Genomic DNA, 57,671 nt, shown 5'->3' with positions numbered 1-57,671 from the left:
TCAAACGGTAGATTATTAACATCATTTTGATTAACATCAACTTTTTCTAAAGAGACATGTTTCATGTCCAATAACTTTTTAGCATACCCACTGTTATGATAATTTCTTAAATACTTGATTTTAATGATCCCGGCCTGAAGTAACATCTTTGTACACTGCAAACAAGGTACATCAGTGACGTATAACTCAGCATTATCAGTTGACTCACCAAACTTAGCACATTGTAGAATGGCATTCATCTCGGCGTGGATTGTTCTTTGACAATGACCATCTACTAAATAACACCCTTCGTCAATACAATGGACATCTCCTGATACTGAACCGTTATATCCACAAGCAATTACTCGCTTATTTCGCACCAATACCGCACCGACAGATCGTCGATTGCATGTACTTCTGGACGCAATTAACATCGCTTGCAACATGAAATATTGGTCCCACGGAATCCTTTTCTTTTTCATAACTGTCATCACCTTCACTAGAATAGTTAAATCTAGTATACCAATATTTATCTATCACAGTTGCTTCAAACAGTAATCGAACTTTTCAAATTTGCAACGGTCTTATCACCAAATCCAGGAACGTTTTTCAAGTCCTCAGGCTTTTTAAATGGGCCACTTTGTTTCCGATAAGCAATTATTTTATCAGCCTTCTTATCACCAATCCCATTTAGCTGTTGAAGTTTAGCTTTATCTGCTTCATTAATATTAACCTTTCCGCTATCAGAACCCTTATCACTTCCAGCCGAATTGCCTGATGAATCACTAGCAACTTGATTGGTCTTTGGTAATCCATTAATTTCTCCACGAATTGGGACATAAACAACCTGTTGATCAGACAATTTTTGCGCCAAATTAATGTGTTTAGCATCCGCTGAACGATTAAAACCACCTGCTAATTCAACTGCATCAGAAACACGCATGTTTTTACCAACCTGATAAACTCCTGGTTTATTAACTGCTCCCTTTACATCAACATACACTTGTTGGTGATCATCATTCCCATTGCCTGCCGAATTCTCTGCGGTTGATTTAGTAACGTTTTTTCTGCGATTTGCTTTGGCTGTTGTTTGCAAATTAGTACGTGGTGCTTGCCCGCTACTATTTTGAGATGCAAAAACACAATATCCCAGCAGTCCTACCACAATAATTATCAATCCTCCAATAATTCTGTACTTGTATTCCTCAATAAATTCATATAACTTATCCATCTTTCTCTCCTTTCACATTTAAATACGAAAAAAACACAGCTTTTAGCTGTGTTTTTGATTTAAATAATTCAAAGCGTCATCAAAAGATGTGACCGGAACAATTTTCATTTTAGGGGCATACCTTTTGGCAGTTGCTTTAGCCACTTGGTAATTAGTCTTATGACCTTGCTCCATTCTCAAAATTGGCTCAGTCGGTTTAACGTATGGACAAAAGAAAACCTGTGCGCCACTCTTATTAGCAGCAATTATTTTCTTATCCACTCCACCAATTTCGCCCACTTGACCATTGGCGGCAATCGTCCCAGTTCCTGCAATTCGTTTGTAATCGTAATTCGTATGTTTTAATTCACTATATACTTGCAGGGCAAACATCAGACCACCAGAGGGTCCACCAATTTTTCCTGGGTTAATATTGGCCTTAGGATCAGTTTTAACACTCATATCATCAATCATTCCGATTCCAATCCCATAAAACCCCTTGACTAGTTGTTTCTTTGTGCCGATCGCCTGTTTATCTTTTCCATTCCGTTTAAAAGTAATTTTAAGTTGCGCATGCTTGGGTAAACTTTGAATGTACTTTACATATTCGGGACCCTTATATAATTTTTTTCCATTTATTGATTCAACCAAATCACCAGGCTTCAATTTATTGGCGAAATCGGATTGCGGATAAACGTTTAATACATACACACCATGATAACTTTGCTTAATTTTACCATGAGCTTTGTGGTAGCCAACATAAATTGCATTATTGATAGCCGTCTTCATATAAATATCTTGTACGTTATCATACTCTTGATTACTTTGATTTCCCATCACATCTGACGTTTTCTCAATTGAAACATGGGGATTCACTTTTGAATACAAGTAAGTGATTGGTCTAGCCTGCGACATTGAAACTGCAGTGATCATAAACTTATTCTTCTTATTTGGTTTAATTCCTTGAATTTTAACCATTGGTTGAATGTTAACGGCTTCACCAGGCGCTTCAATCAAAGCATTAAGCGGCCAAAAAAGGAACCACAATATAAAAATAATGATCCCTAGGAAAATCAAAAAATATCGGTTATGTTTAATCCATTTCCAGATTGTCTTCACTGATTTCTCTTCTCCTTTAATGCCTCACACACAACGTTAGGAACAAATTTTGATACATCTCCACCAAAATGATTAATCTCTTTAACCATTGAAGACGAAATCAATTCATAATCATGGTTGGCAAACAACAACACGGTCTCAATTTGCGAATCCAACATTTGGTTTAAACTAGCAATTTCCTGTTCGTTTTCAAAGTCTTTAGTATCCCGAATCCCTCGGATCAGGATATTGGCATGTTCTGCTTTTAAGAAATCAACCGTTAAATTAGAATAGACCTTAACAGTAACGTTTGAATAGCCAGCCACACACGTTTCAACCATTTCTTTCCGTTCTTTAGGGGTAAACAACCCCACTTTACTCGAATTGTCGCCAATGGCAACGACAACTTCGTCAAATAGTTGCGTTGCTCGCTTAATAATATTCAAATGTCCATTGGTAATGGGGTCAAAGCTACCCGGATAAATGGCTTTTTTCATAATTTTTCCCTTTATATTAAAATTTGATAAATTGATATTACCGTTAAACCATAATCTTTTTGTTTAATGAGGCGATAGTTTTTAACATCATCAGACATATCAGTTTGATTGTCAGTCTCACAGATTACCATCCCATTATGACTTAACAAACCACTATTGCTAATTTCTTCTAGTTGTTTAACCATCTGTTGCTTTTTATATGGGGGATCCAAGAAAATATAGTCAAAGAAATGACCTTCTTCTTTCAATTTAACCAGTGCTGATTCGGCATTCATCTTCCACACAGAAAAATCAGCAGCATTCGGATCAATCGCAACGTTCTGTTTAATAGTTTTATACGCAGCATACTGTTTATCAACTAAAACGGCATGATCCATTCCCCTAGAAATGGCCTCAAGGGAGACGGCTCCTGATCCGGCATATAAATCCAGAAAACTACCGCCATCAAAGTATGGTCCGATCATGTTAAATAACGCTTCTCGCACTTTGTCGGTTGTTGGGCGCGTCCGATTCCCAGGGACTGGTTTAATTTTACGTCCTCCAAATTTTCCTGAAATTATTCTCATTTTTGTTTCCTACTCTTCAACGTTATTTTCAGCATTAATCTCACCAAAAGTAAGTGCCAAGTCAACGGTTTTAGAGACACCAACCTTTTTAACAAACCTAAGTTTACTAATTTCTTGGATAGTCGTATCTAAATCAGAACTATCAACAAAAATAATAACATAATGCATCTTTTTCGATACAAATCGAATATCACCAAATCTCTTTAGGTTTTTAATTTGACGAATCGAGTATGTTGAAACAATCAATTCCGTTCGGTCAGTTAATTTGGCCATGATTTCACCTTACTTCACTTTTTTATTACTACGTTCTCTTTTTTCTACTCTACTAATATAAAGGACTAGTCCAAGACAAATGGAAAGTGCCGTTATACTTGAACCCCCGTAACTGATAAATGGAAGTGCAACTCCAGTTAAAGGAATCATACCAACCGCACCACCAGCATTGAATAGAGTCTGAATAAAAATGTAGGCAGCAGTTCCATAACAAATCGTACTATAAAAAGTATCGTTAGTTCGACTGCCAACTGCGATAATTCTTAAAACGAGATACAACAAGAGTCCCAAAACGACTAAAATACCAACGATCCCAAGTTCTTCGCCAATAACTGCAATTATAAAATCAGTATTTGGCTCTGACAAGTAACCCATCTTTTGAATACCGTTACCAATCCCGACACCAAACCAACCACCGTTACTAATTGCATAATAAGAATTCACCAATTGATGTCCGGTAGTCTGAATGTACTTAAAGGGGTCGGAAAAACTAATTAATCGTTGAAACTGGTAACTATGAAGATGATCTAAAATTCCATCAAAGGGTTTAATCCAAATCCTAAAACCTAAAATAAAGATGCCAATTACAACAATCCAAATTCTTGAAGCCTTAAAGTTACTTCCGGCTGCCAGAATCATCATTAAAATAATGAATAAGTTAATTGCAAAACCACCGGTATCAGGTTGGAAGAAAATTAAAACGAGCATGATAATTGGAAGTAGGCTTGGCTTAGCAACAGTTCTAAACTCTTTAAATAACCCAACGTTCTTAAAGAATGGTCTTTCGTGTGCTAAAACATTTGCGTAATACAAGATGAATAACGGCTTACAAAATTCAGCCGGTTGAATACTAACTGGTCCAATTCTGATCCATCCGGCTGCCCCATTCGTACTAGTACCAAAAAACTTCAAAAACACTAAAACAACGGCCATAAAAACCATTGCTAACACATAGAACTTTAAGTTACCCTCAAGCAATTTACTTCTTAGCCTTGAAAAAAACAACAGAACAATAAAACCAACAAACACAAATATCGATTGCAGAATCAGATAACGAAACGCCATATTAGTATGAGCGCTTAGCCCTTCACTAGATGAAAAGACCATGACAATGCCAATCAAACTCAGTAATAGGTACGGTACCATAATGTACCAGTCTAGCTGTTTTAAGTATTTAATCATATTAATCTCCAACTGAATATGTAAAATCCATGAATTAATACCTCTCATTATACTAGTATCACCAAATAAAAAAAGACTATTTAGCAATGGTTAAATAGTCTTAATTATTTTAATTAATTGTGACGACGCTTCTTAGCTGCCTTTTCACGTTCATTAGTATTTAAAATTCTCTTTCTCAATCTGATATGATCCGGAGTAACCTCACAAAGTTCATCCTCATTTAAGAATTCAAGTGATTCTTCAAGGGTCATATGAACTGGTTCCTTAACCTTCGCAATATCTTCGGATCCAGCCGCACGAACGTTGGTCTGATTACGGCCACGGGTAATATTAACCGAAATGTCATTATCTCGTGCGTTTTCACCAACAATCATACCTTCATAAACATCGGTACCAGGATCAGTGAAAATCTTACCACGGTCTTGGACAGCCATGATGGCATAAGTAGTCACTTTACCGGAATTAATTGAAACCAAGGTCCCATTACGACGACCAGGATTCCAATTTTTGATAGCTGGAAGGTATTGACTGAATGAATGGTTCATAATTCCGTATCCACGAGTCAATGACAAGAATTGGGTGCTGTATCCAATTAACCCACGTGATGGAACTAAGAAAGTCATTCGAACCTGACCATTTCCAACGTTTTCCATGTTTTTCATCTCACCCTTACGTTGTGACAAGGTATCAATGATTGAACCAGAATATTCTTCTGGGGTATCAATTTGAACGGATTCAAATGGCTCACACTTAACTCCGTCAACATCCTTATAAATAACTTCAGGACGAGAAACTTGAAGTTCATAACCCTCACGACGCAAGGTTTCAATCAAGATTGAAAGATGAAGTTCCCCACGTCCAGAAACAACCCAAGCACCTGGATCATCAGTGTCTTCAACTCGAAGAGAAACATCCGTATGAAGTTCCTTCTTCAGACGATCGCCAAGTTGACGAGCAGTCAGATACTTCCCGTCTTGACCTACAAATGGTGAAGTATTGGTTCCAAAAGTCATCCGAAGGGTTGGTTCGTCAATTCTCAAAACAGGAAGTGGTTCCTGCTTATCAGGGCTAACAACGGTTTCACCAACGTTAATGTCTTCCATTCCAGAGACAGCAATTAAATCTCCGGCCTTAGCCTCATTGATTTCAACTTTTTGAAGACCAATGAATCCCATCAATTTAGTAACACGGAACTTCTGAGTGCTCCCATCAAGTTTCATGAGAACAACATTATCCCCAACCTTGATCTTACCTCTGAAGACACGGCCAATCCCAATTCGACCAACGAAATCGTTATAATCAAGCATTGCAACTTGGAATTGTAATGGATCGTCTGAATTATCGATTGGTGAAGGGATGTTTTTGATAATGGTATCAAAAACCGGCTTCATAGTGTGTTCCTGCTTTGAAACGTCAGGATCATAACTTGAAGTTCCGTTCATAGCAGAGGCATAAACAACTGGGAATTCCAGTTGTTCTTCATCAGCACCTAATTCAATGAATAAATCAAGAACTTCATCAACAACTGCTTCAGGTCTTGCACCAGGCTTATCAACTTTGTTGATTACAACGATTGGAGTCAAATGTTGTTCCAAAGCCTTCTTTAAAACAAAACGGGTCTGTGGCATTGTTCCTTCGGCTGCATCAACAACCAAAAGGACACCATCAACCATTCGCATGATACGCTCAACTTCTCCACCAAAGTCGGCATGTCCTGGAGTATCCAAAATGTTAATTTGTTTGTCGCCATATTTAACGGCAGTATTTTTTGACAGAATGGTAATTCCACGCTCACGTTCAATCGCGTTAGAATCTAACGCACGATCTTGAATCTCAGTGTGATCATTCAATGTGTCAGATTGCTTTAATAATTCATTAACCAAGGTCGTCTTACCATGATCGACATGGGCAATGATGGCAATGTTTCTAATATCGTCTCTTGTTTTCAAAAATGTTTCCTCCTCAAAAAAGCAATTCAAAAATTTGCAATTTGATAAGTTAATAACCCAACTTCGATAAAAAAGCTGTGAGTCCATCACAGCTTTTGATTAACGCTTCGTCGAAATTTTCAGAATATCTTTTTGCGCCTTTTTTGTCGCTAACAAAACTGTGTTTGATGATAGCATATTTATGGGCTTGCCGTCAATAGTAGAAACGGTCATCCCAAGCGTTTCAGCAAGAACACGACCAGCAGCAATATCCCAAGGCCTTAAATGCGAAATATAACCGATTGTCTCCCCGCAAAGAGCAGCAACGATTTCGATCCCAGCACTACCATAAATTCGATAACCAGAACTAGCCTCTGCAATTTCTTGCATATGATAAACATCCCTAATAACAAGCGGACCACTCATTCCAATCAACCCATCTTCAAGAGAACCGTTAACTGGAGGATTCATTGTCTCAGAATTAACATAGATACCAATATCAGGGCCACCATGATACAACTTGTTATTTATAACATCATAAATGAACCCGAGCGTTGGTACGCCATCGATATAATAGGCAATCATCATTGCGAAGTGATTACGTTGCTTTACAAAATTCATCGTTCCATCAATTGGATCTACAATCCAAACCCGTCCGTTTAAATTGTCAATTTTGTCACCTAAGCCCTCTTCACCAAGAACTTTACTGTCAGGTTTAAGTGCTTTTAGCTGTTTTACAAAAAATTTTTCGTTGTCTTTATCAATGTTTGTAACTAAATCTTTCCTTCCAGTTTTTTCATCTACGTCTAAATGACCATTTAATCTTTCCATGACAAACGCACGTGCGGTTTTTAAGATTTGGCAAACATCTTGATCAATTTTATTTAAATCATCTACTGTTGTGATGGAAATCATTCCTTTCGCTTAATGGTCTTTAAATCCGAGTTTTCTTTTGCTAATTTAACAACATGATACACATCTAAACCAGACTGCTTTTCAAAATCTCTTTGTAAATTATTTTGTTCGACTCTTGCCGGATTAATCTCACAGAAGCGTCGATAACTATCCATTAGTTTCTTTCGATTAACTCCCTTATTATTATAAGCCATTTCAATATTTTCAAAGAAATGACAAACATCAATTAATTCTTTTCGACTCCAATCATCAACAATGGGATAAGAATAACTATCATTAGTTTTTCGAGGCATTTTTTCCTCCATTAATCACGGCTGCAATAATATTATTGGCCCATTCAACGTCTGAGTTTAACTTTTTTTGTTCGTCCTCTGAAAGCTGAAGTCGAATCGATTGAGCTGCTCCATTTCGATTAATTAGTTTGGGGCTAACATCCAGCCTTAGCTCATCTTTTTCTTTATCAACATTTACAACTGAACAAATTAACGATTGACCCTCATACATCGAAAAAAGTAGTCGGACAATAGCTTTACTTTGAATCATTTCATTAATAACAACCCCCTGATCATCAATCACTTCTTGAACTTGAGTAATGATGTCACTACTATAGTTGTTACTATCATCAGCCAGGTATGAAAGCAAGGTTGCAGGACCAATGTAAACCCTACTCCACGCGACTAAATTATTAGTATTTAATCCTAAGACATTGACATTAATATCATCAGCACTAACGTCAAAATTCCTCTGGAGCTCATTCTTCAGTAGCATTTCTTGGGGAAGAGTTCCAACGCCAATGATATTTTGATTATCAAGTCCAGAAAAACTTGCTGCAAAATACGTAAAAACTTCATCATGTGGGGCATCAATCACTATTTTACCGCGAAATCCATTTGAGACACAGTCATTGATTAAATTCCTTAGTTTATCAATTTCCGGTCTCAAGTCTTCTGCAATTTGAGTAGCATCCGTCAACTTGGGATTATAGAAATCAATGTTTGGCAAATACAATAATGCATCGAAATTATTTAATTCTGGCTTACTTGCAATCTGGATTGACAAGTTATGACACATCTTACTAGAAAAGACGGTTGATCGAACTTGTTCACTGTCGTCTACTTGGATAGTAACGGGAAAGTCTAAAACAATTAAAGCGTTCAAAAGTGATAAGATCCTGGTTATGCTTCCTTTAATTAATATTTTTGGTTGCATTCCAATTCCTCCATTCTTTGTTTTTAAAGAATTTATTAATTTTTTGCTTGTTAATAAAATACCATTTCAAATTTCTTTTTGCACATAAGAGTAAATTAAAATACTGAAATACCATGAAATTAACTGGTTTTGCGATTTATGATAAAATAACTGGTAGAAGTTGACATGAATTAGGAGGTAAAACGTTATGTACTTAATGAAAGACATAACTCGAGAGGGAAATCCTGTGTTACGGGAACAAAGTCAACCCGTTAAATTTCCACTTAGCGATGAAGATCGTAAATTAGGCGAAAAAATGATGAATTACTTGGAAGTTAGTCAGGATCCTGAACAATGTAAAAAGTACCATTTGCGAGCAGGAGTTGGTTTGGCAGCTCCACAAGTTGGACAATCCAAATCGATGGCTGCTGTTTTAACCCCACCAGAAGGCGAAGACCAAAAATCGCCCTTCAAGGCAATTATGATAAATCCAGTTATTATCTCAAACTCCGTTCAACGTGGTGCATTAACTGAAGGTGAAGGATGTTTATCGGTCGATCGTGATGTCCCTGGTTTTGTTCCGAGGGCAGACCGTGTTACGATTAAATATCAAGATTTGAGCGGTAAAGTTCATCAAGTCAGGTTAAAACACTACCCAGCCATCATTGCTCAACATGAAATTGATCATCTTCACGGAACTCTGTTTTACGATCATATCGACAAAGATGATCCATTTTCCAAAACCGAAGATGAAGTATTTTTTGATTAATATTGTTTTTTTGTGGGAGACGTTACTACGTCTCCCTTTCTTTTTCATTTAACTTATCCAAATCACTTAAATATTCATGAGTTGCAGGATTAATAACATTGGCTACATCAAAAACCATTACGCTTTTGTTCAACCAACAGTCAGTCACAATCAACGTTTTTTTATGATTGGAATCAATAAAACCATCTGAAATGGCATATTCAGATAGTTTTTGATTAAAAAGGTCCCGTAAGAGATCCGCATCATCATAGCCCTCTTTTACAACGCAACGATATTCAAAAACCATCACTCCCCTACCCCAGAAATCAGACAGTACTTGTGACCCAACGTAACTTTGCACAATTTCACGTTTGTCTTCAACCTCAAAGTATTTGACCACTTTATAGATTTCGCCATCAACGCTATGCTTCATTTTTAACTGATACCTTTTGGTCGGTAAAGTGACAAAAAAATAGTGCAAACAGTTATAAATTAAAAAAGCAACAACAATTGCAACGACCAATTCTAAAAATATTTTCACTGTTCTTCTCCCATTATTGATTATTAGGTAAATTTATAGATCAATTCTAACATGAAACATGTTTGTCGATTCACATGATTCTATACTTATTTACCATAATATGCTAAAATATGATTAATTGTTGCGTTCCTGCAACCTAATGTACGAAAAATAACATTAAATCAACAAAAAAGGAGTAATTATATTGATTTACAAGGTTTTATATCAAGATGAAAATAATTCTAACCCTAAACGTGAAGCAACTAAAACGATTTACTTAGAAGCTAAAACCGTTGCTGACGTTAGAACTAAACTTGAACAACACACAAAGTACAACATTGAATTCATTGAACCGCTCGAAGGGAAGCACCTTGAATTTGAAAAAAATGATCCCGGTTTTAAAATTACGGAGTTTAACTAGTTATGAAGAAATTAAACATCAAAAATAACGAAACTGCTATTTATGGTGTTGGTGGACTCGGAGAAATTGGTAAGAATACTTATGGTGTACAATTCCAGGATGAAATCATCTTAATTGATGCTGGAATCAAGTTCCCAGAAGATGATCAATTGGGAATTGACTATGTCATCCCAGATTATCAGTACTTAATTGATAATAAGGACAAAATTAAGGCACTTGTAATCACCCATGGTCATGAAGATCATATCGGTGGTGTGCCCTTTCTTTTAAAGGTTCTCAACGTTCCAATTTACGCTGGCCCGCTAGCATTAGCATTAATCAAAAACAAATTGGAAGAGCACGGCTTGTTAAAACAGGCTGAACTTCACGAGATTAATGATAAGTCAGTTTTGAAATTTAAAAAGACGAGTGTTTCTTTTTTTAGAACCACTCATTCGATACCAGATACAATGGGAGTCGCTGTTCATACGCCTGACGGTGTCATTGTGGAAACGGGAGATTATAAGTTCGATCTCACGCCTGTCACTAATCAGCCGCCTGATTTACAAGCCATGGCCAAACTGGGTGAGGAAGGTGTACTCTGTTTGATGGCTGACAGTACCAATGCCGAAAAGCCGGTTTGGACTAAGTCAGAAAAATGGGTTGGAAAATCCGTTCGTCATATTTTTGACGAAGTCAAGGGCCGTATTATTTTTGCTACCTTTGCTTCCAACCTCTCAAGAATTAAAACGGCTATTGATACGGCACTAGCTCATGATCGTAAAATTGCTGTATTTGGTAGAAGTATGGAAGCAGCCATTGTCAATGGTAGAAAGCTTGGTTATCTAGACGTTCCTGACAGTGCCTTCGTCGATGCTCAAGAGTTAAAGCACTTACCGGCAGATAAGGTTATGATCCTGTGTACCGGCTCTCAAGGTGAACCCATGGCTGCTTTGGCTCGAATTGCTAACGGAACTCACCGACAAATTTCGATTCAACCAGGTGATACGGTTGTCTTTTCAAGTAACCCAATTCCAGGTAACACATTAAGTGTCAACCGGGTCATTAATGAGCTTGAAGAAGACGGCGCTAAAGTCATCCACGGTAAGATTAATAACATTCATACTTCTGGACACGGTGGCCAAGAAGAAGAAAAACTAATGCTTCGTTTAATGAAGCCAAAGTTCTTTGTTCCGATCCATGGTGAATACCGAATGTTAAAGATCCACACTAAACTTGCGCAAGAATGTGGAGTCCCTGCCGACCATTGTTTTATCCTAAAAAATGGCGAAGTACTTGCTTTAACAAAAGATAGTGCTCGTGTTGCTGGATACTTCAATGCTGGTGATGTTTATATTGATGGCAATGGCGTTGGAAATATTGGAGACAAAGTCCTAAGAGATCGTCAACTTCTTTCAGAAGAAGGCTTAGTAGTGGTGGTTGCTACCATCAACTTAAAGAACCAGGAAATCCAATCTGGTCCTGACCTTCTCTCACGTGGATTCGTTTATATGCGCGAATCAGGTGAATTACTTGATGAAGGACGAAAGTTAGTCTTTAGAACCATCCGTCGTGCCATGAAGAATAAAAATGCAGACGAAAAATCAATTAGTAAAGCAATTGTCAATGATTTATCAAACTTCTTATATGAAAAAACACAAAGAAGTCCCCTAATCTTGCCAATGCTAATCATGAACAATTAACAATAAGGGCTGAATCCAATTGTTTGGATTTCAGCCCTTATTTTAGTCTCATATATTATTATTAGTCTTAATAACAAAAAGGTACGCTTAGTAAGCATACCTTTTTTAATTATTTATACTTAACGATTTTGTCAATTTCATCTAATTCATCTTGAGTAAAGTCAAGATTATCTAATGCCTTCAGGTTATCATCTAAATGATCGACTTTTGACGCACCAGTGACCACACTGGCAATCGTTGGATCGTGTAATAGCCATGCTAATGACATTTGGGCAAGTGTCTGGTCACGATTCTGTGCAATATCGTTTAATTTATTTAGTTTATTAACAGCACTTTCATCACCATTAGCCAAAATAAACTTGTTAGTCTTATGCAATTTAATGTTACTTGGAATCCCCTTTAGATACTTACTAGTCAAAAGGCCCTCTGCCAAAGGACCGTAAGCAATAAAGCCATCATGATTATCTGCTAAAGTCTTAAGGGTCCCATCATCTTCCGGCTCTCGATTAAGCATATTATATGAACTCTGGTTAACTACAAACGGAGTCTTCAGTTCCTTAAATAATTTAATCATTTCAGCAGTCTGATGGCCATCATAATTAGAAATTCCAATGTAAAGTGCTTTACCTGCACGAACTAATCCATCAAGGGCTTCAGCAGTCTCTTCTAATCGAGTATTAGGATCAAATCGATGGGTATAATAAATATCCACATAATCAAGTCCCATTCTTTGAAGACTTTGATCTAGCGCAGTAACGAGGGTCTTCTTTGAAGAATAGTTACCATAAACACCTGGCCACATATGAAATCCAGCTTTAGTGGTGATAATTAATTCATCACGGTAAGGCTTTAAATCGCGTCGATAAACTTGGCCAAACATTCTTTCAGCAGCACCTGAACCGGGCCCATAGTTATTAGCTAAATCAAAGCTAAAGATTCCCTTGTTGAAAGCATGAAGCATTACCTTTTCACTATCTTTAAAATTAGCATCGTCACCGAAGCTGTGCCACATTCCAAATGATAATGCGGGTAACTGCAGTCCCGTTGTTCCTGCACGTCTTACTTTCATATTATCGTAACGATCATCTTTTGCTCTAAATACCATTAGAATCCCTCCAAATTTATATTACTTAAACAATTTACTTGTTGATTGTTCGTTCTCAATTAATTTTAAGGCATCACCAATCAGCTTGCCAACTGAAACGATCACCATTTTATCAATTCTCTTATTCTGTGGAACGACAATTGAATCGGAAACGATCACCTGTTTAATGGCTGGATCGGAAAGGTTTTGTCTCGCTTCTTCAGTAAGAACAGGATGAGTAGCAACTACATAAACCGCTTTTGCTCCCGCATTCATAATCGCTTGAGCAGTGATTTTCATCTTCTCACCCGTCACAATCATATCATCAACAACAATTGCCTTTTTACCCTTTACATCACCAATAATCGTACTAGGAACCTGACTTAGATCCTCAGGATTTCGATTATCAACAATTGCAATCGGAAGGTTCAAGTAGCCAGCCATTCCTCGTGCCTTGGCGACACTATTATAATCGGGTGAAACCACAACGGCGTCATTACTAATATCATGTTCTTTTAGGTAATTACCCATTAACTCAAGTGACCGTAAGTGATCAACTGGGATATCAAAAAATCCCTGAATTTGTGCCGCATGCAAATCAAGAGTAATCACTCGATCTACCGCACTAGATTCAAGAAAGGTAGCAATTAATTTTGCAGTAATTGGTTCTCTGGAACGCGCCTTTCGGTCAGATCTTGAATATCCATAGTACGGGATTACCACGTTAATAGTATGGGGACTAGTTCTTCGAACCGCATCAATCATAATCATTAATTCCATCAAATTATCATTAACAGGATCAGAAAGCGATTGAACGATGTAAACATCATCTCCACGAATACTTTCATCAATTGAAATTTGAATTTCACCATCACTAAAATGATTGATGGTTGCTTTACCAAGGTCCATTCCACTATATTCAGAAATCTTTTCTGCTAACGGACGATTCGAATTCAACGCAAATATCTTTGCCGACTTTTTTTCTTTTTTTGTTTTCACCATCAAGTTTCCCCTCATAACCAACTAATTACTACCTACATTATAATCGAATTTAATTCATTTATCATTATTAAAATTTTGAGGGGTAATTCCTTGCATCCCAATCATGGGATCAATTGTATTTTCAATAATCTGATCCTCCGATAAAATAAAATCTGAGGGAGTTTTCTTTTTAAAAGTCGGTCTGCCCCTTTTTGAATTGCCAATTACCTTTGGAGTAAACTCTTCGTCAATCACGTATTGTAACCGTTGCTTCAAAGTCGTTTTCCGATTAACCGATTCATTTTCAATACATTCTTCAAATGAATTTGGATCTCCAATCATAATCAACATTTTCGAAGCTCTAGTAACTGCAGTATACAATAAATTCCTTTTAAGCATCCTCTTATACTGAGGAACAATCGGTAAGATAACCATTTCGAACTCACTACCCTGAGCTTTATGAATCGAGGTACAGTAGGCAAGTGTTAACTGATTCCAGTCATTTCGAGTATAGGTAACCTCATTTTGATCAAACGCAATGACCAGTTTATCTAGATAATGCTTATTATCGCTATTAACTTCAATTCCAACGACTTTACCAATATCACCGTTAAAAATGTTATTCTCAGGGACATTTACAAGTTGAAGAACCTTATCGCCAATTCGATAAGTGGTTCCCCTAAAGTCAACTTCTTTCTGAGAGTCAGCCGTTTTAGGATTCATAATGTTTTGAATCTCAACGTTTAAACGATCAATCCCTGCAGTTCCACGATACATTGGAGCCAGTACTTGTACATCCGTAGAACTAAATCCTTTCGTTTTGGCCTTATTAACAATCTGCTTAATTACCGAATCAACTTGTTGGGTATTACAATTAATAAAGCTACGATCCCTTTGGTTTTTTAAAAGTGTTTTGGGCATCTCACCATTCTTGATATCATGGGCTAATTCTACAATGGTTGATCCGTCATTTTGACGGTGAATTTGGTTTAATTCCACGCTAGGAATTGTGTGAGAACGGAGTAAATCATAAAAAACCTGACCGGGACCAACCGACGGTAACTGATCTTTATCACCAACAAAGATCACCTTCATACCGTTTGGAACCGCCTGGCATAAAATTTTAAATAAGTCTGTATCCACCATCGACATTTCATCAACGATTAACAAACCACCCTCCAAATCATTGGCAGCTTCTTCATCGCCATGACCAGTAAGACCTAGCAAGCGATGAATGGTACTGGCAGGAATTTTAGTTGACTCACTCATTTTCTTGGCAGCTCGCCCAGTAGGAGCTGCTAATAATACCGGATATGCTTGTTCTTTATAGTCATTAATATCTAAAGATAAATCATTAGCTTTGGCAAACGTTCTAACAATTCCGTTGATAATAGTCGTTTTCCCAGTTCCAGGACCACCAGTAAGCAAAAATGCAGGGTTTATCATTGCTTCATTAATGGCTTTTTTCTGAGAGTCGTCATACTCAATTCCGACCTCACTCTCAACTTTGCCAATTATCTTAGAAAAATCATTAGGTTGATCCTCCGCCTTTTTGCCACCCTGCTCAATTCGCTTGATGTTTTCAGCAATGCGTATCTCGTCATCGTATAGATTTTTTAAATAAATTTTATCTTCATCAACGACAATTTTTTGGTCTTTAGCTAAATCATACAATTCTTCACCTAACTTCTTATCGTCAATACTCTGCGTTCGATCGGTTTCAAGAATTCGAGTGCTTTCTTGCATCAATTCTCTAGTGTCAGAATACGTATTACCACTTTTAATGGATAAAGAGTCAAGAGCTGTCAGTAATCCGGCACGCAACCGTCCTTTATCGTTGTAATCTACTCCAACCTTATTCGCAATTCGATCAGCACGCTTAAAGCTAATTCCAGAAATATCTTCAACGAGTTGGTAAGGATTATTCTTAATGACTTCTAAAGCCTGCTCTTTATACTTTTTAAAGATGGCAGAAGCTAAGCTACTGCCGAAGCCATAACTATTCAGCCCAACGATGGTTTGTTCAACCCCATTATTTTCGTGAATTGCTTTTGTAATTACATCCTTTTGCTTCTTGGTTAATCCAACTGAATTTAAAACCGCCGGGTTTTCTAAAACCTTCTCAATTAAATTCGTTCCCAATTTGCTAACAACTTTTTCGGCAGTCTTCGGCCCGATACCAGTAAATTCATCACCTGATAAATAATTAACCAAACCCTTTTTGGAAGTTTGACCAACCCGCTCGTAATTTTCAGCTTGAAATTGCTTTCCATACTTAGGATGGTCAACCAACTTCCCAATAAAACGATAAGTGACATCATCACTAATATCCGCAAAGTTACCAGTGATAACAATTTCATCTTCATGCCAATCTACATTGGTTTCATTAACCTTTACCAGCAAAACTTTGTAGAAACTATCTGAACTTTCAAAAAAAGTTGTCTGAACTTGTCCCTTCACAAATGGTTGCTCGTTTTGAGATGAATTATTCAATTTTTCGTTCGTTTGAAATAAATCCATGGATTCAGACAATTATTTTCTCCTATTTTTTGGAATCATTTGGTTTCGAGTCATCAGGGTGCTCATTTTTTTGTTTATTTAATTGAACGACTTTTTCAATGTCTTTTATCTGACTTTGTTTGGCATCAAAATTTTTCTTATCGTACTTTTCGGCTTTCTTGAAATAATCATCAAATGGTTCACCAATCACCATCGCAATTAATCCCCGATCGAAATTAGCTTTCCCATCATTTGGATTACTTTTTAGAACTCGATCGTAAAAATCGGCTGCTTGATCGAAATCACCAAGTGCCATTAGGCACTCCCCCATCATTCGATTAATTTCAGAATCTTGCTTTGCTAATTCTTGAGCCGTTAATAAAAACACTAAAGCTCTCTTATAGTCCTTTTTCCCCATATAACTTTGAGCCAACATCACGTAAGCGTCTTTTTTTAACTCAGGATCATTCACCTGCTGAAATTGTTGAATGGCTTTTTCATATTCACCAGCAGAATAATATACGTTACCTAAACCATATAACAGCGTGCTTTTTGCTTTTTTATTTGAATCGCCAAATAAACCCAAAGCCTTCATTAATAACTCTTCAGCCTGGGTATAACTTTTAAGCTCAACTAAAAACACACTTAAATCATAGTAAGTTCGGTAGTCCTTGGGGTGATCATCAATATCTTTTACTAACTTATGAAGTGTTTCTTCCGCTTGCTTTTGACGGGGATCTTCCGTTGGTTTATTTTCTCGTCCATTATCTGTCATAGCCATCCTCCTATTACACTAAATCTGATTTTTCAACTTTCCTGTCTAAATAACTGGTGTTATTCCAATCCACCAATCGATACGTTTTTCCATGATTACTAGTTTCAATAACGGTAGTACTTGTATTAGCCAATCCACCACGTTTCCGTAAGTCTTTTAGTGGGATCCCTAATAATGAATTAATCAAAGCATTTAGAGCTGCTCCATGACTAACAATTAAAATATTATCGTTACTATTGTAATTTTGCGTAATTTCACCAATTTTACTTTGCATTCGTTTAATTAATGCAGGGAAATCCTCCCCACCAATTGCTTCAGGACGATATTGATCTGGATGGTTACGAAAGGCATCAAATTCTTCTGGGAATTTCTTTTGCACATCAGTAAATTTCATTCCTTCCATCTTACCGAGATGAAACTCTTCCAAGCGACTGTCCAGTGAAATGGAGACTGGAGATTTTAACCATTTTTGAATATGGAAAGCGGTAATTCGTGCTCTTTTGATAGGGCTTGCATAAATATGTGCAAATTGAACACCAGAAAGAAATTTACCCGCTTGATCCATTTCATGGTAACTTTCGTCAAGAAGCGGTGAATCACCTCCGGCACCTTGATACCTACTTTCAAGATTCCATTCGGTCTTCCCATGTCTCACAAAATAAAGTCTCATTTAAATCCCTCACACACATTGATATAGCTTTATTATGCCAGTTTAGAATTAAATTATCAAAAAAGTCCGACTCAAAACGAGTCGAACTTTGTTTAAATATTATACATATTGTAGTTCATGATCATTTTTAAACGCGGCATCAATCGTAGCGGTTCCTAAACATTCTTGACCGTCATAAAAAACCACTGCCTGTCCGGGAGTAATTGACCGAACTGGTTCATCAAAAGTTACCTTAACATGATTATTATCGTCATCAATATGAACGGTAACCCCAGTATCCTTTTGACGATACCTAAACTTAGCCGTGCAGTGAAAATCATTTCCTCGCGTATTGGAATCAATCCAAGAAAGACCAGAAGCAGTTAAATAATCAGCATATAAATGTTCATTGTCATAACCCTTTCCAACGTACAGAATATTCTTAGAAAGATCCTTACCAACAACAAACCAAGGTCGATTATCATAACCATCTCCACCAATACCGAGACCTTTCCTCTGACCAATTGTATAATACATCAGCCCATTATGATGACCCTTAACTTCACCATCAAAGGTCATCATTTTACCTGGTTTAGCAGGAAGGTATTTGCTAAGAAAATTATTAAAGTTGTTTGGACCAATGAAACAAACTCCCATTGAATCCTTTTTGTCGGCTACCCAAAGGTTAGCTTCTTTAGCAATTTTTCTAACCTCAGGTTTAGTCATTCCACCAACTGGAAACATTACTCGATCCAATTGATCCGCTGAAAGTTGACTTAAAAAGTAAGTTTGATCTTTATTAAGATCTGTGGAACGTAATAAGTGGTTGTGTCCTTCTTTATCACGTTTCAACTGAGCATAATGCCCCATTGCAATATAATCGGCACCAAGATCCATTGCATACTCGAGAAAAGCTTTGTACTTAATCTCAGTATTACAAATTACATCAGGATTAGGAGTACGTCCGCGTTTGTATTCCGCTAAAAAATACTTGAAGACCCGGTCCCAATACTCATGTTCAAAGTTAACAGAATAATATGGGATGCCGATTTCGTTAGCAACATGAGCAACATCCTTGTAGTCTTCAGTAGCGGTACAAACACCATCAGCATCGGTGTCATCCCAGTTCTTCATGAAGACTCCAACCACATCGTATCCCTGTTGTTTTAAGAGGTAGGCGGCAACTGAAGAGTCAACTCCACCACTCATACCAACAACAACACGTGTTTTACTGTTATCTTGCATAACATCACCATCATTCTTTAGATTCTGAAAATCTACGATTTGAAGGTCGCAATTCCAGTATTTACTATCATACTCTACTAACTAACATTCTTGCAACTTTTCACTCTTCTACACTTTTTGAAATACTTTTCTTAAAATCATATTCTGCATAATGAAATTAAACTGATCACGTTCTTCTTGATGATTATCATTAGAAAAGATATCCACATCATTCATTTCATTACCATCAACGACTGCCATCTTAAATTCACTCATATCAGAATTGATTGTAATCTTAAGCTTGATCGCCCTTTTATTGAATGGGGACTCAGGGTCAATGGATTTCTTATAGGAAAAATTGCCACTTTTAGTGGTGTTAAAACCAAGGTCAAGTAAAGTGTATTGTTTGATTTCTGGGTTCAACTCATATTTGTCAGTTCCACCCTTTAACTGGACTACCTTTGAAAATGCCATTACTTCTTGTTTCCCTTCTTCAAGCGATGAACAATCGCCGTAATCTCAGTAACTAATTTTTGAATGTCTTCATCAGTGGTATATGCCCCAAAACTAACTCGAATGGATTCTGAAAGTCTAGGACTATCTTTTCCAAACATTGCAGTTAAGACATGAGAAGGTTCTAAACTACCAGCGGTACATGCTGATCCACCCGACACGGCAATCCCTGCTAAATCTAAATTAGTCTGCATAACATAGGTAGAAATTCCCTTGATCCAAATGTTTAAGACGTGTGGCAGGGTATTATCACTCATCGATCCGTTTACATCAATGTCAATTCCGTTATTAGTTAATCCATCAACCACTTCGCGCTTAAATCGCCTAAAATCTTCTCTTCGTTGCTTTTTCTTTTCACTAGGAAGGTTTCTAACGGCCGTAGCAAATCCTGATATTTGGGGAATATTTTCGGTTCCGGCACGTCGTTTGTCTTCCTGATCGCCACCCATAATATAACTGGTAAAATTAATTCCATTTCGTCGATACAAAAAACCAATCATTTTTGGACCATTTAACTTATGAGCCGATGTAGATAGTAAATCAATATGATCCCTTTTGACATCAATATCAAGTAGACCATAAGCTTGCACAGCATCAGTATGAAACCAAGCCTGATGATCTTTAAGTAGTTCCCCAATTTCATGAATCGGATTCTTACTCCCCACTTCATTATTTCCCATCATGATTGAAACCAAAATCGTGTCATCATCAAGCGCATTCTTCAGATCAGTTAAAGAAATATTACCTTGCTTGTCAACCGGCAAATAAGTAACTCTAAATCCATGATCTTCTAAATATTTCATTGGTTTTAAAATTGCTTCATGTTCAATCGAAGTTGTAATAATGTGATTACCAAGACTCTTTTGAGCCTCAGCGGTTCTAATTACTGCCGTGTTATCACTTTCGGTTCCACCACTTGTAAATACGATTTCGTTATCGTCCGCATTAATACTTTTAGCAATCACATGTCGACTATCTTCCAAAATTTCTTTGGATTGTCTCCCAAGCTGATATAGAGTTGAAGCATTTCCAAAATTGTTTTTAAACTTATCATACATATCATCCAGCACTTCGCTGGAGACTGGTGTGGTTGCGGCGTTATCTAAATAGATCTCACCCAATTAAATCATCCCTCTGAGCTTCTTTAGTATTCTTAAATAAATTTAATAGCATCTGTGCCGAACGTTTTCCCGCGTCAACAACAAACTCGTCAAAACTCTGATTAGCGTTTTCATCACCAACATCTGACATCGCTCTAATAACGACGTACGGAATATTAAACTGGTGGGCAACTTGTCCTACTGCGGCGCCTTCCATCTCAGCCGATAAGGCATCTGGAAAATTTTTCAGAATTTCATCGATCATTTTTTGTCCAGCAATGAATTGATCTCCGGTAACAATCAAACCCTTTTTAGGGTTAATTCCGGTATCTTTTGAAGCATCGGTAATTTTATTAATCCAAGTGTTAGAAGCGTCAAATCGAGCTGGCTGACCGGGTAATTGACCGTATTCATATCCTGCAGCAGTAGCATCAACGTCATGATAAGCAGTTTGAGTAGAGATTACTAAGTCCCCAACGCTCAGTCCTTCCCCAATGCCAGCTGCTGATCCAGAATGAATGATTACATCAACATCAAAATTCTCAAGTAAAAGAGCCGCTGTAATTCCTGCTTCAACTTTGCCAATCCCAGATTTTACTAAGACAACTTTTTGACCATCGATGGTCCCTTCATAAAACTTGATGCCATTAATATCTTTTTCTCTCTCATTTTTTAATGCTGATTTTAAAGATTTAATTTCTTCATCCATTGCACAAATAATTCCAAATGTTTTCATTTTCCCAAATTCTCCTAAATTATCCAACGAATCTCATAATTGCTAGCACGAGCACAATTAATAACAATAATAATAATATAACGACATTCAATCTTCTTCCGAGTCGTTTACGTTTGTACTCAGAAGCATCTTGTCTTTCTCTTTCATATGAGTCCGGTTGATCGGTATAATAATTCCCCGAAGATTCATCGGATTGACCCTTATTAGCACGATGAAACAATCGGTCAAACCAGCTTCGCTTTTTCAAACGAGCATGCCGAGTCTCTTGATTTTCTGATTCATTATCATAACGAGTACGGGGATCTCTTCTCCCGCTATCACCATACATGCGCTGATACTCAGATCTAGTCATTTCAGACCGATCTTTTTCCCTATCATTAACTACCATATATTGACCGCCTATTTCTGCATCAGTTCCCAGTATTGGATTGCCATAATTGTCTTAGCATCAATGATTTTGCCACTTTTCATCATTTGTTTGGCTTCATCTAGCGTATACTCATTAATTTCTAAAAATTCACCAGGATCTCTAGGTAACTTTGTCTTCACTGGGGTTAATCCCTCCACTAAGTACAAATACATATACTCATCAGAAATTCCAACTGATGGATAAAATGAATAAAGCTCTTTAATTTCCTTAGCGTTATATCGAACTTCTTCATTTAATTCCCTTTTAACGGCATGAATCGGTGAATCATTGTCGCGATCATCCAATTTACCTGCAGGGATTTCAATCATCACTTGTTTTGCTGGGGCGCGCCATTGTTTCTCTAAAATCATTTTATTGTCTGAGGTGATTGCAAGCATTGCTACTGATTTACAGTGGTGAATAATCTCTCTAGAGGCTAACTGTCCATTTGGAAGCTTAACTTGCTGTTCTTCTACTTGAGCAATTGGTCCATTATAAACCGGTTTACTACTAATTACTTTTTCTTCAAAATCCATAATAATCACCTTCCAAAAATAGTTTAACCATAATATAACCCCAATGCAATTGCTTTAATCTTGATGTAAAACCACCTTAGCGGCCTGGAAACCGTGTTGTCCCATGGCTTTTACAAAATCAACTTGATCACCGGGCTTAATTTGCTTTGGATTTCCAGAAATAATCCCAGTAATATGCATGAAAATGTCATCAGAATTAGGAACCTCAATGTACCCAAATCCCTTATCCCTTTCGTAACTTTTAATCGTACCTTTCATTTCGTTTTACCCCTTTGTTAATAAAAAATCGGGATCAAATCCCGATTCCATTACTTTTCTTCAAATCCGTCTGTTGCTGTTTCTGGAAACTCTTCTTTAACAATCTTAGCACAACGACCACAGAACTCTGGGTAATCTGGGTCAGAACCAACATCCTGCTTAATGAGACGACAACGAACACAGGTCTCACCTTTGGCATGCTCTACTTTAATTGCTAAATTATCATCAAATCGATCTGCATCTGAGTCAACTTCATCAATTGATTTAACCTCTAATTGAGAAACCATCAAGATTTGAGCAATATCCACACCTAAATCGTTAAACAGCTTCTTAGTTGCATCATCAACATACAAAGTCAATTTAGCTTCAGACGGTTTACCAATTACTTTACCATCTCGAGCCAGTTCCATGGCTTTCAACACGTTCTTTCTCAACTTCATAAATTGATCCCACTGATGACTAATTTCATCTTCATTGTCAAAGTGCTTAACTTCTGGCATTTCAGCCAACTGAACAAATTCTTCTGGTTCATTTAAGAAATTCCAAATTTCCTCGGTCGTGTGGGGGATGATTGGAGTCATTAATTTCGTTAAAGCAACTAGGACCTCGTATAAAACCGTTTGCATTGAACGGCGTCTGTGACCATTCTTGGGATCAATGTACAAAATATCTTTTGCAAAATCCAAGTAGAAAGCCGACAAATCACTAGTAATAAATGACAGTAACTCCTTGTTAATACTCATGAAATCGTACTTGTTGTAGTCATCTTTAACGTTTTTAATTAATTGATTCAAGCGAAGCATCATGTACTGATCAGCATGGTTCATGTCTTCATACTTAACCGAATCTGATTCTGAATCAAAATCACTTGTATTAGCTAACATATACCGAATTGTATTTCTGATCTTTTTATAACTATCAGAAACGACCTTAAAATTACCCATTGATACCCGTACATCAGCTGAAGTATCAACAGTGGTAACCCACAAACGAACAATGTCAGCTCCCATTTGCTTGATAACATCACTTGGGGCGATCGTATTTCCAAGTGATTTACTCATTTTGTGACCTTTTTTATCCAGGGTAAATCCTTGTGATAAAACATGTTTGTAAGGTGCAATGTCGGCATAGGCAACACTTGTAATCAGACTAGAGTTAAACCAACCACGGTATTGATCGGATCCTTCAACAACGAGATCAGATGGATACGTCAATTCAGGGCGTTCAGCCAAAACGCCCTGATGAGAAGTACCAGAATCGAACCAAACATCCATAATGTCATTTTCTTTGGTAAACTTACCATTTGGTGAATGCTCACTAGTAAATCCGTCTGGTAAAAGATCATTGGCTTCCCTTTCAAACCAAATATCGGAGCCATATTTACCAAACAAACTAGCAACGTGTTCAATCGTCTCATCAGTAATGATTGGTTCTCCATCTTCACCATAGAAAATTGGTAGTGGAACTCCCCAAACTCGCTGTCTAGAAATGACCCAGTCACCACGATCACGAATCATGTTATAGAGTCGCTTTTGGCCCCAATCAGGGTTAAATCCAACCGTATCGATGGCATCCAAGATTTCTTTTCTAATCTTATCAACTGAGGCAAACCACTGTGGGGTAGCACGATAAATGACCGGCTTTTTGGTTCGCCAGTCAAAGGGATAACTATGTTTATAAGGCATGTAATGAATTAACTGTCCCTGTTTTTTTAACTTATCCAAAGCAATTTGGTTAGCATCCTCATAAAAGACACCTTCAAAATCAGGACCGGCTTCTTTAGTGAGGTATCCTTTAGCATCTACAGGAGCAAATACATCTAAACCGTATTCCATCCCAATGTTATAGTCGTCCTCACCAAATCCAGGAGCAGTGTGAACTAACCCAGTTCCGGAGTCATTAGTAACAAAATCGCCGTTCATTACAACCAGTTGACGGTCTTTATCAAACGGATGTTGGGCTTTAATGTTGTTTAAATCCTTTCCTTTGACCGTCTTTAAGGTTTTGATGTCTTCCCATCCGAACATTTCTGCGTCTTTATCAAGTAAATCGGTTCCGATAACATATTTTTTCGGGTCATCATCGTGTTGAATAATCGAATAGTTAAAGTCGGGTTCAACGGTAATTCCCTCAGAACCAGGAATCGTCCAGGGCGTCGTAGTCCAAACAACCATATAAGTATCGTCATCTAAAATTCCATTTCCATCAATCACTTTTTCAGCAAAAAATGCCGATGGAGAAGTCACATCATGATACTCAACTTCTGCTTCCGCTAGTGCGGATTCCGATGACCAAGACCAAATTACCGGCTTAAGTCCCTTATAAATCAAGCCCCGATCAGCCATTTTACCAAAAACACGTACTTCAGCCGCTTCATATTCGGGCATTAAAGTAAGGTATGGATTATCCCAGTCCGCTGAAACACCTAAACGTTTGAATTCATCACGCTGTTGGTCAACTTGTTTTAAGGCATAATCGTGACAAAGTTTACGAAAATCATTCGTAGACATCTCTTTGCGATTATAGCCCTTCTTTTTAAGTTGCTGTTCAATTGGTAGTCCATGAGTATCCCATCCCGGAACATAAGGAGCACGGTATCCATTCATGGATTTAAATCGAACAATAATGTCTTTCGTGATTTTATTCATGGCGTGTCCCATATGGATATCACCGTTAGCATACGGAGGTCCATCGTGTAATACAAACGATGGTTTGCCTTCATTCATTTTTTGCCGTTGTTGATAAAGTTGATTATCTTCCCATACTTTTTCTCGTTCAACCTCTTTAACGGGAAGATTTCCTCTCATTTTAAACTTAGTTTTACCCAAGTTTAGTGTATCCTTAATTCTCATAGTATCCTCCTCAAAATAAAAAGACTTCGCCCTAATAGGGACGAAGTCTTCGTGGTACCACCCAAATTCAAAATTAACAACCGTTAATTTTCTCATTGCATCATAGACTATTAACGAAGTGATCTTTTGCTAATAATTACTTTTTTAGGCTCACACCAACCCTAATTCGCTGAAAAGACCATTAGCAACTTTCTATCTTCAATCTATCATTATTTATGTAGCTTATCATTGGGATAAATTTCAACTGTCGGATCCGTGTATGGTCCTGAAACCGACTCCACAACAAATTGATCACCCTTTGAAGAATCATTACTAGATGAGTTTACACTGCCAATAGCCTGCTTGTCAAGATTCTTCACAGCATCTTGAATCTCATCATAATTGCTAAAATTACTTGAATCGAGTAATTTATTCCAATCTTCACTCTGGGCAAAGTCTAACTGACTTTTAAGCATTCCAATCATCTTTTGACGGAAATCCTTCACACTATTTCTAAAATCATCAGTCGCAATCGAAAGACTTTGAGCCTGTTTCGAAGTGTTACCCATGATTTCATTTGATTGGGCAGTAGCTTCAGTTAAAATAGAATCGGCTTGCTCTTGAGCCTTTTGTTTGATTTCATTTGCATCACTTTCTGCATCCTTTTTAACCTTATCAGCTGCTTCTTGGGCAACTAAAATCGATTGGTTCAAAGAATTCTTTAGGTCATCATAGTAAGTGAGGTCTTTTTTGGTTTTCTTTAATGATCTTTTAAGCTCCTCATTCTCATCTTGCAGAATTTGGTAATCTTTAGTGAGTTGATCTAAAAAGTCATTGACTTCATCAATGCTGTATCCTCTCATTTTTAGTGAAAACTTTTTATCATGAATATCTTGAGCCGTTAGCGTCATAATATCCCTCCTCATTTATTTTTTATTACGTTTAACTCAGCTTTTAATTTTCCTTTTTTCGAGTGGCCATTGTATCCCACTACCTTTATTCTACCGTATCCTCTGACAGAAATCATATCAGAAACTTTAATTTCATAATTTGGTTTAGTAAACTCAAACCAATTTAAACGAACCTTTTCGTGTTCAATTAAACCTTTAGCCATACTTCTAGAGATATGAAAACCAATCGAAATAACAACGTCCAAACGAAATGATGGTAAAGTAACAAAATCTACTATCCAGTCATCTTTTTGCTGAACAATTTGACTAAAATTAATTTGGCTTAAATCAACCTTTACTTTACCAATACGATCAACTGATCTTATCAAATACTTAGCCATTTCATTCTCACAAATAAATTGCCAACGTTCTCCGTCGGTCAAAATATCGCCGAGAACCTTACGTTCAATTCCACTTCCCATCAAACTTCCAAGAACTTGATTGTGGTGGATAGACGCAAACTTTTCTGGATATTGAATCTCAATTAGTGATAATTCATAATCATCAAACTTCGGCACAAAATAGTCTGGATAAATCAGACCTCGTTTCATCTCAGCATTTTGATATCCACCAAACGTCGACAGCTTCAAACTAGGATAACGATTTACCAAAGTCTGAAGTAAATAGCACTCCCTTGAGTTGAGAAAACTAGTAAGAACTGGACGATACTCAGAATTCGCACTATCAATCCAATCACTTGCAGTTTGAAGGAACGGTAATTCGGATTTTCTAAAATGTTGTTCAATATTTTTTTCAACACCCATTTTATGCGACCAAACTTATGATAATATTTCCAATGTAGGTTACCCCAAACTGTAAAAGTTGAAGTACAACTAAGGCCAATATTGGCCCAAATCCTAACATCCCAATGTGAGCAAAATTAAAGTAATCTAAAAAGGGATTCACGATCCGACCCAAAAACTGGCCAAATCGAGATTGTGAGGCACCTGGAAACCATGTCAGTAAAGCATCGATTACGATTGCCAACATATAAATCTGAATTGCATAATTAATAATCTGTGCAATCCAAGTAATTACCATTACCAATTAAATCATCCTAACCTACTATTGAACTTTTCGTCCATTGCGCCATCAATATCAAAATTGTTAGGAGCACAGAGAAAAATTTTCTCATCAATTCGTCTTATTTTTCCATCAATAGCGTAAATAGTCCCATTTAAAAAATCAACGATTCTTTTGACGGACTCATTACTAACCCCGTCCATTTTAACAATTACAGCATTCCCACCAATTAATTTACTGGCAATACTTTTTGCGTCAGCATAAATTCGGGGTTCCATAACAGCAATTTTACTATTAGAAATATCACTTTTACTCATTGATACGACCTTACGCGGATTATTTTTTACAGATCGAACGCTATCAACATTATTTTGGTTTGAGTCGTCGTCTTCATAAGTCTCGTTATTATCATCGAGACCAAAAAAACGCTTAAAATTATATGACATTACTAGCTCCTCTCCGAATACTATTGCTTATTATTTCGGTTCCGATATCTGAAGAATGGAGGGACATCATCATTGTCGTTTCCACTATCATTATTATTTGAATCAGAATTATTTCCAGCTTCAAATGGTTCAAAGTCTTGCTTTTCCACGTTCGAAAACTTGTCATTATCTGATGAATCAGCATTTCTAACTTCGTTTTGGTTATCACTAATGTCCCAGTTGTGAAGTGGATCATCATTACTAGAATCAGCTGAATTATCTTTAGTAGCATTATCAGTCTTAGGGCTAGCAAAGGTACTCGAACGATTCTTCCTAGTTAGTGCTGGGCTAGCAGAACGGTCTGGATCTCCAGTCTGAATCCCAGTTGCAACTACCGAAACTTTAACTTCATCACCCATATTTTCATCAATTGAGGTTCCAAAGAAGATATTAACATCATTTGACGTTGCATCAGATACGATATTGGCGGCATCTTGTGCCTCAGCAAGTGATAACTCTGGTCCGGCAGTTACATTCAGCAAGACTTGTTGAGCTCCGTCGATTGAAACTTCCAATAGTGGCGAATTAATGGCTTTCTTAGTTGCTTCTTCAGTTCGGTTTTCGCCGGTTGCTGCACCCACTCCCATAAGAGCGGATCCTTGATTCTGCATTACACTTGTTACATCAGCAAAATCCAAATTAACAACCCCAGGACTAGTAATCAAATCAGTGATTCCCTGAACGCCCTGACGTAAAACGTCATCAGCATCCTTAAAGGCTTCCATCATTGGAGTTTTTTTATCAACCATATCTAACAAGCGGTTATTTGAAACCACCACTAAAGTATCAACGTTTTGCTTAAGGGCTTCAATTCCTTCAGTAGCGTTATGATCACGTTTTGGTCCCTCAAAAACAAAGGGACGAGTCACAACCCCAACTGTCAATGCACCAGCATCTTTAGCGATCTTGGCAACAATCGGAGCTGCCCCAGTTCCAGTTCCACCACCCATTCCTGATGTAACAAACACCATGTCAGCATCGTGTAAGGCATCAGTAATAGCTTCTTCACTTTCTTCAGCTGCTTTTGATCCAACTTCTGGATTTGAACCGGCTCCTAGTCCCTTGGTGAGCTTGGGTCCAAGATTAATCTTAGTTTCTGCTTTAGAACTTCCTAAAGCCTGTAGGTCGGTGTTAGCAGCAATAAATTCGACCCCTTTAACGCCTTCTTCGATCATTCGATTAACGGCATTTCCACCACCGCCACCAACTCCAATAACCTTAATTGTTGCACCATTATTTTTATTTGCATCCATTGAATAGTCCATATTTTATAAATACCCCCGCGTTACTCGAAAAAGTGGTGTACAATGCCACTTAATTTTTCGCCTAAATTCTTATCACTCTTTGGTTTCTTTTCACGTTTCTTTTTTGCCGTTTTATTCTGACGTTTTTGCTTAAAGGGAATGGATCCAGATATGCTTGGTTCAGATCGAGGTTCAATTTCTCTGGCATTTCCGTTGTCATCATAGGCGAACTCACCATGGTCAAATGCTGAACGTACTAAACGTTCAATTTGACTTAAATTACCACCATAATTAACTAATGATAATGCTAACGATAGTGAGGGGTGTCTTAAACCAATTTGATCAGGAATATAAACTCTGACATTAACGCCAAAGGTATTAGCGGCTAATTCAGCAATTCCTGGCATAGAGGATACCCCGCCAGTTAGCACAATCCCACCAGGGAGACTTAATGCATCAATTCCATCAAGATCATCTTTGAGTCTGCCAAAGATTTGATCAATTCGTGCTTCGATAATTTCAGCTAATAATTTTTCACTTACATTAACTGGTTGTCCTTGGCCAACAACTTCGACTGGAAACTCATTATCTTCACTAGCTTGATCAACATCAGCATATCCATATCCACGTTTCAACTTTTCAGCGTTAGCGGCAGAAGTGTTTAATACTGAAGAAATATCTTTAGTTATGTATTGTCCACCCTCAAGATCAACATTGGCGTATTTGAGTTCAAAGTCATGAATAACCGCAACCGTTGATTGTCCTCCACCTAGGTCAATCAATATTGTTCCAAACTCTTGCTCTGATTCACTTAAAATATATTTTCCTTCAGCCTGGGGATCGACAACCAATGCTTCAATATTCAAACCAGCATTAGTAACGGCCTTTTTAATATTATGAATAATAGTCTTAGGCCCACTAATCATTCGACCATTCATTTTCAAACGATTTCCAACCATCCCTCTTGGATCTTGAATACCGTCAAAACCGTCTACCATGAATTCATCTGGAGTTAAATCGATCACTTCACGTTCGGGTGGAAGGTTAGTATCAATAGCAGACTCAGACACATCCACAACATCATCGTTTGTGATTTCCTCAGACTGGTCGGGGAGCTCAATCATCCCAGAACATTTATCAATTTTAATCTGATCAGCCGGGATGCCCACAATTACATTGCTAATTTTGACACTTGCCTTTTCCTCAGCCTGACTAACAGCTCGTTCAATAGCATTTGACGCCTTATCAATATCAACAATAACTCCACGACTAACACCAGTTGATTTTTCATTACCAACTCCGATTACATTCATTTGACCGTTAGCCTTCTCAGCTACAATCACTTTAATCGAAGTAGTTCCAATATCTAAACCAATGTACATATTTGAATCGTTCATTATCTGGAACCTCCATATAGGGTCTATTGAAAAAGATGATCCAATATACCATAATCTCACTTAATTTTAACACACATGATGAACGTTAATAAAGAGCTCTCATTTCCCCAAAGGATAGGAGTATGCCCCCACCTCCATGTTAACCACGCTCTTTTGTTTTAGGTCCTTAGCAATTGCAGGATAGTAAGCCATTTTATTTGCCATGGTACTGATTTTGACGTAAATCTCATTTCCATCTTTCATCAAAATCTGAACTCGCTCCGGATTACTTTTAGTATTAGCATTTTTTAACTCTTTAATCTGATTCCTAATTGATGGACTAATTTTTTTATATTGTCTTAACACATTCCTAATTTCATTGCCCTGTTTAAATCCAGAAACAATGCAGACATCGCTAGGATCATTAATTTTCACTGCTTCATCGGAGATATGACCTGATGGGTAGACGGGATAATACTTTCCGGCTTTAAAAATGTACTCCGGATTCGAATATCCATCTACCTTCACCATTAATTGATTATGCTTTTTAAAAGAAAAATCAACGTGTTTAACCTGCGCATTATGAGCTAACACATACCTTTGGGCTTTAGCTTTGTTTCTCCTTACCATTATCAGCGAATCCCCGACTTGAAATGGAATCTGATCTTTAATGTTTTCGCCCTTGAGTTGATGATTAGTTTGAATGTTAATCGATGAAACCCGACTGTATGGCAGTACCAAATAGAGAGAAATTAACGCTACAACTATAAACAATAATAGGATCGGCAAAAAGCCTCTAATTAATTGCTTGCGCTGTTGCTTTCTAATCCCAGGAATTTTGTGTCCGACTCGATATCGACTATTCTTCCTTTGTTTTCTCTCCTGGTACCTTTCCAACCGACCTGATGAATTGGAATCATTATCGCTAGTTTTCATTAAGATCACCCGTTAAGCTTTTTTATGATGCTTCTCAATTGCCTGATCACAAACGCCTAAAAGTTTATCAGCAGCATCACGAACTCCCATGTCATATGAGTTAGTAGCCATTTGCTTTCTTAATTCGGTGTTATGCATTAAAGAATCGACTTTTGTCACTAAAGATTGCCCATTCAAATCTTTTTCAGTCAAAATCATAGCGGCATTATTTTTTACGAGACTCATTGCGTTCTTAGTTTGATGATCCGCCGTAACATAGGGACTTGGAATTAAAATGGCCGGAATTCCAATGGCAGTTATTTCTGCAATACTAGTGGCACCAGCACGTCCAACAATTAAATCAACTTTAGGCAGAACCGCTGGCATATTTGAAATATAAGGTAAAACGGCAATATTATCGTTAATTTTAACGTTTTTTAAATCATTTTTAACCCCTTGATATCGCTTCTGGCCGGTAACAAAAACAACTTGGTATTTTCGTCGGTCAAATTCAGGGATCGCTTCTACCGCTGATGAATTAATCTTTAGTGCACCCTGACTTCCACCAAATATTAAAACCGTCGGAACATCATCTTTTAAACCAAACTCACTCCACTTAAAGTCGCTTTTCATATTAGCAACCTGCTGTGCCCGTGGATTGCCAGTGAAAACAACTTTATTTTCGGGAAACTGTTTTCGGGCATCGTCAAAAGCAATGGCAATTTCATCTACATAACGACTCAAAAAACGATTAGTGAGACCAACAACACTATTTTGCTCATGAATAACGGTAGGAATTCCTAACTTAGCTGCAGCATATACCACGGCTCCACAAACATACCCGCCGGTTCCGACCACAACATCTGGTTTAAACTTTTTAATGATTTTTTTTGATTCTTGGACACTTTTTAAAAACAACCAGATCGTTTTAAAGTTATACAGACTAAACAACTTCCGTTTGAATCCTTGAATTTTTAAGGCATCAAATTTAATTCCCTTTTCTGGAACAATTTTACCTTCCAATCCGCGATCGGACCCAACGTACAAAACCTCTGAATGAGGCTTTTGAGCTTTTAACGCGTCAATTAGGGCAAGCGCCGGATAGATATGTCCACCAGTTCCTCCCCCAGATACAATCATTCTCATTATTTAGTCTCCTTTTTCCCAGTTAGCTTCTCAACGTCTTTGATGAATTCATCCCCACGATCACGATAAGTGGCAAATTGGTCCCAACTTGCATTAGCCGGTGACAACAATATGATATCTCCTGGTTTACTCATTTTAATCGCTTCCGGTACGGCTTCATCAAGGTCTTTAACTTTTTTAATTTGTGGAACACCAGCTTTTTTGGCAGCATCTTCTAACAAGTCGGCGGTCTCACCAAACAAAACAATTCCAGCTAAATTAGATTTAAAATCAGGAACCAGTTTATCAAAGGTATAGCCACGGTCTAATCCACCTGCTAACAAAACGATCGGTTCATCAAATCCTCTTAAAGCCATTTGGGTGGCCTCAATGTCGGTTGCCTTAGAATCGTTATAAAACTTGCGATCGTCAGCAGTTAAAACATATTGAACACGATGTCTAACTCCACCAAAATTCTTTAATACTGAAACAATCGCTTCAGTAGAGATCTTATACAGTTTAGCTACCGCAATTGCGGCTAAGGCATTTTGAACGTTTTGTTCACCCGGAACCCGAATGTCCTTTTCATGCATGATAAATTCATCTTTAAAGTAAATATCGCCCTCAGAAACGTAGGCTCCATTTTTGTACTTATCAGTGAGTGAAAATGGAACGATTTGAGCTTGACTACGCTTGCTTAATTCTCGCCATTCAGCACTATCAAAATTCATGATAAGAAAATCATCTTTGGTTTGGTTTTTAGTAATCTGCATCTTAGCATTTACATAATTTTCACGTGTTTTGTGGTAATCCAAATGGTTGGAAAAAATATTAGTGATGACAGCAATATGCGGGTGAATTTTTGGAGTCCCCAGTAACATAAAACTCGAAATTTCTAATACTAAGACATCGTTCTTATTAACTTCTTGAGCCACTTTAGTGGCGGGAATTCCAATATTTCCTCCATATAGGGCCGTTCCGTCTTTTTTACCCGCTTGCAACATTTTAGTGATCATAGTGGTAGTAGTAGTTTTCCCATTACTACCTGTGACCCCCACAATTGGAGCATCTGAGATTTCTGCTGCAAGTTCCAATTCCACAATGATCGGAATGTTTTTATCTTGAGCGGCTTTAACCAAATCATTATCGTATGGAATGCCAGGATTCTTGACCATCAGATCAATTCCATCTAATAGGGAAAGAGGTGATTCACCTGCTACTACTCTTACGCCATCCGCTTTTAATTCATCGTATTCTTTAATTTGATCAGCTGGCTTTGCATCGGTTAAAGTGACATTTGCTCCCAACTTAACCAATAGTTTAGCAGCATTGGTTCCACTCATTCCAGCCCCAAAAACTAAAATATTTTTATCTTTATAATTATCCACGTTTTTCATAATTAAAATTAAGCTCCCTAAAAATTAAATCATTGTAATAACGCCAGTGATTGCAGTAAACAAACCTACTAGCCAAAAGACAATATCAATCTTCCATTCACTCCATCCCATCATCTCAAAAGTATGGTGAATGGGGGTCATCTTAAAGATTCTTTTTCCAGTTAGTTTAAATGATGTAACTTGTAAGATGACACTGGCAGTTTCAACAACGAATACCAATCCAACCCATAATAACGAAAGTTCATGATGAAGCAAAATTGAAACGGCAGCTAAAGCGCCACCTAGTGCTAAAGAACCCATGTCACCCATAAAGATTTTAGCAGGCTTGTGATTAAAAAGCAGAAACGCGATAAGCGCACCCGCAACTGCCATGCAAAACATTTCAACTTCAAACTGGTGTTGAAAATGAGCGACAACGGCATACGCTCCAAAGGCTATAATTGATAGTCCACTTACCAATCCATCCAACCCATCCGTGAGGTTAACGGCGTTAGAAAAGCCTGCTAGCCAAAAAATGATAAACAAAACATAGAAATAGCCTAATGGGATCTCGCCGAGGTTAAAAAAGCGAATTGACATTGGAAATCCATCAGCATAGTAAACCCAAGCAAACACCAACGCTCCAATGACTTGAAGCAAGAACTTTTGCCAAGCTTTAAATCCTTCATTTTGACGCTTAAACAGTTTAATTGAGTCATCCCACATCCCAATTAGTCCATAAAACACAAGAACAAAGATTAAAATGAGCAGCGTTGACTTCAATTGGCTAACTACTAATCCATAGATCAAGCACGTAATAACGATTGCAATTATGAAACCTAATCCTCCCATTGTGGGCGTTCCACTCTTACTTTCATGCCAGCTGGGACCTTCCTCCCTGATCATCTGACCTTCATGCTTTGATCTAAAATAACTTATTAATACTGGCGTTAGTCCCAGTGTAATAATAAATCCTCCAATTAGTGGAATTAACCAATCCATCACTTTTCATCCTCTCAAAATTTATTTTAATTTAACTGTCAACGTAGTTTTGGGGGTAATTCTTTGACCTACATTGATACTCTGACTTTCTACTTTTCCTTTACCGCTGGTATTTAATTTAATACCCAATTGATCACTAAGCGTTTGAACGTCTTTTTCGCTCCAACCTTTAAGACTAGGAATCTTTAATACTCCACTAGTGATCAAAATAACGTGATTATCTCCTGAGCCAGCACCGATCGCCGTTGGACTTTGCTTAGTAACCGTGTCACCATCACCAATCACAATTGGCTCCAGATGACTTTTACTAAGTTGCTCTTTAGCCCCATCAGTCTTTTGACTAACGACATCTGGAACTTGCGCATCATCAGCTGTATTTTGGGTTAATGCCCGCTGCATAACTGGATTGAAGATTTGCGCCATCAATTGGGTAGCGGTCTTTCCACCATTTAAAGTGGGTTGTTTCATACTTACGTACATAATGTATCTTGGGTTTGAAGAAGGTACCATTCCAGCAACCGAATACAAGTAACTATCGTCACCATTCTCATAACCGCCAGATCCATTACTTACCTGAGCAGTACCAGTCTTTGCAGCTACTCGATATCCAGGAATCTTGTAATCTTGACCGATCCCATATGGCTTATAAACAACATCTTCCATATGCTTTCGAACAGCTTTAGCAGTTGAGGGTTTAATGGGATGTCCCAACGTTTCTTCCTTATAATTCTTAACCACCTTATTGTGATCATTGGTTATATCATCAACAAACCTTGGCTTGATCATTTTGCCGTTATTAGCAACTGAAGTCATGGCTTGCACCATCTGCAAAGCAGTTACTTGAATACCTTGACCAAAGGCAGTATTAGCCTGTTCAATTGGCAACTTAAATTGCATATTCCCCGAATCATCATCACCAAAAACTGAATTAGTATTCTTCAGAAACTGAAACCGATTAATGTAATCTTTCCAAGTATTTGGCCCCATCTGTTGTTCCAAATGTGCCATGGCAACGTTACTAGACAAGGCAAATCCCTTATTATAAGTGATCATTCCCCATCCTGTTGGTAGCCAATCGGGCACAATCTTACCATCAATATCATATTTACCTGATAGATAACGCTCATTTCCATGGAAATTACCGCTATCAATTGAAGCGGCTAGCGTAAAAATCTTCATGGTTGAACCTGGCTCAAAAGCATCTTGGGTTAATGTATTCCGCCAAATGCCACCTAATCCCTTGCCAGTTGTAGCATTGAAAGTTGGTCGTTGAGCAGCGGCTAAAACTTTCCCAGTCTTAGCATCAATCAGCATGGCATTCATACTCTTTGGATGAACCTGTGATTGGACCTCACTCATCTGGTTTTCAAGCAGAAATTCTAATCGAGAATCAATTGTGGTATGAACACTATTCCCGTTAACCACTGGTCGTTCCTTTTTATTATCATCAGGTACTTCGTAACCATAATTATCATGTCTTACTTCTTCATACCCATTTGTCCCACTCAGAACTTTATTAAATGACTTTTCAAGGCCCATTTGTCCCACTAAGTTTGTCTCCTTAGTCTTGTTATTGGTAACTGGAGAAGCCAACCCAACAATGTGAGATGCAAAGACCCCATTTGGATATAATCGACTCTGTTGTTGAACAAATTTGATGCCGGGCAAATGATGAGAAACAATTTTTTGTTTATCAACTAAAGAAATGTTTTTTCCCGGATTTCCAAATTCAACCTGAAAGGCTTGTTTCTTTGGTTTAAGGGTCTTAAGGGCATCTTTGTAACTAATCGGCAAGTTTTCAGAAAGGACCCTAGCGGTTTTTTCAGGATTAGTTACGTAATCTGGTTTATCATCTTTAGTCTTTTGCGACTTGTTTAAAATAGCATAAATCGAGTAAGTACTGGTATCCTCAGCCAACGCTTGGTTATTGTTATCATAGATGGTTCCACGTTTAGACTTAATCACGTTAGTTTGGGCATACAAACTCTTTGTTTGCTGTGCCAAATTAACGTGATTCGCACTTTTGAAAATTGCTTTTTTAAAAAAAAAGCCGAAAATCAACAGGAAAACTACAATTACTAAAATCCGAAAATACATCCCAAATTTTTTTCGATTAGCAATCGCATTTTTCCGATTTTTTATCTGCTCTTGTTTTTTATTCATTTTGTGACGTTCCTTATTTGATCATTTGAAAGTTTTAATCCCGATCCTTTAGCAACCTTATCTAAACGTGAACTACTTTGAAGTTCATCAATCTGTTGCTTAAGTCCGGTATTGGTATTATGTATTCTTGTTGATCGACTCTCAGTATCTTGCAACGTTTGCTCGGCACCTGAAAGTGAAATTCTTGTCCAAACCAATGCGACCGACATTAAGAATATCATCGCACATCCAACTACTAAAATTGTAATTTCCAGCTTAGGACTGAACTTATGTTCTCTTTGGGGAGTAGTAACTCGCTTTGAATTGATCTGATTTCTTCGATATGTTTCATACGCGTTTCCATTTGAATATTCTTTTTTTGCTAGACCATTTTGTGCCAAAGTTCCCACCTCCTATTTAATTTTCTCAATGATTCTGAGTTTGGCACTGTGCGATCGATGATTTTGACTAAGTTCATCAGCACTGGGTAAAATTGGTTTTCTTTGGACCATTTTAAACTTTGGTTGCATTGAATCCGGTATGACCGGTAAATCATGGGGTAAATCTTGAATGGTGGTTTTTTCTTTAAAAATCCCCTTTACCAAACGATCTTCAAGCGATTGAAATGTGATTACACTAATCCGACCATGAACATTTAACATGTCTAACGCCTGCTCAAGTGAATCTTCTAAAGCGCCTAACTCATCATTAACGGCAATTCGTACGGCTTGAAAAACGCGCTTAGCTGGATTACCACCATGTCTTCGTGCTGGAGCTGGAATGGCATTCTTAATGATTTCAGCTAATTGACTTGTAGTATCGATTGGATGATCAGCTCTATTTTTTTCAATACTACGAGCAATTTGCTTAGAAAATTTTTCCTCACCATAACGATAAAAAATTTTCACTAACTTTTCATACGACCAGTGATTAATAACTTCCCAAGCATCTAGATCATTTCTTTGATCCATCCGCATATCAAGACGAGCATCTTTTTGATAACTAAAGCCCCGCTTGGCATCATCCAATTGTGGTGAAGAAACTCCTAAATCATAGACAACCCCATCAATTCCAACGACATCATAACGTTTCAAATCACGTTTAAAATTTCTAAAATTATCATGAATAAAAGTAATTTCATTATCTTTTAAGAACTTTTCTAAATGGGTTTGATTATAATCGATGGCAACTTGATCTTGATCAAAAGCGTATAAATGGCCATTTTTTAGTTCCGACAAGATCTTAGAACTATGGCCTCCGCCTCCAAGAGTACAATCAACATAGATTCCATTGGGCTTAACATCCAGACCACGAATAGCCTCATTTAATAAAACCGTTTGATGTTTAAACGTAGACATTAAAATTCACCTCAAGTTAGACATCAAGTAAATTTTCAGCAATATCGCTGAACTCACTCGAAGCCTCATCCGTATAACTATCCCACTTAGAAGCATCCCAAATTTCAAACCTAGTCGATACTCCAGCCAAAACACAGCTTTTGGTCAGGTCGGCATACTTACAAAGAGCGGTCGGGATATTGACTCGGCCTTGTTTATCAATATCACATTCAGTGGCCGCAGAAAAGAAAAAACGTGCAAACATTCGCGCATCTTTTTTGTTAAAGGGCAGTTCATTAATCTTATCCTGAACTTTTTGCCATTCATTCTCGGTATACCCAAAAAGACAGCCATCTAAACCACGAGTAATGACAAATTTATCTCCTAATAAATCTCTAAATTTAGCGGGAATGATGAGACGTCCCTTGGCATCGATGTTATGTCGATATTCGCCCATGAACATAATTCATCATTCCCTTCTCCCCTAAATATAAATTTAGTTTACCACAATAAACCACTTCCTACCACTTTGCCTCCATAAAAATCCACAAAAAATAAAAGCACTCCGGAAAACAAATCCCAGGAATGCTTTTATATCAGTGTATTATAATAATTTTTACAATCAAAGAAAATATAAAAATAATTATCCAATAAATGTCACTTATTCGCCAAAAATTAACTAAAAATTGTTTTGGCAACAACTGTCCTTCATCGATCACTCGGTAAAACAAAAAGATAATCCCAATTATCATCCAAGCCAAAATGAATAATGGCAAAAACGAAAATCCATGACTCGTCATAGTAATGACATGAACTAACCAAATTCCAATGATTGGAAATGAATCAAGAACACTCAGCCGTTGAAACATCCGATTTTTAGTAATGCGCTTAAAAAAAATAATAATAAAACCAATAATAATGAAAAGGAGTAAGGGCTTAATTAATGACTCCACTAATAAATGTAGATTAGATATATAATTGACCATTTTTAACCTCGTAAATTAGGTATAATAAGTGATTTGCAATATTTTTAGTTCAAAGTTAGAATTGTGACAGTATGAATACTGAAAGTGGTGGATACTTTGAATAAATGGAAAGATAAAACAACGTTTCAAAAGATCTTAATGATCTTTGTTTGGTTAATGATTATTGCAACCATTTTATCAGTGGTTGCTGGATCAGCAGCTGCTTTCTTTGGTGGCATGTAAATTAATAATATCGTTTTAGGGCATTCTGAAGCAAATTCAGAGTGTCTTTTTATTTTTCATCATCAGAAGAAGGCTTCTTATAGACGTCTCTAGGTTTACTTCCATGCTGTGGTCCAATATACCCACGTTGTTCCATATCATCAACAATCCGAGCCGCCCGATTATAACCAATTCGAAACTGACGTTGAATCATCGACGTACTGGCTTTTTGTTCTTTTACAACAAATTTCAGAGCATCATCAAATAGATCATCCTCATCATCGTCTTTTTCTTCTTCTTTAATTTCAGCATCAGTAACCATCATTGAGTCATCATATTCTGGCTCAGCTTGTTTCTTGACAAAATCAATCACGTTTTCAACATCACTATCAGAAATAAAGGAACCTTGGACACGCGCTGGAATGTTTTGATCGATCGGGAGATACAGCATATCACCCCTCCCAAGTAATTTTTCAGCTCCATTCGTATCTAAAATTGTTCTTGAATCAACTCCACTTGATACCGCAAAAGCGATTCTTGATGGGACATTAGCTTTAATCAATCCGGTAATAACATCAACTGACGGACGTTGAGTTGCCAAAATCATATGAACCCCAGCTGCTCTTCCCATCTGAGCTAGTCTAATGATGGCACTCTCCACTTCATTTGAGACCGTCATCATTAAATCAGCTAGTTCATCAACAACCACTACAATGTATGGGAGAGTTGGAAGAGCCGTACCTTCAGTCCGATTCTTTTCTTGAATATACTTATTATATCCACTAATTTTACGTTGACCTGTCTGGGCAAACATCTCATAACGATGTTCCATTTCATCAACCACTTTATGAAGAGCGCGAGCGGCTTTCTTAGGATCTGAAACCACTGGGCTTAAAAGATGAGGAATCCCATTATAAACACCCAACTCAACTTTCTTAGGGTCAATTAACATAAATTTAACCTGGTCGGGAGTAGCTTTTAAAAGAATACTAGTGAGAATTGAATTAATTGCAACCGACTTACCACTTCCAGTTGATCCCGCAATTAACAAATGAGGCATCTTGGTAATATCGCAAGAAACAACGTCACCGTTAACGTTTTTACCCAAAGGAACATTTAGAATACCATGGTTGTTACCAGTCTGATTTTCAAATACATCCCGAAACGAAACGGTCGAAATTGCTTTATTAGGAACTTCGATCCCAATTAAAGATTTGCCTGGAATTGGTGCTTCAATCCTGATGTCTTTTGCTGCTAATGCAAGTGCAATATCATCACTCAAATTGACAATTTTAGAAACTTTTACACCAATTGCTGGATGCAACTCATATTCGGTGACCGATGGTCCTAAGCTTACATTTTTTACCTCAGCATCAACCCCGAAACTCTTTAAAGTCTTTTGTAGAATTTTCGTATTTTTATCGATCGCATTATATTCTGCAGTCTGATCTTGCTCTGGCACTTTAGTAAGGAGATTAGTTGAAGGAAGTTGATAGTGGTTACCAGAAGAATTATTTTCAAAAGTTGGTAAACTCGTTTTGGTTTCATTATCAAAATGATTCCGTTTAGGCTTCTTACTTGCAACCGTTATGTGAGGAGTATTCTCATCTTGTTTAACACCAACATGTTCCGTTGGCTTATTGACTGGAACAGTTGGTGAATTAACGGATGCTTGAGACCGCGAACTGTTCTTCTCATTTTCTTTTTGATGTCCTAGATAATCTTGAAACTGATTTGTCTTTGCTGATTGCTGCTTTTGTAATTTTCGATTATTTCGTCGCTCTTGATTATTCAGGTGCGCCCGATTAAATGACGCAATAATCGCAGTAAACCACTTAGCTGACCAAGTCAAAAAGCTTTTGAGCCACTTAATAACTGGTAGTTTAAAGAAGATGATCGCTCCAACGACCATTAAACTGTAAGCAAGGATCAAAGTCCCAACTAACGAGATAAGGGTATCGAAAAAAGATAATAACGTAGCGCCAATCATCCCACCCCCAACGTTACTAGTAGAGACACCGTTAGTAATATCAGAAAGTAACGCATTGAAGGTGGTGGACACAAAGTTAACATGGGAATTTAAAGAATTCGAAAAGGTAATGGATAAGTTTAAAATCCAACCAATAAATGCTATCAAAAAACCCAAAATATAATGGTAATCGATTCGAGGAATCTTAATTCCTAGAAGCAATAAGATGCCAAAAACACCTAGAAAAATTGCCAAAACCTGGTAGGCGTTCCCAACCACTAACCGAAATACATTAGCAAACAGGGTCCCCGCCATTCCTAAGCTGAAAAAGCCTAAAACGGCGATCAACATAAAAATCAAACCAATGATATTTAATTTCTTTTCACCGCAAAAGTTCTTTAATTTGTTCCAAACAGAATTTCTTTTTTTCCTTGGACGACGTTTTCTCGTTATTTTACGCTTTGTAGTTTTACGTTTTGTTTTTCGTTGAGCCAACTAAGGCACCCCTTCGCATTATTTTAATTTATCATGCTCATAAGTATGAGTCACTTCAAGTCCAGCAAATTTCTGTTGCCTTAAAGCCTCATACATTACAATCGCACAAGTGTTCGATAAATTCAATGCTCGAATATGAGAATCATCTTGAGGAATTCTAATAGCTTGTTTGGAATACTGACGTTCAAAGTTTTCGGGCAATCCCGTCGTTTCTTTTCCAAACAAAAAATAATAATCCACGTTATCATCACTATAATTAGGATCTGTATACACCTTTTTCCCAAACTTTGAAACCAAAAACAACCTTTGCTTGTCTGGAATGGTTTTTAAAAATTCAGGAAGATTCTCGTGATAATTGATCTTAACCTTATCCCAGTAATCTAATCCAGCTCTCTTTAAGTGTTTATCATCAACCGAAAAACCCAATGGTTTAATTAAATCAAGAACGGTATCAGTTCCCGCACATGTTCTTGCAATATTGCCAGTATTAGCTGGCATTAATGGTTCAAATAATGCAATATGATTAGTCATTTACATCCTCCAATAATTCGTTCAATAACTTTCTTTTTCAATTATATCACGCGTCTAATTCCATTTAAGCGCAAAATCGATGTCAATTCAGATCTATAATAGTTATAATTGTTGCAGGAGGTAGTTTATATGACAATCGTTGAACCACTTGTATCAAAATTTAGAGAGGTATCTGCTGAACTTGAAAGTTCTCAATTAAAAATTGCAATTAATCAGGAAATGATGACCCCTAGTCGTGGATTTATCGCAGAAGCATGTAAATATGCTCACGAAAAAAAGCGAAGCCTCGACGTCTTAATTTCATCAAATAATAATACTAGTACCTTTAATGATTCTGAGATAAAAATCATGGAAGATGATCTTTTCCAATGCCAAGAGTTAGGTGTTGATGGTGTCATTATTGGTGCTTTAAATGACCAAAATAAAGTCGACTTAGAGGCCATGGAAATTTTGATGGCAGCAGCAGGCGGCATGCAACTGTATTTTTCACCTGCATTTGATCAAATAATTGAAAAAAAATGGACTGATACTCTGAACTGGATTGATAACAATAACTTTGCTGGAGTAGTTGCATCAACCAGAATAGAAAGTTTATCTGCAAAAATAAAAAATTATCAGAATCTTCAGTTAATTCCACTCGTAGAGTCCAAAGATGAATTGGATAAGGTCCAAAAGATTGCTGATCCCAATATTATAATTAACAAAAAATAGCTTCAGCTATAAAAATAATCCCGTAACGCTAAAAACTAACGTTACGGGATTATTTGTTTTTCTCCAATCAATGAACTTTTTTAATGCTCAAAATGACGTGGTCCTCTGAACTTGTGCCATAGAAAAGCACCAACTCCAGCAACTACCACCACAATAATTCCTCCAACTACCCAGGGAGTAATGCTCCCATCTTTTTTCTCGTGCTTAGCATCATTTTTGTCATGATCTTTTTTTGCCTTTTTATTTTTCTGATTCTTCTTATCAGATTGATTCTTTTTATCCTTGGCATTCTTATCAGCATTGGGTTTTTGGGAATTATCTTTGGCCTTTGATTGATCCTTGGCTTTTTCATTTGTCTGATTATTACTAGTAGCATTTTTCTGGGTACCAGTAGCTGAACTATCACTAGTCCCGTTACTATTTTTATTCTTACCATTAGTCTGACTACTATTACTACCATTGGAACTCACACCAGCATTAGCACGGTTAGGTTGTTTATTATTTGCCGTACTGTTACCAGTTGATGAATAAATAATCGTCATTTCCATAATATCTGTCGAACTATCACTACCACCAAATGTCATTTGGGGACCATTACTATTATTTTGTCCATTTTGAATACTAGAATACTTGTATCCAGGAATGTTAGGAATCGACGCAATATAGGTACTACCAGTTGCTCCCATGGCGGTGGTTGCAGGACGAATTACGTGACCATTTTGATCAACGTAGTGAACTACAATCTCCCCTTGACCACTATTACCCTGCGCAAATTGAGTAGTTTGCGCATTAACATGTCCCACATTAGGCACAAACACTCCAATGGTGACCACTGCAAAACTAATTAAAATTAGTGAGGTTACTTTCTTTAAGTTCATAATCCATACTCCATTTCATTTATTTGAAAATGTTTAAGGGTGTTTCTAAAAATTATTTTCACCTAATTAATTTTAGTTCAAGTCGGCAACGTAACGATATGCACCTGAAGCTGCTCGGTATCTTAACCATGTGTATCCATTAGCAATTACTTTGCCATCATAAACAACGCTTTCTCCAGCATCATATTGTCCCACAACTTGTGAACTAGTACTTGGTGAAGTTCTAATGTTAGTAGCGTGTCTGAAAGTAAATCGGCCAGAAGTGGGAGTAACGTCTGATTGGTTGTTACCAGAAACAGAACCATTTCCTAATTCAGCAACATAACGGTAGGCACCTGATCCACCACGATATCTTAACCATGTGTATCCATTAGCAATTACTTTGCCATCGTACACTACTCGTTCACCAGCATTATATTGGCCTACGACCTGTGAATTAGTATTTGGAGCAGTTCTGACGTTTGTAGTTTGACCAAATGTATAAGTACCTGAAGTTTCAGTGACATTTGGTTGGTTATTTGGAGTTGAAGTATTGTTATCTAGTTTAGCAACGTAACGGTAGGCACCTGAAGCTGCCTTATATCTTAACCATGTGTATCCATCGGCATTAACAGTACCATCATAAACAACTCGCTCACCGGCATCGTACTGTCCCACAATTTGTGCACTAGTACTTGGAGCAGTTCTAATGTTGGTAGTTTGATTAAAGGTATACATCCCTGATTCTTGCTTAACGTTTGCATCTGGATTAGGTGCGGGAGTGGAAGTATTGCTTAATTTAGCAACGTAACGATAGGCACCTGATCCACCACGATATCTTAGCCATGTGTATCCATCGGCTTGGATAGTACCATCATAAACAACTCGTTCACCGGCATCGTATTGACCTACAATCTGAGAACTAGTACTTGGAGCAGTTCTAATGTTAGTAGTTTGACCGAATGTATAGGTTCCAGAAGCTGGTGTGACATTTGACTCTGGATTTGAGGCTGGTACGTCGCTTACCTTAGCAACATACAAATCATCACCAGAATATGATTTGTATCTTAACCATGTATATCCATCAGCATCAACAGTCCCATTGTAAATGACACTTTCTCCAGCCTTATATTGTCCTACAACTGGAGCACTTAGGCTTGGTGAAGTTCTAATATTGGTGGTTTGACTGAAGGTATAAGTACCAGAAGCTGGCTTAACATCAGGAGCTGGTAGTGGATTACCTTCATCTTGAAAGGCGATTTGATCGATGCTAGTTAAATTATAGTTACGGACACAGTTAATAAGTGTCTGAGCATAACTAGGATCAGTCGCATATCCATCATTTTGTAAAGCATAGGCTACACTCACGTAATCTCGTACGCCAAGTAAGTTGCTGTAACGTGGGTTGTCTCTTAAGAAAGCACCATGGTCTTCAATGCTTGCAGCCCAGCTTGGGTATAATCTAAAGGCTGCTTGAACAGTAACCCAGTGTCCATTGATGTATTCTTGAGTTGGAAAGTAAATTGATTGACCGTTATAAGAACCTTTGATTCCAAATAAATTGTTACCCTTAACGGCTAATCCAGATCTCCCCCAACCACTTTCAATGATGGCCTGAGCGATTGAAATTGATGGTAAAACACCATATTTCTTCCATCCAGCAATTGCACCAGGAGTCACCTTATTAATAAAGTCCTGAGTATAACTGGCAAAATTAGTGTTATTTGAAACATTAAAATTAGTATATTGTGATGGGCGTTGCACGTTTTGATTTACGTTGTTTTCAACGCTTGAATCATAATAACCAGGACCAATCTGCTTATCTGGAGTGGCAACGTCAGCCTTTAAGTTAACGTTTTGATTTTGATCTGCATTCTGTTGATGCTCATTATTATTTTCAGAAACTTTGTTCTCGTTTTCAGCATTATCAGCTGCCTTGAGAGCAACTTCAGAATTTTGTACTGATTGTTGACTATCATCAGCTTTTGTTACTTGCTTTTGATCACTAGTCTCTGAAACTTTTGGTGATTGTTGCTGTTCATTAGAATTATTCTGATCTTTGACATTATTAGTCTCGGTCGATTTTGAAACAGCATTACTATCATTTAATGAGTTAGTTTGAACTGATTGATCAGTCTTAGTTGGTTGTTGATTATCAGTAGTAACTTCATTTTCGTTCTGAGATTGTTTAGAATCACTTGATTGTAATGTTGGTGTATGTACATTTGTTTCAGAAGAATTCTTAACTTCTGTATTTGTCTCACCATTTACTGATTCTGCTTGTTGTAACTGAGTGGCAGTCTTATTAGTGTTTTCCACTTGGGCTGAACCACTATTGTTTTGGGTTTGATTAGTGTTTGCAACTGTTGGTTGTTCTTGAACAATTTCCTTCTTTGGTTGAACATTTGAAGCCGGTTCACTTTCAGAAACTGGGACAGTACTTACCTTATCAGCATTTACTGAACTATTTAAGTTAAACGTGAACAATGCCGCACTGGCAAAGACCGTACCCATAGCTACTTTCATCCAGCCCTTTTTGGTTTTCACCAACTTGTTACGGCGTTTAGTCTCTCCGGTACTAAGAGCCATTTGGTTGTGCTTCTTAATGAGCTTCTTCATCAATTATCTCTCCTTTTCAAAACTGTAACATCATAATTAAGTATAACATCTAACGATCAAAAATTAATAAAAATATAAACAATATTAATAGTAATTATTCTAAAGTGAAATCTTAAAAATGTCTACCCCAATTTACTTAATTATTTATTTTGGCTCATCTTTAACTCATGAAAAAATAAAATTCTAGGACACCAGTGTCCTAGAATTATATGTTTTAGCTAACCAAATATTATAAAAATCAATAAATCTTAATTCAATAACTCTTTAAAATCACTAGGAATTTGGGATTCGACTTTGATGCCCTTTTTTTCAAACGGATCAAAAAAAATTGTCTGATAACAATGTAGTTTTTGCCGTTTATTGCTGTGTTCGTGAGGATTATATAGCCAGTCTCCCACAAGCGGATAGCCAATTCTTGCAAAATGAACCCGAATTTGATGTGTTCGCCCCGTATGCAACCTAATTTTGACCAACGACATTCCATTATTAACCTTCAATGTCCAAAATTCAGTTCGACAATATTTGCCGTCATTTCTGACTTCTCGTTCGATAAATGATCCTGGTTTTCTACCAATTGGGAGCACAATCTGCCCGTGCTTGATGTTAAGTTCACCTAACACAACGGCAACATAATATTTTTTTACCTGTCGGTCTTTCAGTTGCTTATCAAGTACCGAATGAGCTAAATGATTCTTAGCAAAAATAACCGGACCACTCGTATCACGATCAAGCCGATTAACGATGTGAACCTTCTTACTTGGATAATCATTACGAACATAATAACCTAAAACACGATTTAAAATTGTGTCATTAGGATAAATATGTGAAGGAACTGAAGCAACTCCGACCGGCTTATCAATTACCAGAAAATTATCATTTTCAAATAAAATCTTAATCGGTAAATTTGAAACCTGTAAAAAATCATTTTGTTCTTCAGGTGGCAAAATGACCTTAACTCGATCACCACGTGATAATTCAAAACTAGTATAAACATCCCTGCTATTCACCATCAAGTGACCACCATGATAACGAATACTTTTAAGCAGCGATCTGGTAACCCCATTTTTCATCACAAACGTTCTGACTTTCATGGGTTTATATTCATCATAAATCCAATCAAAACTAATCATCGTCAAGGGTTTCCCCAATGAATGAATTACTTACCCGCTGCCAAAAATGAGTGTGACGATATTTGGCAAAATAAATTCTTCGTTTGGAAATTTTGAATTTAATGGACTTAATTGGACGATCTTTAATTAATAACTGGTCGTATGTTAGAACGTTATGGAGTGATACCTCCGGCACAATCGTAATGGATTCAGTTGGTGGAATAATGATCGGTGAACCAATCGTTCGAAAAACCCGGTTATTAATTGAAGCCATCTCAGCCACTTGAATTGAATTGAACTTAGGCGAAATAATTGCTCCCCCTACTGATTTATTGTATGCGGTTGATCCAGTGGGAGTTGAAATACATAATCCATCGCCACGAAAGTTTTCAAAAAGTTCTCCTTTGATGAAGACTTTGGCCACCATCGTTCCGAACAGTTTTTTAAAGGTAGCCTCATTTAGCGCAATCATATAATCTGGTTGGCCACCATCAGCATAATCTACTTCGATATCTAATAAGGGATAGCTAACACTTTGACCATTATCATGCTTCAAACTTTCAACCAACTGGGTCACTTCAGTATCACGCCAGTCAGTATAAAATCCCAAATGACCCGTGTGAATTCCAACGAACCTAATCTTGTCAGTCAAATCATCGTAATGATGAAAAGCAGAAAGTAACGTACCATCTCCACCAACGGAAATTACAATTTCAGGATTAAGTTCATCAATTTCTAAATCTTTTGCATTTTCAATCTCTTTTGATAATTCCGATGCAATTCGACTCGAGGTCTCACCATCGTTACTATAAATTGCAATTTTCATTTTTGGTCCCTCGATTCGTGTTTATCGTTTTGATCCTTAAGATCTCGATCTAACTCTTGTTTAATCTCTAACATTTCTTCATCCAACTTATAAGCGGTTTCCGATGCCCCCTGTAACCTCTTATGAACTTCAGGAGGAAAAACATCAGGATGCTTATAATTTAAAGAATGTTCAATGGTAGCCCAAAAGTTCATTGCTAAAGTTCTAATTTGAATTTCAGCCAGAATATCCCTTTGCCCATCGACTAACTGCAAGGGATAACTAAATACAATGTGGTATGAACGGTAGCCACTGGCTTTCTCATTATTAACGTAATCCCGTTCTTCTAAAATATTAATGTCATTTCGTTTTCTAAGAATGTCTACTACCGTGTAAATATCATCAAGAAATTCACACATAATGCGCAACCCACAAATATCTTCCATGTCTTCAGACAAACGTGATTCTTCAATGTGACGTCGCTGCATCTTTTCCTTGATACTATCGATTGGCTTAATTCTACTAGTAACAAACTCAATTGGTGAGCGTTCACCACGTTCTAAGTACTCGGAGCGAATCCCACGTAATTTTAATTTTAATTCATTTGAAGCTTCTTGATATGGAAATAAAAAGTCATCCCAATTCTTCACCATAAAACAACAATCTCCAGTCTGTCATATTGTTCCAGAAACATAATACCACACTTAATTATCATCCCAGTATAATAAGAGTACTAAAACAAATTTATTGAATTTTTATAAAAAAATGATAATCTAGTAAGTGCGTCGTTATAGAAGAGAAAGATAACAAACTAGGAAAGGAAAAAGTTATGATTGAACTATATTTATTTGTAGACCCAACTTGCAGTGATTGTGCTGAATCTGAACAAACTATTGATCGTTTATCAAAGCAATTACCCTGTAAGACATCATTTCGAATCATTCCGATCATGAACCTTAGCGTTATATCAGGTAATAAGGAAGCTCACTCACAACTTCTTCCATATAAACTAATCCTTGATTATAAAGCAGCACTATTTCAAGGAGCAAAAAAGGGTCGAACCTTTTTGTTTGCACTACAGCACGACATTCTAAAAAGAAACATGACTTACTGTGATAGCTTAGTTTACGACATTGCCCAAAAAGCTAATCTAGACTTGGAAATGTTTAAAGAAGACCGTCGTTCAAAATTAACTGAGAGCACCTTTCAATCTGATCAACAAATGATTTCAGAAATGAATATTTCAAATCATGGTAATTTAGTAATATTTGACTGTGATTCTTCAGACAACGGTTTACTAATTGATAAAGTTGATTACCAAGAATTATTTGATATTTGTAATCACATAATTCAAAAGGAATCAAGAGAGCTTGATGGTAAAATTAAACAAACAAATAATCTTCGAGTTCTCTAGAATAAAAAGGGTTTCACACTTTTAAAAGTGTGAAACCCTTTTTTTGACTATTAAAGCCAACCAAATTGACTCTTTTCAGTATCTAGTTTATTAATTTCTTTCATTTCATCGGGTGTTAACTCAAAATTGAAAATATCCAAATTACTTTTAATCCGATCTGGTTTAGTGGATCGTGGTAAAACAATAATTCCATTTTGAATTAAGAAGCGAAGGCCCACCTGACCAATGGTCTTATCGTGAGCTTGAGCAATCTTTCCCAACGTTTCATTGGTAAAGAAGCCGTTACGACCTCGTGCAAATGGTGACCAAGCTTCCAGTCGTAAATCATCTTTTTTAGCAACCGGCAAAAAGTCCCTTTGTTGCCGAAATACGTTAGTCTCAACTTGATCGACAACTGGTTTAATGGTTGCACTCTTCAAAATGGTACTGAGATCATCACCATAAAAGTTGGACAAACCGATGCTCTTTAGTTTACCAGCCTTAACGGCATCTTCCATTGCTCTGTAAGTTTCCGTTAAATCACCTGCAGGCCAATGATACAACATTAAATCAATATAGTCAGTTTGTAATTTTTCTAATGCTTCATCAATCATTTTAGTTGCTTCATCATAAGATTCTGGGCTTTCAATCTTAGTGGTCAGAAAAATATCATCACGGTTAACATCACTGTTCTTGATTGCATTTCCAACTTCACGTTCATTTCCATAATCACGTGCAGTATCGATCCCAGGATAACCATCTTTTAATGCTTGATCGACACTCTTTTCCGTCTCTCTAGCTGGAATTTCATAGGTTCCAAAAAAGATCTGTGGGATTTTAATCCCATTATTTAAAGTAAATGTTTCATCTTCAGCTGTCATGCAAACACCCCTCCTCAATTAATTACAAGTACAGCATATTCCTCTCACATAATATTTCAAACATTGTGCTCACCGTATATTTAAAGCATTTTTTCCAGTTCATCTAAGCGTCTTTCAAACTTATCAAAGGCTTGATTTAAATAATCCGGTTTAGTCATATCAACTCCAGCTGCTTTCATAATAGTAATAGGATCCTTACTACTTCCTGATTTTAAATAGTTCAGATACGAATCAATCTTTTTAGGATCTCCACTCATAACTCGATCCGCTAATGCGGAAGCAGCCGCAAAACCAGTTGCGTACTGATAAACGTAGAAATCATAGTAAAAATGGGGAATCCTAGACCATTCAAGTCGAATCTCAGGATCAGAAACAACGTCTTTTCCATAGTACTCTTGGTTCAAATTAAAGTAATATTTGTTCATAAATTCCGCAGTTAATGACTTTCCTTCTTGTTCTGATTGATGGATAAACTCTTCAAATTCAGCAAACTGGGTTTGCCGAAAAATTGTTCCCTTTACTCCATCTAAGTAGGAATTAAGGATGTATTTGCGAACCTCTGGATCAGAATTATTTTTAAGTAAGTAATCAGTCAAGATATTTTCGTTAGTAGTTGACGCAATTTCGGCCACAAAAATTGAATAATCGCCGTACTGGTATGGTTGGTTATGAGAAGTATAGTAACTGTGCATACTATGTCCTGTTTCGTGCACCAAAGTGTATAAATTATCAAGATTATCTTGCCAATTAAGCAAAACAAATGGATTCGTATCATACATCCCAGATGAGTATGCTCCCGTTCGTTTCCCTTTATTTTCAACTACATCAATCCAGCGATTATTAAATTCTTCTTTAACGTGTTTAACGTAATCCGGACCGTAAACGCTCAGTGCCTTTAAAGCTTCATCCTTCGCTTGCCCAAAGGAATACTTGAGACTTGGTTTTCCACTTAATGGCACGTACATATCATACATGTGTAATTCAGAAACATTCAAAGCTTTTTTTCTGAGCGCAACGTACCGATGAAATAACGGTAAGTGATCATGAACACTTTTTACTAAGGTTGTATAGACAGTTTCAGGAATCTCATTTTCACTCATTGCCATTTGTCTTGCTGAATCATATTTTCTCGTCTGTGCTTCAAAGTTATGAACAGATACTTCTGCTGACAAAGTTGAAGCAAGCGTGTTTTGAAATTGATCAAAGGTTGAGTAAAAGGATTTGAAAGCATTCTTTCTCACTTTTCGATCTTGCGACTCCAAGAGTAAACTATAAATACCGTTAGAAAGCCGTACTTTTTTACCCGACCCATCATTCACCTGAGGAAATTTAAGGTCAGAACTATCTAAGATTCCAAATGTCTTTTCGGGTGCCTCAAAAATTGTTGAAGCCCTAGCCATCAACTTTTCTTGGTCCTCAGGTAAGACATGATCCTGATTAACTAAAATCTTATCAAAAAATCTTCGATATTCTTCTAACTTTGGATTTTCCCTAATAAACTGTTTGATGCTTTCAGACCCTAAGGAAATGATTTCGGGCTCTAACCAAGACTGTGCCTGACCAACTTTGCTTCCTAATTTATTAACCCGGTCCATGTCACTCTGTAATTCATTATTAGTAGTATCAACATCACTAGCTGACTGAGCATAAACATATAACTTTTCATATTTTCGATTCAAGTCCAATACTTGCCTAATTACATTTAAAAGCGACTCACTATTTAAGCCAAGTTGCCCCTTTAATTGACTAACCTTTCCAACTAAATCATTAGCTTCACTATATGCTCGTTCGAACTCCGCATGATCCTTATACACAGTAGTCAAATCCCAAGTTAATTCTTTTGGAACCTCGTTTCGATTTGGCAAATCATTTATCTTTGACATTTTACAATCTCCATTTCATGAACGTTTCTTAATCATGCTTATCTTAGCATAAACATCTCTATACCACGTAAATTCTTCAACTCGTTCAATCTTTCCATCATCAATCACCAACAGCTTATTATGAATCAAACAAGCCACAAACCTTTGAATATAAGCCTTCCTTACATTTTCAACATTGGTTAGAAAAACAAATTGATCATTTGGATCAGCAAAATGGCTTTCTTGATATACTTTATCCATAAATTGAAAAATACTTTTACCAACCCACTTTTTTAGTTCACAGACGAAAATTATTTCCCAAGTCAACCACTGGTGACCGAAAACTGGAGGCAACATCCGATAATGATGACAAATAAGTGGACATCCAGTCACCGTCTTGCCATTTAGGTAGCAGTATTCCTGTAAAGCCATCATCCCCTGATCACGATAGCGAACTTTCTTCTCAATTTGTTTACATACCTTGATTAAATTGGGCTGCCTTAATTTATCAGATTGCTTTTTGTTAAAAAATTCAAACATTGAATACCAGCGTTTAAATGACTTCTCTCGGTAACGATAGACCCCATCAACTTGATGAATTTGGTAGCGGATAAAATATCGTGATCTAAAAGAATTCATATAAACAAGATAGTACCCCGTGTTTTTATGATATCTAATGAATTGAAGTACTGAAGGACTTGAAACCTTCTTTTTATAATATTTCATTCCCAAGATCCAAGAAGATTCTAGACCAATTGAATGGTAACCAGCTACCCGCTTACTCAACTGTTGAAAGCTAATAGGGCTGCATTGATACTCAATTGCCATATTACTCAAAAGAATATCCGCTCGTTGTTTTAAAGCTGGTAAATATACCTCTACATCAGCATCACATGGTAACGAGTTTAATATGATGTCTTTGCCAAGTGTATGCGCATAAGATTCACCGGCTCCCGTTTTACACTTCGAATTTGCTTGATGAGCAAAATGTGGAATTTTATTAATACCCTTTTTCAAAACCACCAATTCACCACAATCACAGCAATAATATTTATGATTCCTTTTGGCATCTCGTGCCATAATAAGCTTTCCATTTTCTAAAGCCATTAACATAAAAAAGACCCTTCGCAATATACGAAAAAAGATTCGCTAAATGCGAATCTTTTTACTTAAAATAATATGCAATTGTTTCAAGTGCATCACCAACCGTAATTTGCTTACCATACTTCTTTAATTTGTCTTCAGTCAGTGGCGCAATTTTCCCATACTCATAAACAATTCCCATTTCATCATTAATCATATGATTAAGGTCATCAAGATTAGAATTACCCTCACTATCGTACTGACCATTCAAATAGTATCTGAACATAATAATATACGAATTTTGATATTGATACAAATCAGTTTTTAATTCTACTGAATGGCGGGGAGTAACTTCCTTCCATTTATTGGCAAGCCCAATTAAATCATCAAATGAATTGAATTTGATTGGAATTAGTCGTTTACCAGTCTTTTTATCAAAGGTATCATACATCTTGCGAATATCATTAACGTTTTTGCTGGTTCTTTGTTTTCCATTTTCATTTAATGGAGGTAACATCCCACCATTATCGCCAATTTGATTCGAAATATTCTTATCTTTACTAATAAATAACTCTAATCCATCTTGGCTAGGAAGAATTTGAAACAAAACCGTATCTGTATCCGTAAAGTCTTTTTCAACGTCAGCTTCATCAAGAATGCTATAGAAAAATTGTTCACATTTTTCTCGATTCCCTAAAAGATCAAGCATCCCAATTCCATGCTTTTTTAAGTCTTCCTTGTTAATCAGTACACGGATTGTATCTTTGTTAACACGATGGAATTTCATAAAACAAATCGCCTCCTAAATCCTAATTGCCTTTCTTATTTTAGGCAATTCAACATTAACCTTTTTGCCAGCGGCTTGTTGTGCTTGCTGTAACAATTTTACGTGACTACCATTTTGAGGAAGATGACTTATTAACAGGTTCTTACTATCTGACAATCGAGCTAAGTGACCAGATTGTTTAGAGGTCATATGCCACAATTTACCATCTACGTCCTCAAAGAAATTCGTATCTGATATTAACATATCAGAGTTCTTAACAAAATTAATTAGACCATCAAAATAACGTGTATCAGCTGTGTAACTCAATACTTTTCCAGATGATCGTTCAACAATCTTCATCGCAAAGGCTGGCACGGGATGAATCGTCTTTAAAAATGTGACTGTAAATGGTCCCACTTCAAGTTCACTATCAGCACTAAAGGGTTCTTTCTCAGTCGAATTGGGCCAATCTAACTGGTTGTAATGAATCTGATCGGTTGTATTTCCGTAAATCGGTAAAACATCTGTATCATAGCGTTTATCATGTAACTGCCAATAGTACTGTAACACCCCAACATCAGCGATGTGATCTGCATGATAATGTGACAAGATAATTGCATTTAATTTTAGTGGGTCTAAGACCTTCTCTAATGAGAGCATTATTCCGCTCCCACAGTCAATCAACAAATTAAAGTTACCGCTAGTAACTAAATATCCACTAGTACCAATTCCATCATAAGGATAACCACCATAATCACCTAAAACCGTAAGTTTCATTTTTATCCCCCATTTCCAAAAATTAGGACATTTTCCTTTTAACTCATTAGGATTTATTCTAAACTAATTATGAAGCAATTTACATCAAAAGGAAGTTAATAATATGATAAGACAAATTTCTGTAACATTTGGCACGAAGAATGTATTAGTGCACATCATGAAAAGTAATCCTGAAAGAGATTTAGCACTATTCTCTACCAACAATAACGATTCAGGCCTCCAGCTCCTGGATTACAGTGGAAAGGAATCAATTTTCAAAAGTCCCATCACTTATGACGTCCTTTCACACGTTGGCGAAGACAACTGGAGTTATTTCATTAATTATGTGGAACTTTCACCATCAGATGACCAACGTAAAGTTTTAGATGCAAACATGAACACCTTCATGAGCAGTCCTGAATTACCAAGCGGAATGTTTTCGGGGTATTATATGTCAGATTCAAAGGATCATACTAAGCGTATTATTCTCACTTTATGGCGTGGAGCATACGCATACAATGATTGGGCTAATCGTCCTGAAAGTATTGTTTCTAAATTTAAAAACGATCCTAACATTGATTACCGCTCAGCCAGTTATCAACGGGTTGCACCAACAAATAATTAATAATTAATAGATATAAAAAAAGAGATGAATAATTCATCTCTTTTTTTATATGATAATGATACGGTTCGTACGAGACTCGAACTCGTGATCTCCTGCGTGACAGGCAGGCGTCCTGAACCAACTAGACCAACGAACCAAAATTGCGGGAGCTGGATTTGAACCAACGACCTCCGGGTTATGAGCCCGACGAGCTACCAGACTGCTCTATCCCGCGATAATTATATAGTAAAAATAATGATGACCCGTACGGGATTCGAACCCATGTTACTGCCGTGAAAGGGCAGTGTCTTAAACCACTTGACCAACGGGTCATAATAAACGGAGAAGGAGAGATTCGAACTCTCGCGCCGCTTGCGCGACCTACACCCTTAGCAGGGGCGCCTCTTCAGCCACTTGAGTACTTCTCCAATGGGTCTAGGTGGACTCGAACCATCGACCTCACGCTTATCAGGCGTGCGCTCTAAACCGACTGAGCTATAGACCCAAATAAAACAAATAAAAGCGGGTGACGAGAATCGGACTCGCGACAGTAGCTTGGAAGGCTACGGTTTTACCACTAAACTACACCCGCATAAAAATATTAAATTAAGTGGCGCGGGACAGAATCGAACTGCCGACACACGGAGCTTCAATCCGTTGCTCTACCAACTGAGCTACCGAGCCATTTAAGCGGTTCGTACGAGACTCGAACTCGTGATCTCCTGCGTGACAGGCAGGCGTCCTGAACCAACTAGACCAACGAACCAAAATTGCGGGAGCTGGATTTGAACCAACGACCTCCGGGTTATGAGCCCGACGAGCTACCAGACTGCTCTATCCCGCGATAATATAAAGGAGGATGAGAGATTCGAACTCTCGCGCGATTTGACTCGCCTGACGGTTTTCAAGACCGTTCCCTTCAGCCAGACTTGGGTAATCCTCCAAAAACAACAAAGTAATTGTAACATATAAGTCAATAAACCTCAACGCCCACCAAACAGCGTTCGGATGGACCTTGTAGGACTCGAACCTACGACCGGACGGTTATGAGCCGTCTGCTCTAACCAACTGAGCTAAAGGTCCAAGACCTAATCGCGGCAGAGGGGATCGAACCCCCGACCTCCCGGGTATGAACCGGACGCTCTAGCCAGCTGAGCTACACCGCGATTTAAGATACATAAAAGTATCTAATCGGGAAGACAGGATTCGAACCTGCGACCCCCTGGTCCCAAACCAGGTGCTCTACCAAGCTGAGCTACTTCCCGA

At 37.3% G+C, this 57,671-nt stretch carries 59 protein-coding genes and 13 tRNA genes (1 of these 72 running past the window's edge); 7 read left to right on the top strand and 65 right to left on the bottom strand.

Annotated features, from left to right (window positions below; all coding sequences use genetic code 11):
- The 11 genes from AC6UD4_RS02330 to AC6UD4_RS02280 form a co-directional block, all read right to left on the bottom strand.
- On the bottom strand, positions 1–461 hold the 5' portion of the coding sequence (locus AC6UD4_RS02330; protein ID WP_500693898.1) for a ComE operon protein 2. It extends 25 nt beyond the left edge of the window; only the first 461 of its 486 coding nucleotides appear in the window; it begins with the start codon at positions 459–461; the stop codon falls past the left edge of the window.
- Positions 462–526: 65 nt separating this feature from the next.
- A complete protein-coding gene (locus tag AC6UD4_RS02325) occupies positions 527–1,210 on the bottom strand; it encodes a helix-hairpin-helix domain-containing protein (protein ID WP_500693899.1) in 684 nt (227 codons plus the stop codon).
- A gap of 42 nt (positions 1,211–1,252) precedes the next feature.
- A complete protein-coding gene (locus tag AC6UD4_RS02320) occupies positions 1,253–2,308 on the bottom strand; it encodes a SepM family pheromone-processing serine protease (RefSeq protein ID WP_500693900.1) in 1,056 nt (351 codons plus the stop codon).
- Positions 2,305–2,784, bottom strand: coding sequence for a pantetheine-phosphate adenylyltransferase (coaD, locus tag AC6UD4_RS02315; protein WP_500693901.1), 480 nt, complete (start codon positions 2,782–2,784; stop codon positions 2,305–2,307). Before coaD ends, AC6UD4_RS02320 begins: the two co-directional genes overlap by 4 nt.
- Positions 2,785–2,795: 11 nt before the next feature.
- Positions 2,796–3,350 carry a 16S rRNA (guanine(966)-N(2))-methyltransferase RsmD gene (gene rsmD, locus AC6UD4_RS02310; protein ID WP_500693902.1) on the bottom strand — a complete coding sequence of 185 codons (555 nt, stop codon included), beginning with the start codon at positions 3,348–3,350 and terminating at the stop codon, positions 2,796–2,798.
- A gap of 9 nt (positions 3,351–3,359) precedes the next feature.
- Complete coding sequence (locus tag AC6UD4_RS02305) at positions 3,360–3,623, bottom strand: YlbG family protein (protein ID WP_500693903.1); 264 nt, start codon at positions 3,621–3,623, stop codon at positions 3,360–3,362.
- Positions 3,624–3,632: 9 nt separating this feature from the next.
- Positions 3,633–4,805 carry an FtsW/RodA/SpoVE family cell cycle protein gene (locus AC6UD4_RS02300; protein ID WP_500693904.1) on the bottom strand — a complete coding sequence of 391 codons (1,173 nt, stop codon included), beginning with the start codon at positions 4,803–4,805 and terminating at the stop codon, positions 3,633–3,635.
- 113 nt (positions 4,806–4,918) lie between these two features.
- Positions 4,919–6,754, bottom strand: coding sequence for a translational GTPase TypA (gene typA, locus AC6UD4_RS02295; protein WP_500693905.1), 1,836 nt, complete (start codon positions 6,752–6,754; stop codon positions 4,919–4,921).
- Between the two features lie 99 nt (positions 6,755–6,853).
- The gene (locus AC6UD4_RS02290; protein ID WP_500693964.1) at positions 6,854–7,645 is read right to left on the bottom strand and encodes an inositol monophosphatase family protein; all 792 of its coding nucleotides are present in this window, start codon (positions 7,643–7,645) and stop codon (positions 6,854–6,856) included.
- Positions 7,645–7,941 (bottom strand): UPF0223 family protein, encoded by a 297-nt coding sequence (locus AC6UD4_RS02285; protein ID WP_500693906.1) that lies wholly within the window; start codon positions 7,939–7,941, stop codon positions 7,645–7,647. The genes AC6UD4_RS02290 and AC6UD4_RS02285 overlap by 1 nt, the downstream gene beginning before the upstream one ends.
- Positions 7,925–8,857, bottom strand: coding sequence for a Rossmann-fold NAD(P)-binding domain-containing protein (locus AC6UD4_RS02280; protein ID WP_500693907.1), 933 nt, complete (start codon positions 8,855–8,857; stop codon positions 7,925–7,927). Before AC6UD4_RS02280 ends, AC6UD4_RS02285 begins: the two co-directional genes overlap by 17 nt.
- Positions 8,858–9,044: 187 nt before the next feature.
- Between AC6UD4_RS02280 and def the strand changes: the two genes are divergently transcribed.
- Positions 9,045–9,605, top strand: coding sequence for a peptide deformylase (gene def, locus AC6UD4_RS02275; RefSeq protein ID WP_500693908.1), 561 nt, complete (start codon positions 9,045–9,047; stop codon positions 9,603–9,605).
- Positions 9,606–9,630: 25 nt separating this feature from the next.
- On the opposite strand, the gene AC6UD4_RS02270 is transcribed toward def, so the two are convergent.
- Complete coding sequence (locus AC6UD4_RS02270) at positions 9,631–10,125, bottom strand: hypothetical protein (RefSeq protein WP_500693909.1); 495 nt, start codon at positions 10,123–10,125, stop codon at positions 9,631–9,633.
- Between the two features lie 184 nt (positions 10,126–10,309).
- Between AC6UD4_RS02270 and AC6UD4_RS02265 the strand changes: the two genes are divergently transcribed.
- Positions 10,310–10,525: a DNA-directed RNA polymerase subunit epsilon gene (locus AC6UD4_RS02265; RefSeq protein WP_500693910.1), complete on the top strand. Its 216-nt coding sequence runs from the start codon at positions 10,310–10,312 to the stop codon at positions 10,523–10,525.
- A gap of 2 nt (positions 10,526–10,527) precedes the next feature.
- Complete coding sequence (rnjA, locus tag AC6UD4_RS02260) at positions 10,528–12,207, top strand: ribonuclease J1 (RefSeq protein ID WP_500693911.1); 1,680 nt, start codon at positions 10,528–10,530, stop codon at positions 12,205–12,207.
- A gap of 109 nt (positions 12,208–12,316) precedes the next feature.
- Here the strand turns inward: rnjA and AC6UD4_RS02255 are convergent, their stop codons facing one another.
- From AC6UD4_RS02255 to AC6UD4_RS02120, 28 genes are all read right to left on the bottom strand, one after another.
- Positions 12,317–13,312: an aldo/keto reductase gene (locus tag AC6UD4_RS02255; RefSeq protein WP_500693912.1), complete on the bottom strand. Its 996-nt coding sequence runs from the start codon at positions 13,310–13,312 to the stop codon at positions 12,317–12,319.
- A gap of 21 nt (positions 13,313–13,333) precedes the next feature.
- Complete coding sequence (locus AC6UD4_RS02250; protein ID WP_500693913.1) at positions 13,334–14,293, bottom strand: ribose-phosphate diphosphokinase; 960 nt, start codon at positions 14,291–14,293, stop codon at positions 13,334–13,336.
- Between the two features lie 54 nt (positions 14,294–14,347).
- A complete protein-coding gene (gene recD2 / locus AC6UD4_RS02245) occupies positions 14,348–16,804 on the bottom strand; it encodes an SF1B family DNA helicase RecD2 (RefSeq protein ID WP_500693914.1) in 2,457 nt (818 codons plus the stop codon).
- Positions 16,805–16,814: 10 nt separating this feature from the next.
- A complete protein-coding gene (locus tag AC6UD4_RS02240; protein ID WP_500693915.1) occupies positions 16,815–17,546 on the bottom strand; it encodes a tetratricopeptide repeat protein in 732 nt (243 codons plus the stop codon).
- A gap of 13 nt (positions 17,547–17,559) precedes the next feature.
- The gene (locus AC6UD4_RS02235; RefSeq protein ID WP_500693916.1) at positions 17,560–18,216 is read right to left on the bottom strand and encodes a histidine phosphatase family protein; all 657 of its coding nucleotides are present in this window, start codon (positions 18,214–18,216) and stop codon (positions 17,560–17,562) included.
- 99 nt (positions 18,217–18,315) lie between these two features.
- Positions 18,316–19,440 (bottom strand): tRNA 2-thiouridine(34) synthase MnmA, encoded by a 1,125-nt coding sequence (gene mnmA, locus AC6UD4_RS02230; RefSeq protein ID WP_500693917.1) that lies wholly within the window; start codon positions 19,438–19,440, stop codon positions 18,316–18,318.
- Positions 19,441–19,548: 108 nt separating this feature from the next.
- On the bottom strand, positions 19,549–19,893 hold the full coding sequence (locus tag AC6UD4_RS02225) for a DUF1831 domain-containing protein (RefSeq protein ID WP_500693918.1): 345 nt from the start codon (positions 19,891–19,893) through the stop codon (positions 19,549–19,551).
- Positions 19,893–21,053, bottom strand: coding sequence for a cysteine desulfurase family protein (locus AC6UD4_RS02220; RefSeq protein WP_500693919.1), 1,161 nt, complete (start codon positions 21,051–21,053; stop codon positions 19,893–19,895). Before AC6UD4_RS02220 ends, AC6UD4_RS02225 begins: the two co-directional genes overlap by 1 nt.
- The gene (locus AC6UD4_RS02215; RefSeq protein ID WP_500693920.1) at positions 21,046–21,768 is read right to left on the bottom strand and encodes a 5'-methylthioadenosine/adenosylhomocysteine nucleosidase; all 723 of its coding nucleotides are present in this window, start codon (positions 21,766–21,768) and stop codon (positions 21,046–21,048) included. The genes AC6UD4_RS02220 and AC6UD4_RS02215 overlap by 8 nt, the downstream gene beginning before the upstream one ends.
- 19 nt (positions 21,769–21,787) lie before the next feature.
- Positions 21,788–22,156 carry a hypothetical protein gene (locus AC6UD4_RS02210; protein ID WP_500693921.1) on the bottom strand — a complete coding sequence of 123 codons (369 nt, stop codon included), beginning with the start codon at positions 22,154–22,156 and terminating at the stop codon, positions 21,788–21,790.
- 11 nt (positions 22,157–22,167) lie between these two features.
- The gene (locus AC6UD4_RS02205; protein WP_500693922.1) at positions 22,168–22,713 is read right to left on the bottom strand and encodes an NUDIX hydrolase; all 546 of its coding nucleotides are present in this window, start codon (positions 22,711–22,713) and stop codon (positions 22,168–22,170) included.
- Between the two features lie 54 nt (positions 22,714–22,767).
- Positions 22,768–22,971 carry a cold-shock protein gene (locus AC6UD4_RS02200; RefSeq protein ID WP_500693923.1) on the bottom strand — a complete coding sequence of 68 codons (204 nt, stop codon included), beginning with the start codon at positions 22,969–22,971 and terminating at the stop codon, positions 22,768–22,770.
- Between the two features lie 50 nt (positions 22,972–23,021).
- A complete protein-coding gene (ileS, locus tag AC6UD4_RS02195) occupies positions 23,022–25,823 on the bottom strand; it encodes an isoleucine--tRNA ligase (protein ID WP_500693924.1) in 2,802 nt (933 codons plus the stop codon).
- Between the two features lie 209 nt (positions 25,824–26,032).
- A complete protein-coding gene (locus AC6UD4_RS02190) occupies positions 26,033–26,713 on the bottom strand; it encodes a DivIVA domain-containing protein (RefSeq protein ID WP_500693925.1) in 681 nt (226 codons plus the stop codon).
- A gap of 11 nt (positions 26,714–26,724) precedes the next feature.
- The gene (locus AC6UD4_RS02185) at positions 26,725–27,516 is read right to left on the bottom strand and encodes a YlmH family RNA-binding protein (protein ID WP_500693926.1); all 792 of its coding nucleotides are present in this window, start codon (positions 27,514–27,516) and stop codon (positions 26,725–26,727) included.
- A gap of 1 nt (position 27,517) precedes the next feature.
- The gene (locus AC6UD4_RS02180; protein ID WP_500693965.1) at positions 27,518–27,793 is read right to left on the bottom strand and encodes a YggT family protein; all 276 of its coding nucleotides are present in this window, start codon (positions 27,791–27,793) and stop codon (positions 27,518–27,520) included.
- Between the two features lie 11 nt (positions 27,794–27,804).
- On the bottom strand, positions 27,805–28,221 hold the full coding sequence (locus AC6UD4_RS02175; RefSeq protein WP_500693927.1) for a cell division protein SepF: 417 nt from the start codon (positions 28,219–28,221) through the stop codon (positions 27,805–27,807).
- Positions 28,222–28,241: 20 nt separating this feature from the next.
- Positions 28,242–29,525 carry a cell division protein FtsZ gene (ftsZ, locus tag AC6UD4_RS02170; RefSeq protein ID WP_500693928.1) on the bottom strand — a complete coding sequence of 428 codons (1,284 nt, stop codon included), beginning with the start codon at positions 29,523–29,525 and terminating at the stop codon, positions 28,242–28,244.
- 20 nt (positions 29,526–29,545) lie between these two features.
- The gene (ftsA, locus tag AC6UD4_RS02165) at positions 29,546–30,901 is read right to left on the bottom strand and encodes a cell division protein FtsA (protein WP_500693929.1); all 1,356 of its coding nucleotides are present in this window, start codon (positions 30,899–30,901) and stop codon (positions 29,546–29,548) included.
- 99 nt (positions 30,902–31,000) lie between these two features.
- Positions 31,001–31,816, bottom strand: coding sequence for a cell division protein FtsQ/DivIB (locus tag AC6UD4_RS02160; RefSeq protein ID WP_500693930.1), 816 nt, complete (start codon positions 31,814–31,816; stop codon positions 31,001–31,003).
- Positions 31,817–31,828: 12 nt separating this feature from the next.
- A complete protein-coding gene (gene murG / locus AC6UD4_RS02155; protein WP_500693931.1) occupies positions 31,829–32,941 on the bottom strand; it encodes an undecaprenyldiphospho-muramoylpentapeptide beta-N-acetylglucosaminyltransferase in 1,113 nt (370 codons plus the stop codon).
- Positions 32,941–34,317 (bottom strand): UDP-N-acetylmuramoyl-L-alanine--D-glutamate ligase, encoded by a 1,377-nt coding sequence (gene murD, locus AC6UD4_RS02150; RefSeq protein ID WP_500693932.1) that lies wholly within the window; start codon positions 34,315–34,317, stop codon positions 32,941–32,943. Before murD ends, murG begins: the two co-directional genes overlap by 1 nt.
- 24 nt (positions 34,318–34,341) lie before the next feature.
- Positions 34,342–35,298, bottom strand: a complete 957-nt coding sequence (gene mraY / locus AC6UD4_RS02145; RefSeq protein WP_500699365.1) for a phospho-N-acetylmuramoyl-pentapeptide-transferase — start codon at positions 35,296–35,298, stop codon at positions 34,342–34,344.
- Between the two features lie 21 nt (positions 35,299–35,319).
- Positions 35,320–37,461, bottom strand: a complete 2,142-nt coding sequence (locus tag AC6UD4_RS02140) for a penicillin-binding transpeptidase domain-containing protein (protein ID WP_500693934.1) — start codon at positions 37,459–37,461, stop codon at positions 35,320–35,322.
- Complete coding sequence (locus AC6UD4_RS02135; protein WP_500693935.1) at positions 37,458–37,841, bottom strand: cell division protein FtsL; 384 nt, start codon at positions 37,839–37,841, stop codon at positions 37,458–37,460. The genes AC6UD4_RS02140 and AC6UD4_RS02135 overlap by 4 nt, the downstream gene beginning before the upstream one ends.
- A gap of 12 nt (positions 37,842–37,853) precedes the next feature.
- On the bottom strand, positions 37,854–38,798 hold the full coding sequence (gene rsmH / locus AC6UD4_RS02130) for a 16S rRNA (cytosine(1402)-N(4))-methyltransferase RsmH (protein WP_500693936.1): 945 nt from the start codon (positions 38,796–38,798) through the stop codon (positions 37,854–37,856).
- Positions 38,799–38,814: 16 nt separating this feature from the next.
- Positions 38,815–39,240 (bottom strand): division/cell wall cluster transcriptional repressor MraZ, encoded by a 426-nt coding sequence (mraZ, locus tag AC6UD4_RS02125; RefSeq protein ID WP_500693937.1) that lies wholly within the window; start codon positions 39,238–39,240, stop codon positions 38,815–38,817.
- Between the two features lie 133 nt (positions 39,241–39,373).
- Positions 39,374–39,763: a DUF3397 family protein gene (locus AC6UD4_RS02120; protein WP_500693938.1), complete on the bottom strand. Its 390-nt coding sequence runs from the start codon at positions 39,761–39,763 to the stop codon at positions 39,374–39,376.
- A 96-nt stretch (positions 39,764–39,859) separates the two neighbouring features.
- Between AC6UD4_RS02120 and AC6UD4_RS02115 the strand changes: the two genes are divergently transcribed.
- On the top strand, positions 39,860–39,985 hold the full coding sequence (locus AC6UD4_RS02115; RefSeq protein WP_500693939.1) for a DUF4044 domain-containing protein: 126 nt from the start codon (positions 39,860–39,862) through the stop codon (positions 39,983–39,985).
- A gap of 49 nt (positions 39,986–40,034) precedes the next feature.
- Here AC6UD4_RS02115 and AC6UD4_RS02110 read toward each other — a convergent pair whose 3' ends face one another.
- Positions 40,035–42,428: an FtsK/SpoIIIE family DNA translocase gene (locus AC6UD4_RS02110; RefSeq protein ID WP_500693940.1), complete on the bottom strand. Its 2,394-nt coding sequence runs from the start codon at positions 42,426–42,428 to the stop codon at positions 40,035–40,037.
- Positions 42,429–42,446: 18 nt separating this feature from the next.
- Entirely contained in the window at positions 42,447–42,959 is a 513-nt protein-coding gene (locus AC6UD4_RS02105) for a tRNA (cytidine(34)-2'-O)-methyltransferase (RefSeq protein WP_500693941.1), read from the bottom strand.
- 129 nt (positions 42,960–43,088) lie between these two features.
- Between AC6UD4_RS02105 and AC6UD4_RS02100 the strand changes: the two genes are divergently transcribed.
- The gene (locus tag AC6UD4_RS02100) at positions 43,089–43,670 is read left to right on the top strand and encodes a copper homeostasis protein CutC (RefSeq protein ID WP_500693942.1); all 582 of its coding nucleotides are present in this window, start codon (positions 43,089–43,091) and stop codon (positions 43,668–43,670) included.
- A gap of 80 nt (positions 43,671–43,750) precedes the next feature.
- Here the strand turns inward: AC6UD4_RS02100 and AC6UD4_RS02095 are convergent, their stop codons facing one another.
- From AC6UD4_RS02095 to AC6UD4_RS02075, 5 genes are all read right to left on the bottom strand, one after another.
- Complete coding sequence (locus AC6UD4_RS02095; protein ID WP_500693943.1) at positions 43,751–44,548, bottom strand: MucBP domain-containing protein; 798 nt, start codon at positions 44,546–44,548, stop codon at positions 43,751–43,753.
- A 72-nt stretch (positions 44,549–44,620) separates the two neighbouring features.
- Entirely contained in the window at positions 44,621–47,146 is a 2,526-nt protein-coding gene (locus AC6UD4_RS02090; protein WP_500693944.1) for an SH3 domain-containing protein, read from the bottom strand.
- 248 nt (positions 47,147–47,394) lie between these two features.
- The gene (locus tag AC6UD4_RS02085) at positions 47,395–48,276 is read right to left on the bottom strand and encodes an RluA family pseudouridine synthase (protein ID WP_500693945.1); all 882 of its coding nucleotides are present in this window, start codon (positions 48,274–48,276) and stop codon (positions 47,395–47,397) included.
- The gene (locus AC6UD4_RS02080; RefSeq protein WP_500693946.1) at positions 48,269–49,081 is read right to left on the bottom strand and encodes an NAD kinase; all 813 of its coding nucleotides are present in this window, start codon (positions 49,079–49,081) and stop codon (positions 48,269–48,271) included. The genes AC6UD4_RS02085 and AC6UD4_RS02080 overlap by 8 nt, the downstream gene beginning before the upstream one ends.
- Positions 49,078–49,713, bottom strand: coding sequence for a GTP pyrophosphokinase (locus tag AC6UD4_RS02075; protein WP_500693947.1), 636 nt, complete (start codon positions 49,711–49,713; stop codon positions 49,078–49,080). The genes AC6UD4_RS02080 and AC6UD4_RS02075 overlap by 4 nt, the downstream gene beginning before the upstream one ends.
- Before the next feature lie 176 nt (positions 49,714–49,889).
- On the opposite strand from AC6UD4_RS02075, the gene AC6UD4_RS02070 reads away from it, so the two are divergent.
- Complete coding sequence (locus AC6UD4_RS02070; protein ID WP_500693948.1) at positions 49,890–50,474, top strand: DsbA family protein; 585 nt, start codon at positions 49,890–49,892, stop codon at positions 50,472–50,474.
- Positions 50,475–50,524: 50 nt separating this feature from the next.
- On the opposite strand, the gene AC6UD4_RS02065 is transcribed toward AC6UD4_RS02070, so the two are convergent.
- The 5 genes from AC6UD4_RS02065 to AC6UD4_RS02045 form a co-directional block, all read right to left on the bottom strand.
- The gene (locus tag AC6UD4_RS02065; RefSeq protein ID WP_500693949.1) at positions 50,525–51,334 is read right to left on the bottom strand and encodes an aldo/keto reductase; all 810 of its coding nucleotides are present in this window, start codon (positions 51,332–51,334) and stop codon (positions 50,525–50,527) included.
- Positions 51,335–51,414: 80 nt separating this feature from the next.
- A complete protein-coding gene (pepF, locus tag AC6UD4_RS02060) occupies positions 51,415–53,217 on the bottom strand; it encodes an oligoendopeptidase F (RefSeq protein WP_500693950.1) in 1,803 nt (600 codons plus the stop codon).
- A 15-nt stretch (positions 53,218–53,232) separates the two neighbouring features.
- The gene (locus AC6UD4_RS02055) at positions 53,233–54,276 is read right to left on the bottom strand and encodes a competence protein CoiA (RefSeq protein ID WP_500693951.1); all 1,044 of its coding nucleotides are present in this window, start codon (positions 54,274–54,276) and stop codon (positions 53,233–53,235) included.
- A gap of 85 nt (positions 54,277–54,361) precedes the next feature.
- Complete coding sequence (locus tag AC6UD4_RS02050; RefSeq protein WP_500693952.1) at positions 54,362–55,066, bottom strand: adaptor protein MecA; 705 nt, start codon at positions 55,064–55,066, stop codon at positions 54,362–54,364.
- Positions 55,067–55,081: 15 nt separating this feature from the next.
- The gene (locus tag AC6UD4_RS02045; RefSeq protein WP_500693953.1) at positions 55,082–55,822 is read right to left on the bottom strand and encodes an MBL fold metallo-hydrolase; all 741 of its coding nucleotides are present in this window, start codon (positions 55,820–55,822) and stop codon (positions 55,082–55,084) included.
- A 103-nt stretch (positions 55,823–55,925) separates the two neighbouring features.
- Between AC6UD4_RS02045 and AC6UD4_RS02040 the strand changes: the two genes are divergently transcribed.
- Positions 55,926–56,426 (top strand): hypothetical protein, encoded by a 501-nt coding sequence (locus AC6UD4_RS02040; RefSeq protein WP_500693954.1) that lies wholly within the window; start codon positions 55,926–55,928, stop codon positions 56,424–56,426.
- Positions 56,427–56,487: 61 nt separating this feature from the next.
- Here the strand turns inward: AC6UD4_RS02040 and AC6UD4_RS02035 are convergent.
- From AC6UD4_RS02035 to AC6UD4_RS01975, 13 genes are all read right to left on the bottom strand, one after another.
- A tRNA-Asp gene (locus AC6UD4_RS02035) sits at positions 56,488–56,562 on the bottom strand.
- Between the two features lie 4 nt (positions 56,563–56,566).
- Positions 56,567–56,640: transfer RNA gene (locus AC6UD4_RS02030), tRNA-Met, on the bottom strand.
- 24 nt (positions 56,641–56,664) lie between these two features.
- Positions 56,665–56,737: transfer RNA gene (locus AC6UD4_RS02025), tRNA-Glu, on the bottom strand.
- An 8-nt stretch (positions 56,738–56,745) separates the two neighbouring features.
- Positions 56,746–56,833, bottom strand: a tRNA-Ser gene (locus AC6UD4_RS02020).
- Positions 56,834–56,835: 2 nt separating this feature from the next.
- Positions 56,836–56,910: transfer RNA gene (locus AC6UD4_RS02015), tRNA-Ile, on the bottom strand.
- Positions 56,911–56,926: 16 nt separating this feature from the next.
- Positions 56,927–56,997: transfer RNA gene (locus tag AC6UD4_RS02010), tRNA-Gly, on the bottom strand.
- Positions 56,998–57,016: 19 nt separating this feature from the next.
- Positions 57,017–57,089 (bottom strand) — tRNA-Phe (locus AC6UD4_RS02005).
- Positions 57,090–57,096: 7 nt separating this feature from the next.
- Positions 57,097–57,171: transfer RNA gene (locus AC6UD4_RS02000), tRNA-Asp, on the bottom strand.
- 4 nt (positions 57,172–57,175) lie between these two features.
- Positions 57,176–57,249 (bottom strand) — tRNA-Met (locus tag AC6UD4_RS01995).
- A 9-nt stretch (positions 57,250–57,258) separates the two neighbouring features.
- Positions 57,259–57,348 (bottom strand) — tRNA-Ser (locus tag AC6UD4_RS01990).
- Between the two features lie 66 nt (positions 57,349–57,414).
- Positions 57,415–57,488, bottom strand: a tRNA-Ile gene (locus tag AC6UD4_RS01985).
- Positions 57,489–57,497: 9 nt separating this feature from the next.
- A tRNA-Met gene (locus tag AC6UD4_RS01980) sits at positions 57,498–57,571 on the bottom strand.
- A 25-nt stretch (positions 57,572–57,596) separates the two neighbouring features.
- Positions 57,597–57,670: transfer RNA gene (locus AC6UD4_RS01975), tRNA-Pro, on the bottom strand.
- Position 57,671 lies beyond the last annotated feature (1 nt).

The sequence above is a fragment of the Fructilactobacillus sp. X3R5C2 genome (assembly GCF_059901175.1).
Note: the sequence above shows the minus strand (reverse complement) of the source record. Positions and strands in the feature narration are given on the sequence as shown.

Coding starts and splice junctions, on each gene's coding strand:
- AC6UD4_RS02190 (WP_500693925.1), bottom strand. CDS start 26,713: ATGACGCTAACGGCTCAAGATATTCATGATAAAAAGTTTTCACTAAAA.
- AC6UD4_RS02235 (WP_500693916.1), bottom strand. CDS start 18,216: ATGAGACTTTATTTTGTGAGACATGGGAAGACCGAATGGAATCTTGAA.
- AC6UD4_RS02210 (WP_500693921.1), bottom strand. CDS start 22,156: ATGGTAGTTAATGATAGGGAAAAAGATCGGTCTGAAATGACTAGATCT.
- AC6UD4_RS02300 (WP_500693904.1), bottom strand. CDS start 4,805: ATGATTAAATACTTAAAACAGCTAGACTGGTACATTATGGTACCGTAC.
- AC6UD4_RS02250 (WP_500693913.1), bottom strand. CDS start 14,293: ATGGTGAAAACAAAAAAAGAAAAAAAGTCGGCAAAGATATTTGCGTTG.
- ftsZ (WP_500693928.1), bottom strand. CDS start 29,525: ATGGACTATTCAATGGATGCAAATAAAAATAATGGTGCAACAATTAAG.
- AC6UD4_RS02225 (WP_500693918.1), bottom strand. CDS start 19,893: ATGGCATTTTCAAAGGTAGTCCAGTTAAAGGGTGGAACTGACAAATAT.
- AC6UD4_RS02285 (WP_500693906.1), bottom strand. CDS start 7,941: ATGCCTCGAAAAACTAATGATAGTTATTCTTATCCCATTGTTGATGAT.
- AC6UD4_RS02065 (WP_500693949.1), bottom strand. CDS start 51,334: ATGACAGCTGAAGATGAAACATTTACTTTAAATAATGGGATTAAAATC.
- AC6UD4_RS02080 (WP_500693946.1), bottom strand. CDS start 49,081: ATGAAAATTGCAATTTATAGTAACGATGGTGAGACCTCGAGTCGAATT.
- AC6UD4_RS02185 (WP_500693926.1), bottom strand. CDS start 27,516: ATGGGTGTTGAAAAAAATATTGAACAACATTTTAGAAAATCCGAATTA.
- rsmH (WP_500693936.1), bottom strand. CDS start 38,798: ATGTCTACGTTTAAACATCAAACGGTTTTATTAAATGAGGCTATTCGT.
- AC6UD4_RS02200 (WP_500693923.1), bottom strand. CDS start 22,971: ATGAAAGGTACGATTAAAAGTTACGAAAGGGATAAGGGATTTGGGTAC.
- AC6UD4_RS02085 (WP_500693945.1), bottom strand. CDS start 48,276: ATGATTAGTTTTGATTGGATTTATGATGAATATAAACCCATGAAAGTC.
- rnjA (WP_500693911.1), top strand. CDS start 10,528: ATGAAGAAATTAAACATCAAAAATAACGAAACTGCTATTTATGGTGTT.
- AC6UD4_RS02180 (WP_500693965.1), bottom strand. CDS start 27,793: ATGGTAATTACTTGGATTGCACAGATTATTAATTATGCAATTCAGATT.
- AC6UD4_RS02160 (WP_500693930.1), bottom strand. CDS start 31,816: ATGAAAACTAGCGATAATGATTCCAATTCATCAGGTCGGTTGGAAAGG.
- AC6UD4_RS02120 (WP_500693938.1), bottom strand. CDS start 39,763: ATGGTCAATTATATATCTAATCTACATTTATTAGTGGAGTCATTAATT.
- AC6UD4_RS02175 (WP_500693927.1), bottom strand. CDS start 28,221: ATGTCATATAATTTTAAGCGTTTTTTTGGTCTCGATGATAATAACGAG.
- murG (WP_500693931.1), bottom strand. CDS start 32,941: ATGAGAATGATTGTATCTGGGGGAGGAACTGGTGGACATATCTATCCG.
- AC6UD4_RS02305 (WP_500693903.1), bottom strand. CDS start 3,623: ATGGCCAAATTAACTGACCGAACGGAATTGATTGTTTCAACATACTCG.
- AC6UD4_RS02215 (WP_500693920.1), bottom strand. CDS start 21,768: ATGAAAACATTTGGAATTATTTGTGCAATGGATGAAGAAATTAAATCT.
- AC6UD4_RS02055 (WP_500693951.1), bottom strand. CDS start 54,276: ATGGCACGAGATGCCAAAAGGAATCATAAATATTATTGCTGTGATTGT.
- AC6UD4_RS02045 (WP_500693953.1), bottom strand. CDS start 55,822: ATGAAACTTACGGTTTTAGGTGATTATGGTGGTTATCCTTATGATGGA.
- rsmD (WP_500693902.1), bottom strand. CDS start 3,350: ATGAGAATAATTTCAGGAAAATTTGGAGGACGTAAAATTAAACCAGTC.
- coaD (WP_500693901.1), bottom strand. CDS start 2,784: ATGAAAAAAGCCATTTATCCGGGTAGCTTTGACCCCATTACCAATGGA.
- mraZ (WP_500693937.1), bottom strand. CDS start 39,240: ATGTTCATGGGCGAATATCGACATAACATCGATGCCAAGGGACGTCTC.
- AC6UD4_RS02280 (WP_500693907.1), bottom strand. CDS start 8,857: ATGCAACCAAAAATATTAATTAAAGGAAGCATAACCAGGATCTTATCA.
- AC6UD4_RS02140 (WP_500693934.1), bottom strand. CDS start 37,461: ATGAATAAAAAACAAGAGCAGATAAAAAATCGGAAAAATGCGATTGCT.
- AC6UD4_RS02040 (WP_500693954.1), top strand. CDS start 55,926: ATGATAAGACAAATTTCTGTAACATTTGGCACGAAGAATGTATTAGTG.
- ileS (WP_500693924.1), bottom strand. CDS start 25,823: ATGAGAATTAAGGATACACTAAACTTGGGTAAAACTAAGTTTAAAATG.
- pepF (WP_500693950.1), bottom strand. CDS start 53,217: ATGTCAAAGATAAATGATTTGCCAAATCGAAACGAGGTTCCAAAAGAA.
- mnmA (WP_500693917.1), bottom strand. CDS start 19,440: ATGCAAGATAACAGTAAAACACGTGTTGTTGTTGGTATGAGTGGTGGA.
- AC6UD4_RS02255 (WP_500693912.1), bottom strand. CDS start 13,312: ATGGTATTTAGAGCAAAAGATGATCGTTACGATAATATGAAAGTAAGA.
- AC6UD4_RS02075 (WP_500693947.1), bottom strand. CDS start 49,713: ATGGTGAAGAATTGGGATGACTTTTTATTTCCATATCAAGAAGCTTCA.
- AC6UD4_RS02100 (WP_500693942.1), top strand. CDS start 43,089: ATGACAATCGTTGAACCACTTGTATCAAAATTTAGAGAGGTATCTGCT.
- AC6UD4_RS02105 (WP_500693941.1), bottom strand. CDS start 42,959: ATGACTAATCATATTGCATTATTTGAACCATTAATGCCAGCTAATACT.
- AC6UD4_RS02070 (WP_500693948.1), top strand. CDS start 49,890: ATGATTGAACTATATTTATTTGTAGACCCAACTTGCAGTGATTGTGCT.
- AC6UD4_RS02090 (WP_500693944.1), bottom strand. CDS start 47,146: ATGAAGAAGCTCATTAAGAAGCACAACCAAATGGCTCTTAGTACCGGA.
- AC6UD4_RS02050 (WP_500693952.1), bottom strand. CDS start 55,066: ATGAAATTCCATCGTGTTAACAAAGATACAATCCGTGTACTGATTAAC.
- mraY (WP_500699365.1), bottom strand. CDS start 35,298: ATGGATTGGTTAATTCCACTAATTGGAGGATTTATTATTACACTGGGA.
- AC6UD4_RS02240 (WP_500693915.1), bottom strand. CDS start 17,546: ATGACAGATAATGGACGAGAAAATAAACCAACGGAAGATCCCCGTCAA.
- AC6UD4_RS02205 (WP_500693922.1), bottom strand. CDS start 22,713: ATGGATTTTGAAGAAAAAGTAATTAGTAGTAAACCGGTTTATAATGGA.
- def (WP_500693908.1), top strand. CDS start 9,045: ATGTACTTAATGAAAGACATAACTCGAGAGGGAAATCCTGTGTTACGG.
- AC6UD4_RS02325 (WP_500693899.1), bottom strand. CDS start 1,210: ATGGATAAGTTATATGAATTTATTGAGGAATACAAGTACAGAATTATT.
- ftsA (WP_500693929.1), bottom strand. CDS start 30,901: ATGAACGATTCAAATATGTACATTGGTTTAGATATTGGAACTACTTCG.
- murD (WP_500693932.1), bottom strand. CDS start 34,317: ATGAAAAACGTGGATAATTATAAAGATAAAAATATTTTAGTTTTTGGG.
- AC6UD4_RS02095 (WP_500693943.1), bottom strand. CDS start 44,548: ATGAACTTAAAGAAAGTAACCTCACTAATTTTAATTAGTTTTGCAGTG.